General features: G+C 43.1%; 58 protein-coding genes. 32 read left to right on the top strand and 26 right to left on the bottom strand.

Annotated features, from left to right (window positions below; translation table 11 throughout):
* Positions 1-26: 26 nt before the first annotated feature.
* The 4 genes from gpmI (at position 27) to M3P07_RS17495 (ending at position 3,806) form a co-directional block, all read left to right on the top strand.
* Positions 27-1,544, top strand: coding sequence for a 2,3-bisphosphoglycerate-independent phosphoglycerate mutase (gene gpmI / locus M3P07_RS17510; RefSeq protein ID WP_249971226.1), 1,518 nt, complete (start codon positions 27-29; stop codon positions 1,542-1,544).
* A 65-nt stretch (positions 1,545-1,609) separates the two neighbouring features.
* On the top strand, positions 1,610-2,425 hold the full coding sequence (gene map, locus M3P07_RS17505; protein WP_249971225.1) for a type I methionyl aminopeptidase: 816 nt from the start codon (positions 1,610-1,612) through the stop codon (positions 2,423-2,425).
* A gap of 129 nt (positions 2,426-2,554) precedes the next feature.
* Positions 2,555-2,926 carry a GxxExxY protein gene (locus tag M3P07_RS17500; protein WP_249971224.1) on the top strand — a complete coding sequence of 124 codons (372 nt, stop codon included), beginning with the start codon at positions 2,555-2,557 and terminating at the stop codon, positions 2,924-2,926.
* A gap of 112 nt (positions 2,927-3,038) precedes the next feature.
* The gene (locus M3P07_RS17495; RefSeq protein ID WP_249971223.1) at positions 3,039-3,806 is read left to right on the top strand and encodes a class I SAM-dependent methyltransferase; all 768 of its coding nucleotides are present in this window, start codon (positions 3,039-3,041) and stop codon (positions 3,804-3,806) included.
* On the opposite strand, the gene M3P07_RS17490 is transcribed toward M3P07_RS17495, so the two are convergent.
* The 8 genes from M3P07_RS17490 to M3P07_RS17455 form a co-directional block, all read right to left on the bottom strand.
* Positions 3,803-4,804 carry an FAD:protein FMN transferase gene (locus M3P07_RS17490; protein WP_249971222.1) on the bottom strand — a complete coding sequence of 334 codons (1,002 nt, stop codon included), beginning with the start codon at positions 4,802-4,804 and terminating at the stop codon, positions 3,803-3,805. The genes M3P07_RS17495 and M3P07_RS17490 overlap by 4 nt on opposite strands.
* 2 nt (positions 4,805-4,806) lie before the next feature.
* The gene (locus tag M3P07_RS17485; protein WP_249971221.1) at positions 4,807-5,172 is read right to left on the bottom strand and encodes a Na(+)-translocating NADH-quinone reductase subunit F; all 366 of its coding nucleotides are present in this window, start codon (positions 5,170-5,172) and stop codon (positions 4,807-4,809) included.
* 104 nt (positions 5,173-5,276) lie between these two features.
* Positions 5,277-6,587: an NADH:ubiquinone reductase (Na(+)-transporting) subunit F gene (gene nqrF / locus M3P07_RS17480; protein ID WP_249971220.1), complete on the bottom strand. Its 1,311-nt coding sequence runs from the start codon at positions 6,585-6,587 to the stop codon at positions 5,277-5,279.
* A 2-nt stretch (positions 6,588-6,589) separates the two neighbouring features.
* Positions 6,590-7,330, bottom strand: a complete 741-nt coding sequence (gene nqrE, locus M3P07_RS17475) for an NADH:ubiquinone reductase (Na(+)-transporting) subunit E (protein ID WP_249971219.1) — start codon at positions 7,328-7,330, stop codon at positions 6,590-6,592.
* A gap of 10 nt (positions 7,331-7,340) precedes the next feature.
* Positions 7,341-7,988, bottom strand: coding sequence for an NADH:ubiquinone reductase (Na(+)-transporting) subunit D (locus tag M3P07_RS17470; RefSeq protein WP_249971218.1), 648 nt, complete (start codon positions 7,986-7,988; stop codon positions 7,341-7,343).
* 1 nt (position 7,989) lies between these two features.
* The gene (locus M3P07_RS17465) at positions 7,990-8,739 is read right to left on the bottom strand and encodes a Na(+)-translocating NADH-quinone reductase subunit C (RefSeq protein ID WP_249971217.1); all 750 of its coding nucleotides are present in this window, start codon (positions 8,737-8,739) and stop codon (positions 7,990-7,992) included.
* A 2-nt stretch (positions 8,740-8,741) separates the two neighbouring features.
* Positions 8,742-10,010 carry an NADH:ubiquinone reductase (Na(+)-transporting) subunit B gene (locus tag M3P07_RS17460; protein WP_249971216.1) on the bottom strand — a complete coding sequence of 423 codons (1,269 nt, stop codon included), beginning with the start codon at positions 10,008-10,010 and terminating at the stop codon, positions 8,742-8,744.
* Between the two features lie 2 nt (positions 10,011-10,012).
* Positions 10,013-11,365: a Na(+)-translocating NADH-quinone reductase subunit A gene (locus M3P07_RS17455; RefSeq protein ID WP_249971234.1), complete on the bottom strand. Its 1,353-nt coding sequence runs from the start codon at positions 11,363-11,365 to the stop codon at positions 10,013-10,015.
* 152 nt (positions 11,366-11,517) lie between these two features.
* Between M3P07_RS17455 and M3P07_RS17450 the strand changes: the two genes are divergently transcribed.
* The 8 genes from M3P07_RS17450 (at position 11,518) to M3P07_RS17415 (ending at position 19,745) form a co-directional block, all read left to right on the top strand.
* A complete protein-coding gene (locus tag M3P07_RS17450) occupies positions 11,518-12,762 on the top strand; it encodes a type IX secretion system plug protein (RefSeq protein ID WP_249971215.1) in 1,245 nt (414 codons plus the stop codon).
* A gap of 24 nt (positions 12,763-12,786) precedes the next feature.
* On the top strand, positions 12,787-13,989 hold the full coding sequence (locus tag M3P07_RS17445) for a DUF3667 domain-containing protein (protein ID WP_249971214.1): 1,203 nt from the start codon (positions 12,787-12,789) through the stop codon (positions 13,987-13,989).
* 3 nt (positions 13,990-13,992) lie between these two features.
* Positions 13,993-14,379: a Co2+/Mg2+ efflux protein ApaG gene (apaG, locus tag M3P07_RS17440; RefSeq protein WP_249971213.1), complete on the top strand. Its 387-nt coding sequence runs from the start codon at positions 13,993-13,995 to the stop codon at positions 14,377-14,379.
* Between the two features lie 49 nt (positions 14,380-14,428).
* On the top strand, positions 14,429-14,806 hold the full coding sequence (locus tag M3P07_RS17435) for a four helix bundle protein (RefSeq protein ID WP_249971212.1): 378 nt from the start codon (positions 14,429-14,431) through the stop codon (positions 14,804-14,806).
* 68 nt (positions 14,807-14,874) lie between these two features.
* Positions 14,875-16,503, top strand: coding sequence for an L-glutamate gamma-semialdehyde dehydrogenase (pruA, locus tag M3P07_RS17430; RefSeq protein ID WP_249971211.1), 1,629 nt, complete (start codon positions 14,875-14,877; stop codon positions 16,501-16,503).
* Positions 16,504-16,578: 75 nt separating this feature from the next.
* Complete coding sequence (locus tag M3P07_RS17425; RefSeq protein ID WP_249971210.1) at positions 16,579-17,547, top strand: GlxA family transcriptional regulator; 969 nt, start codon at positions 16,579-16,581, stop codon at positions 17,545-17,547.
* 80 nt (positions 17,548-17,627) lie between these two features.
* Positions 17,628-18,662 carry a DJ-1/PfpI family protein gene (locus M3P07_RS17420; RefSeq protein ID WP_249971209.1) on the top strand — a complete coding sequence of 345 codons (1,035 nt, stop codon included), beginning with the start codon at positions 17,628-17,630 and terminating at the stop codon, positions 18,660-18,662.
* 180 nt (positions 18,663-18,842) lie between these two features.
* Positions 18,843-19,745 carry a T9SS type A sorting domain-containing protein gene (locus tag M3P07_RS17415; RefSeq protein WP_249971208.1) on the top strand — a complete coding sequence of 301 codons (903 nt, stop codon included), beginning with the start codon at positions 18,843-18,845 and terminating at the stop codon, positions 19,743-19,745.
* Positions 19,746-19,959: 214 nt separating this feature from the next.
* Here M3P07_RS17415 and rsmG read toward each other — a convergent pair whose 3' ends face one another.
* Positions 19,960-20,601 carry a 16S rRNA (guanine(527)-N(7))-methyltransferase RsmG gene (gene rsmG / locus M3P07_RS17410; RefSeq protein ID WP_249971207.1) on the bottom strand — a complete coding sequence of 214 codons (642 nt, stop codon included), beginning with the start codon at positions 20,599-20,601 and terminating at the stop codon, positions 19,960-19,962.
* Positions 20,602-20,713: 112 nt separating this feature from the next.
* On the opposite strand from rsmG, the gene M3P07_RS17405 reads away from it, so the two are divergent.
* Positions 20,714-21,817: a fatty acid desaturase family protein gene (locus M3P07_RS17405; RefSeq protein WP_249971206.1), complete on the top strand. Its 1,104-nt coding sequence runs from the start codon at positions 20,714-20,716 to the stop codon at positions 21,815-21,817.
* Positions 21,818-21,831: 14 nt separating this feature from the next.
* Positions 21,832-23,019: a pyridoxal phosphate-dependent aminotransferase gene (locus M3P07_RS17400; RefSeq protein ID WP_249971205.1), complete on the top strand. Its 1,188-nt coding sequence runs from the start codon at positions 21,832-21,834 to the stop codon at positions 23,017-23,019.
* 31 nt (positions 23,020-23,050) lie between these two features.
* Here the strand turns inward: M3P07_RS17400 and M3P07_RS17395 are convergent, their stop codons facing one another.
* From M3P07_RS17395 to trkA, 5 genes are read right to left on the bottom strand one after another with little or no spacing between them, the layout of a single operon-like run.
* Complete coding sequence (locus tag M3P07_RS17395; RefSeq protein ID WP_249971204.1) at positions 23,051-24,115, bottom strand: proline racemase family protein; 1,065 nt, start codon at positions 24,113-24,115, stop codon at positions 23,051-23,053.
* A complete protein-coding gene (gene lhpI, locus M3P07_RS17390; protein ID WP_249971203.1) occupies positions 24,115-25,068 on the bottom strand; it encodes a bifunctional Delta(1)-pyrroline-2-carboxylate/Delta(1)-piperideine-2-carboxylate reductase in 954 nt (317 codons plus the stop codon). Before lhpI ends, M3P07_RS17395 begins: the two co-directional genes overlap by 1 nt.
* A 25-nt stretch (positions 25,069-25,093) precedes the next feature.
* A complete protein-coding gene (locus M3P07_RS17385; protein WP_249971202.1) occupies positions 25,094-25,525 on the bottom strand; it encodes a YybH family protein in 432 nt (143 codons plus the stop codon).
* Positions 25,526-25,557: 32 nt separating this feature from the next.
* Positions 25,558-27,048 carry a TrkH family potassium uptake protein gene (locus M3P07_RS17380; RefSeq protein WP_249971201.1) on the bottom strand — a complete coding sequence of 497 codons (1,491 nt, stop codon included), beginning with the start codon at positions 27,046-27,048 and terminating at the stop codon, positions 25,558-25,560.
* The gene (gene trkA, locus M3P07_RS17375; protein ID WP_249971200.1) at positions 27,048-28,397 is read right to left on the bottom strand and encodes a Trk system potassium transporter TrkA; all 1,350 of its coding nucleotides are present in this window, start codon (positions 28,395-28,397) and stop codon (positions 27,048-27,050) included. The genes M3P07_RS17380 and trkA overlap by 1 nt, the downstream gene beginning before the upstream one ends.
* 185 nt (positions 28,398-28,582) lie before the next feature.
* On the opposite strand from trkA, the gene ubiE reads away from it, so the two are divergent.
* Entirely contained in the window at positions 28,583-29,311 is a 729-nt protein-coding gene (ubiE, locus tag M3P07_RS17370) for a bifunctional demethylmenaquinone methyltransferase/2-methoxy-6-polyprenyl-1,4-benzoquinol methylase UbiE (RefSeq protein ID WP_249971199.1), read from the top strand.
* A 4-nt stretch (positions 29,312-29,315) separates the two neighbouring features.
* The gene (gene porT / locus M3P07_RS17365; protein ID WP_249971198.1) at positions 29,316-30,011 is read left to right on the top strand and encodes a type IX secretion/gliding motility protein PorT/SprT; all 696 of its coding nucleotides are present in this window, start codon (positions 29,316-29,318) and stop codon (positions 30,009-30,011) included.
* A 71-nt stretch (positions 30,012-30,082) separates the two neighbouring features.
* Here porT and M3P07_RS17360 read toward each other — a convergent pair whose 3' ends face one another.
* The gene (locus M3P07_RS17360) at positions 30,083-30,805 is read right to left on the bottom strand and encodes a TrmH family RNA methyltransferase (protein ID WP_249971197.1); all 723 of its coding nucleotides are present in this window, start codon (positions 30,803-30,805) and stop codon (positions 30,083-30,085) included.
* Between the two features lie 24 nt (positions 30,806-30,829).
* On the opposite strand from M3P07_RS17360, the gene tamL reads away from it, so the two are divergent.
* The 3 genes from tamL to accD are packed head-to-tail and all read left to right on the top strand — an operon-like array spanning position 30,830 to position 35,435.
* Positions 30,830-33,415, top strand: a complete 2,586-nt coding sequence (gene tamL, locus M3P07_RS17355) for a translocation and assembly module lipoprotein TamL (RefSeq protein WP_249971233.1) — start codon at positions 30,830-30,832, stop codon at positions 33,413-33,415.
* 54 nt (positions 33,416-33,469) lie between these two features.
* A complete protein-coding gene (gene fbaA / locus M3P07_RS17350; RefSeq protein WP_249971196.1) occupies positions 33,470-34,537 on the top strand; it encodes a class II fructose-bisphosphate aldolase in 1,068 nt (355 codons plus the stop codon).
* Positions 34,538-34,574: 37 nt separating this feature from the next.
* Positions 34,575-35,435: an acetyl-CoA carboxylase, carboxyltransferase subunit beta gene (accD, locus tag M3P07_RS17345; RefSeq protein ID WP_249971195.1), complete on the top strand. Its 861-nt coding sequence runs from the start codon at positions 34,575-34,577 to the stop codon at positions 35,433-35,435.
* A gap of 45 nt (positions 35,436-35,480) precedes the next feature.
* Here accD and M3P07_RS17340 read toward each other — a convergent pair whose 3' ends face one another.
* Positions 35,481-36,368 carry a hypothetical protein gene (locus M3P07_RS17340; protein ID WP_249971194.1) on the bottom strand — a complete coding sequence of 296 codons (888 nt, stop codon included), beginning with the start codon at positions 36,366-36,368 and terminating at the stop codon, positions 35,481-35,483.
* Positions 36,369-36,542: 174 nt separating this feature from the next.
* Between M3P07_RS17340 and rpsO the strand changes: the two genes are divergently transcribed.
* The 9 genes from rpsO (at position 36,543) to M3P07_RS17295 (ending at position 47,402) form a co-directional block, all read left to right on the top strand.
* On the top strand, positions 36,543-36,812 hold the full coding sequence (rpsO, locus tag M3P07_RS17335; RefSeq protein WP_249971193.1) for a 30S ribosomal protein S15: 270 nt from the start codon (positions 36,543-36,545) through the stop codon (positions 36,810-36,812).
* A gap of 197 nt (positions 36,813-37,009) precedes the next feature.
* A complete protein-coding gene (locus tag M3P07_RS17330; protein WP_249971192.1) occupies positions 37,010-39,232 on the top strand; it encodes a polyribonucleotide nucleotidyltransferase in 2,223 nt (740 codons plus the stop codon).
* Positions 39,233-39,392: 160 nt separating this feature from the next.
* The gene (locus tag M3P07_RS17325; RefSeq protein ID WP_073180565.1) at positions 39,393-40,256 is read left to right on the top strand and encodes a sigma-70 family RNA polymerase sigma factor; all 864 of its coding nucleotides are present in this window, start codon (positions 39,393-39,395) and stop codon (positions 40,254-40,256) included.
* A gap of 355 nt (positions 40,257-40,611) precedes the next feature.
* The gene (locus M3P07_RS17320) at positions 40,612-41,676 is read left to right on the top strand and encodes a sensor histidine kinase (protein ID WP_249971191.1); all 1,065 of its coding nucleotides are present in this window, start codon (positions 40,612-40,614) and stop codon (positions 41,674-41,676) included.
* 14 nt (positions 41,677-41,690) lie between these two features.
* A complete protein-coding gene (locus tag M3P07_RS17315) occupies positions 41,691-42,440 on the top strand; it encodes a LytR/AlgR family response regulator transcription factor (protein WP_249971190.1) in 750 nt (249 codons plus the stop codon).
* Between the two features lie 217 nt (positions 42,441-42,657).
* Positions 42,658-44,871 carry a DUF5916 domain-containing protein gene (locus tag M3P07_RS17310; RefSeq protein WP_249971189.1) on the top strand — a complete coding sequence of 738 codons (2,214 nt, stop codon included), beginning with the start codon at positions 42,658-42,660 and terminating at the stop codon, positions 44,869-44,871.
* Positions 44,872-44,936: 65 nt separating this feature from the next.
* Complete coding sequence (gene rpe, locus M3P07_RS17305) at positions 44,937-45,596, top strand: ribulose-phosphate 3-epimerase (RefSeq protein ID WP_249971188.1); 660 nt, start codon at positions 44,937-44,939, stop codon at positions 45,594-45,596.
* On the top strand, positions 45,596-46,582 hold the full coding sequence (locus tag M3P07_RS17300; RefSeq protein WP_249971187.1) for a YpdA family putative bacillithiol disulfide reductase: 987 nt from the start codon (positions 45,596-45,598) through the stop codon (positions 46,580-46,582). The genes rpe and M3P07_RS17300 overlap by 1 nt, the downstream gene beginning before the upstream one ends.
* Positions 46,583-46,655: 73 nt before the next feature.
* Entirely contained in the window at positions 46,656-47,402 is a 747-nt protein-coding gene (locus M3P07_RS17295; protein ID WP_249971186.1) for a hypothetical protein, read from the top strand.
* Here M3P07_RS17295 and M3P07_RS17290 read toward each other — a convergent pair.
* From M3P07_RS17290 to M3P07_RS17250, 9 genes are all read right to left on the bottom strand, one after another.
* Positions 47,399-47,947 (bottom strand): hypothetical protein, encoded by a 549-nt coding sequence (locus M3P07_RS17290; RefSeq protein ID WP_249971185.1) that lies wholly within the window; start codon positions 47,945-47,947, stop codon positions 47,399-47,401. The two genes, M3P07_RS17295 and M3P07_RS17290, sit on opposite strands and share 4 nt — an antisense overlap.
* Before the next feature lies 1 nt (position 47,948).
* Complete coding sequence (locus M3P07_RS17285) at positions 47,949-48,890, bottom strand: ATP-grasp domain-containing protein (protein WP_249971184.1); 942 nt, start codon at positions 48,888-48,890, stop codon at positions 47,949-47,951.
* 98 nt (positions 48,891-48,988) lie between these two features.
* Positions 48,989-49,714: an NRDE family protein gene (locus M3P07_RS17280; RefSeq protein ID WP_249971183.1), complete on the bottom strand. Its 726-nt coding sequence runs from the start codon at positions 49,712-49,714 to the stop codon at positions 48,989-48,991.
* Complete coding sequence (locus tag M3P07_RS17275; protein ID WP_249971182.1) at positions 49,702-50,187, bottom strand: DinB family protein; 486 nt, start codon at positions 50,185-50,187, stop codon at positions 49,702-49,704. The genes M3P07_RS17280 and M3P07_RS17275 overlap by 13 nt, the downstream gene beginning before the upstream one ends.
* A gap of 5 nt (positions 50,188-50,192) precedes the next feature.
* Entirely contained in the window at positions 50,193-50,846 is a 654-nt protein-coding gene (locus M3P07_RS17270; RefSeq protein WP_249971181.1) for a LysE family translocator, read from the bottom strand.
* Positions 50,847-50,960: 114 nt separating this feature from the next.
* On the bottom strand, positions 50,961-51,407 hold the full coding sequence (locus M3P07_RS17265; RefSeq protein WP_249971180.1) for a YHS domain-containing (seleno)protein: 447 nt from the start codon (positions 51,405-51,407) through the stop codon (positions 50,961-50,963).
* A gap of 246 nt (positions 51,408-51,653) precedes the next feature.
* The gene (locus M3P07_RS17260; RefSeq protein WP_249971179.1) at positions 51,654-52,148 is read right to left on the bottom strand and encodes a Spy/CpxP family protein refolding chaperone; all 495 of its coding nucleotides are present in this window, start codon (positions 52,146-52,148) and stop codon (positions 51,654-51,656) included.
* A gap of 5 nt (positions 52,149-52,153) precedes the next feature.
* A complete protein-coding gene (locus M3P07_RS17255) occupies positions 52,154-52,471 on the bottom strand; it encodes a hypothetical protein (RefSeq protein ID WP_249971178.1) in 318 nt (105 codons plus the stop codon).
* Positions 52,472-52,521: 50 nt separating this feature from the next.
* Complete coding sequence (locus M3P07_RS17250; RefSeq protein WP_249971177.1) at positions 52,522-53,139, bottom strand: RNA polymerase sigma factor; 618 nt, start codon at positions 53,137-53,139, stop codon at positions 52,522-52,524.
* A gap of 77 nt (positions 53,140-53,216) precedes the next feature.
* On the opposite strand from M3P07_RS17250, the gene M3P07_RS17245 reads away from it, so the two are divergent.
* From M3P07_RS17245 to M3P07_RS17230, 4 genes are read left to right on the top strand one after another with little or no spacing between them, the layout of a single operon-like run.
* Positions 53,217-53,510 (top strand): EF-hand domain-containing protein, encoded by a 294-nt coding sequence (locus tag M3P07_RS17245; protein ID WP_249971176.1) that lies wholly within the window; start codon positions 53,217-53,219, stop codon positions 53,508-53,510.
* Between the two features lie 12 nt (positions 53,511-53,522).
* A complete protein-coding gene (locus M3P07_RS17240; RefSeq protein WP_249971175.1) occupies positions 53,523-54,284 on the top strand; it encodes a YHYH protein in 762 nt (253 codons plus the stop codon).
* Positions 54,271-54,861: a toxin-antitoxin system YwqK family antitoxin gene (locus tag M3P07_RS17235; protein WP_249971174.1), complete on the top strand. Its 591-nt coding sequence runs from the start codon at positions 54,271-54,273 to the stop codon at positions 54,859-54,861. The genes M3P07_RS17240 and M3P07_RS17235 overlap by 14 nt, the downstream gene beginning before the upstream one ends.
* Positions 54,830-55,519 carry an SCO family protein gene (locus M3P07_RS17230; protein ID WP_249971173.1) on the top strand — a complete coding sequence of 230 codons (690 nt, stop codon included), beginning with the start codon at positions 54,830-54,832 and terminating at the stop codon, positions 55,517-55,519. Before M3P07_RS17235 ends, M3P07_RS17230 begins: the two co-directional genes overlap by 32 nt.
* A 2-nt stretch (positions 55,520-55,521) precedes the next feature.
* Here M3P07_RS17230 and M3P07_RS17225 read toward each other — a convergent pair whose 3' ends face one another.
* Positions 55,522-57,108 carry an aldehyde dehydrogenase (NADP(+)) gene (locus M3P07_RS17225; protein ID WP_249971172.1) on the bottom strand — a complete coding sequence of 529 codons (1,587 nt, stop codon included), beginning with the start codon at positions 57,106-57,108 and terminating at the stop codon, positions 55,522-55,524.
* Positions 57,109-57,349: the final 241 nt, after the last annotated feature.

Genomic DNA, 57,349 nt, shown 5'->3' with positions numbered 1-57,349 from the left:
CTATTTTTGATGCTTAATCAAACAGCATGGACAAGAAGGTAATCCTAATGATTTTGGACGGATGGGGAAAGTCGCCAGACCCCAAAGTTTCAGCTATCGAACACGCCAACACCCCCTTTATCGACTCCCTTTACACCAAATACGCCAACTCAAATCTTCTTACAGATGGAATGAATGTGGGGCTCCCTGAAGGACAGATGGGAAACAGTGAGGTCGGCCATATGAATCTGGGTGCTGGAAGGATAGTGTACCAAGATTTGGCCAAAATCAACAAGGCAGTTGCCGAGGATACCTTAAAGGATGAAAAAGTGCTTTCAGAAGCATTCGCTTATGCCAAATCCCATAATAAACCCGTTCACTTTCTTGGTTTGGTAAGTGATGGCGGGGTCCATAGCCATATTGATCACTTAAAGGCCCTGATTCAAGCTGCAGATCAAAGCGGAGTATCCAATTCCTATATCCATGCCTTTATGGACGGACGGGATGTTGATCCCAAAAGTGGCAAGGGTTTCCTAGAAGACCTTAATCAATTTTGCTCGGATAAAAATGCTGCGCTGGCCTCGGTAATTGGACGATATTATGCCATGGACCGTGATAAAAGATGGGAGCGTGTAAAATTGGCCTATGAGGTGATGGTCAACAACGAGGGCGAGAAAATCCAAGATATTTCTGCTGCCATGCAAAAGAGTTATGAGGATGGGGTTACGGATGAGTTTATCAAGCCATTAGTGCTAACGGATTCCAATCAAAACCCAATTGCAAAGATTTCGGAGGGCGATGTAATCATATTTTTCAACTTTAGGACAGACCGCGGACGTGAGCTTACCCAAGTATTGAGCCAGGAGGATTTCCAAGAGCACAATATGCATAAACTGGACCTTTATTATGTTACCCTAACCAACTATGATGACTCCTTCAATGGTATCAAAGTGGTGTATGACAAGGAGAATATCAAGGACACGCTTGGGGAAGTACTGGCCAATCATGGCAAAAACCAAATCCGGATAGCTGAAACCGAGAAGTATCCACACGTGACATTCTTTTTCAACGGTGGCAGGGAAGAGCCTTTTGAAGGGGAAAACCGAATTCTATGCCCCTCGCCCAAAGTAGCAACCTATGATCTACAGCCGGAAATGAGTGCTTATGACATTCGGGATGCCATTGTTCCGGAGCTGAAAAAAGGAGATGCCGATTTTGTTTGCTTGAATTTTGCAAATCCAGATATGGTCGGGCATACCGGAATTATGGAGGCGGCTATAAAAGCATGTGAAACTGTGGATGAATGCGCCAAGGATGTAGTTACCACAGGATTGGAAAATGGGTATACTTCCATCGTAATTGCAGATCACGGGAATTGCGACACCATGGTAAATCCTGATGGAAGTCCCAATACCGCTCACACCACCAATCCCGTTCCTTTGATTTTGGTGGATAAGGAACTCAAAGAAATCAAAGACGGTGTACTTGGGGATATTGCACCCACTATTCTGGAACTTATCGGAATCCCGAAGCCGGATTTGATGACCCAAGAATCCTTACTTTGATTTGAAACCTTCTCTAATTTAGGTCGATACCCTCAATTTATCGATTTCCGATTATCTTTGCACCCATGGTAAAAATCAAGACTGCAGAGGAAATAGAGTTGATGCGCGAAAGTGCTCTTGTGGTTTCCAAAACCTTGGGTATGTTGGCATCAGAAATCAAGCCAGGAGCAAATCCGTTGCAACTGGATAAAATGGCCGAGGAATTCATTCGAGAACAAGGCGCGGAACCCGGATTTTTGGGCATGTACGATTTTCCCAACACCCTTAATTGGAGCCCAAACGCCCAGGTGGTGCATGGTATTCCCAACAATGACCCTTTACAACAAGGGGACGTAATTTCTGTGGATTGCGGTGCATTCAAAAATGGTTATTACGGGGATCATGCTTACACCTTTGAAGTTGGTGAAGTGGACGAAGACACCAAAAAGCTGCTCAAAGTCACCAAGGAATCCCTCTATGTGGGTATACGCCAGTTCAAAGAAGGTAATCGGGTAGGCGATGTAGGTTATGCCATTCAAAATTATTGCGAAAGTCATGGTTATGGTGTGGTTCGAGAACTGGTAGGACATGGTTTGGGCACAGAGCTACATGAAGACCCACAGATGCCCAATTATGGCAAACGTGGAAGGGGCAAGAAATTTGTCAATGGAATGGTGGTAGCCATAGAGCCCATGATCAATATGGGTACCCGAAGAATAAAACAACTAAAGGACGGCTGGACCATTCTTACAGCGGATGGAAAACCTAGCGCCCACTTTGAACACGATGTGGCCTTGATCGATGGTAAGCCTGAGCTATTGTCAACATTCAAGTACATCTATGATGCGCTTGGTATCACTTCAGACGAAGAAGAAGAGTTCCGAAAAAGTGCCGTTATTTAGCACGAACACCTTATACTTATTTCCGACTTTTTTCCTTATTAAATCAAATTCATTAGATTTAATCCGTACAATTCGTTCAGTTTTTAAACTTTGATACGAATTGGAAACCTCCCAAATCTAATAACCAATATGAGTTTGATTTACAAACACGAATCCTACTTTGTTATTGGCCTTTGCATGGATGTCCACAATGAACTGGGTAAGGGATTTAGCGAAAAAGTTTATGGTGACGCACTCGAAATTGAATTAAACGAAAATGGCGTACCCTACAAACGGGAAGTCAAGTACCACATCGATTATAAAGGAAAATTGCTTCGCCATCAATATTACGCAGATTTTGTGGTTGACAACAAGATAATCCTTGAAATTAAAGCCATCCAAGCATTGACCCAAAGCCATGTAAAACAGACTTTGAATTATTTAGCTGTTTCCAAAATGAAACTTGGATTATTGGTCAACTTTGGCGAGGATAGTTTAATCTACCGGCGAGTTGTACTTTAATTATTCGTGAAAATTCGTGAAATTCGTGTCCAATAGCATTAAGTTTGACACGAATTTCTCCAATTAACTAGAATGAAAGTTTCTGGAGCGCCATTAGAATCAAAATAGTCGTTTGTCAAAAGTCTTTAAGTTTTTTCTCAACCTTATCCCAAGGCCTTGGCTCATTAAATTGAGCTATTGGGTGCGACCGCTTATCGCACTTTTTTTAAGAGGAAACACCTATACCGATCCCATTGACGGCAGAAGTTTTAGGAAATTCCTTCCCTATGGCTATGAAAATCCTAGGGAGAATGTACTTTCCCCCTCTACCCTATCGTTGGAACGTCACAGACTGTTATGGATATTCCTAAAGAACAAAACGGACTTTTTCAGCAAACCCTTAAAATTACTTCATTTTGCCCCTGAGCAAGCCTTTCATAAACGTTTTAATAAGCTCGATAACATCGATTACACTACTACAGATTTAAACTCCCCTTTAGCAGATGTAAAGGCGGATATCTGCAACCTTCCCTTCTCCAACGACAGTTTTGATGTGATTTTGTGCAACCATGTACTGGAACACATTCCCGATGACACCAAAGCTATGCAAGAACTGTTTCGGGTGCTAAAACCAGGCGGTTGGGGTATATTCCAAATTCCCCAGGACCTAAGTCGGGATAAAACCTTCGAAGACGATTCCATAACGGATAAAAGAGAAAGGGCCCAAATTTTTGGGCAATACGACCATGTCCGCATCTACGGAAGGGATTATTTTGATAAACTAAGGAGCATTGGCTTTAAGGTTGAAGAAGTGGATTTTACCAATAGTCTTTCCCAAGGGGAGGTGGAGAAATACCGACTCGCCAAGGGTGAGATTATTCCCTGGGTCGTAAAACCTTAATTTTTGATCAATTGTGTGAATCCAGCTGTAGCAAACTCTTGGGTGTCTCCATTTTCATCCAAAAAGATGATATAAGCCTCTAAACCATCTTGACTTTCCAGCAAGCTTTTGGAAGCTTCCAAATCCATGGCCATGAATGCCGTTGCATAGGCATCGGCCTCCGCACAGGTATCGGCCACAACACTAGTTGCAAGCACGCTTGAATTTTTGGTATACCCCGTCTTTGGATCTATGGTATGAACATACTTTTTACCCGTACTTTCATCAATTCGAAACTTTCTATAGTTTCCTGAGGAAGCCATTGCCCTATTTTCGAGCGACACGATCAATTTCAACTGCCGTCCAACCTCTACCTGGGGATCATCGATACCCACGGACCACTGTTTTCCTGAAATACGATTTTGGCCTTTGGCCAGGATCTCGCCCCCTACTTCGACCAAATAGTTTTCAATTCCCTTTTCATCCAACAAGGCGCCCAAACGATCTATGGCATACCCTTTCGCCACTGCGTTAAAATCAAACCGGATTGCTGGATGGGATTTGGAAATGGTCCCATCCCCATTCAGTTGCACCTTATTCCACCCCACATAGGAAAGTAGGCTGTCCACCTTTAAACTATCCAACTCTAGTTGTTCTCCAGGGCCAAATCCCCATGCATTGGCCAACACACCTACGGTGGGATCAAAATAGCCATTGGAAGCTTCATATACACGAGTGGACGTGCTAAATACCTCCTTAAACATGTGGTCTACGGAAACGGTTGAATCCCCCTCATTAATCCTAGAAATATCCGAAGTAGGGATATAGGTGGAAAGCGATTGGTTCACCACCCGAAAAACCGAATCTATCTCCTGTTGGTAGTCCAATTGATCCTCCGCAAGATAAATTATGGAATAAGTAGTACCCAAGGCATTACCGGTATTTTGGTTTTTAATAAGAGGTTCAGACACACATCCAACCAAAATCAGCAATAGCAGAAAACCAAATACATTCTTCATAATCAAATTTCTTTTAATCCTCGATAGTCCACAATGTATTCTTCATTCAAATATAAGGGCAAATTTTGATCTTCGGCATTGAACAGGCCTACTCCCGCATAATAGGTTTTCGCCTCAAACTTATCCGCATGGTCCTTTACCTTTTGCATCAATTCCTGATCATATTCCGAAGGGTTATTGGGATAATCCACATTTCGCACCACAATAAAATGAAGCACCTTTTCCCTTAAACAGACGTACTGCGGATTTTTCTTGGGTTTACTATTGATGGCCATAAACTCAAAGCCATCAGCTTCCAATTGCCTACCGACAATGTTCATAGCAAGATTGTGCAGTTCTTGTTCCGTAAGTTCCCTTTGTTCTTCCATAAAAAAACCGATGCTTAACGCATCGGTTCGGTTATATTTACCTCTCGATGCTGCTTCGACTTCGCTCAGCTCGACAGCTCGAGGTGATTTTATTTCATCAATGATTATCCTCCAAAGTCATCGAATCGGATGTTCTCATCCGGAATTCCGAAATCCTCGCCCATTTTTTGAACAGCCTTGTTCATCAAAGGTGGGCCACAGAAATACAATTCAATATCTTCAGGTGCATCATGATGGTTCAGGTAATTGTCGATAACACAATTATGGATGAATCCGACAAAACCATCACCCTCTTCGTCGTTGATATCTTTTTTGACCTTCCAGTTATCCTCTTCCAAAGGCTCCGAAAGGGCCATGTAGAACTTGAAATTGGGGAAACTACGCTCCAATTCCCTAAAGTGCTCCAAGTAGAACAATTCTCTTTTGGAACGACCACCATACCAGTAAGTCACTTTTCTGTTGGTCTTCAAAGTCTTGAATAGATGGTACAAGTGTGAACGCATCGGTGCCATTCCTGCTCCACCCCCTACATACAGCATTTCTGCCTCAGATTCGTTGATGAAGAATTCACCAAAAGGACCTGAAATGGTCACTGGGTCACCCGGTTTCAAACCAAAAATATAAGATGAGGCAACTCCAGGGTTCACATCCATCCATCCATTTTTGGAACGGTCCCATGGTGGAGTTGCGATACGCACGTTCAACATGATCTCACGTCCCTCTGCAGGGTAAGAGGCCATGGAATAGGCACGCTCAACCGTCTCCGGGTTTTTCATTACCAAAGGCCACAAATTGAATTTGTCCCACTCTTCCTGAAACTTATCCGGAGTCTCGTGTTCTTCTGGGTGGGCCGTGATATCAATATCAGCATATTTTACCTCACATGGTGGAATCTCAATTTGGATATAACCCCCGGCCTTGTAGTTCATTTCCTCAGGGATTTCAACTACAAATTCCTTAATAAAAGAGGCCACATTATAGTTTCGAACCACTTTTGCATCCCATTTTTTGATACCAAAGACTTCTTCGGGAATGGAAATTTCCATGTCCTGCTTTACTTTCACCTGACAAGCCAATCTTGCCCCAGCATTCAATTCCTTTTTGGAAAAGTGTGGAGTTTCCGTAGGAAGGGCCTCCCCACCACCGGCATGTACATGGCACTCACATTGGATACAGGTTCCACCTCCACCACAAGCGGATGGCAAAAACACCTTTTGATTTCCTAGGGTGGAAAGCAAGGAACTTCCCGAGGGCACTTCAATCTCCTTTTCACCATTAATGGTAATGGTAACAGGCCCTGAAGGGGATAGTTTTTCTTTGGTGAACAATAACAGGGCCACCAAAAGCAACAACAAAATTAGAAACGCTACAACGGTAATTAGAATCGTACCTCCTGTACTTGTGGCTAAAATCATGCTTATTTGTTTACAACATCGTTATAGGAAACTGCTTTTTCTTCGGCTTCAATCTCCTTATTAATTTGTTTTTCCTCAATGGACTCCACAGTAGTATTTTCCCCTTCTTCGGGCGGCTCGTTATCCCCCGTCAACATTCCCCCAAAACTCTGGAAGCCAATGCCCATCAATCCTGTAATGATAAAGGTGATGCCCAATCCACGCAAGGGTGCTGGAACATTGGAGTATCTAATTTTTTCACGGATGGCAGCAATGGCCAAAATAGCCAAGAACCAACCGATTCCTGAGCTTACACCATAGTTAAATGCCAATCCCAAACTTGGAATTTCCCTAGCCTGCATAAAAAGTGACCCCCCCAAGATGGCACAGTTTACCGCAATCAATGGCAAGAAAATACCCAAGGAGTTATATAGGGCTGGAGAGAATTTTTCCACCACAATCTCTACCAACTGAACCATGGTGGCAATGGTAGCGATAAACAGGATAAAGGAAAGGAAACTCAGGTTATAATCCGCATACTCCGGTCCCAACCAAACCAAGGCTCCATCACGAAGCAAATATTGATCCAACAACCAGTTAAGGGGTACGGTCACTGCCAATACGAAAATAACCGCGGCTCCCAAACCAACTGCTGTTGATACTTTTTTGGATACGGCCAAGTAGGAACACATTCCCAAAAAGACCGCGAATACCATATTATCAATGAAGATGGACTTAAAAAACAGTTCTAAATGCTCTAACATAATCTCCTATTTACGCTTCTTCAATTAATGCTTTATTTCTGGAACGCTGTACCCAAATAATGATTCCCACAACGATCAAAGCTGCCGGGGGAATGATCATGAATCCATTGTTCTCGTAACCTGTGGCGTACAATCCTGTTTTCCTGATCGGGTCTCCCAAAACGGGAATTCCAAATAAGGTTCCTGAACCCAAAAGTTCTCGGAAGAAGCCTACAATTATCAAAATAACCCCATAACCCAGGGCGTTACCAATTCCGTCCAAGAACGATTTCCAAGGTCCGTTCCCCAAGGCAAAAGCCTCAAAACGTCCCATGATGATACAGTTGGTAATGATCAATCCCACAAATACTGCCAAAGTCTTGCTCAATTCATAGGCAAAGGCCTTCAGTACCTGATCCACCACAATTACCAAGGTAGCGACCACAATCAGTTGGACGATGATCCTGATCTTGGATGGAATTACATTTCGTAGTAGGGAAATGACAACGTTGCCCACACCCAATACAAACAGTACCGATAGGGCCATAACCACAGAAGCCTTAAGCTCGGCGGTGATCGCCAACGCAGAACAGATACCCAATACCTGAATGGTGATAGGGTTATTGTCCGCTAGCGGGTCTAAAATTAGATTTGCATCTTTTTTTGATAGTAGCGCCATATTAATTGCTTCTGATAGTTTCTAAATAAGGTTTGTATAGCTTGAGGGTTTCTTTGATCATGGCGGTTACACCGTTCCCTGTGATCGTAGCCCCTGCCAAAGCATCCACTTCATTGTCCTCCTTGTTGTTATTCAAGGGGTCGTTGTTCCCCTTTACAACTGAAATTCCTGAAATTCGGCTACCGTCCAGTACGGATTCCCCAGTAAAGTCATCCATAAAGTAACGAAGCTTGATGTTGGCTCCCAATCCAGGGGTCTCGCCCTTATGGTCGAAAACCACCCCTTGGACCAACATATCCTTGTCCAAGGAGATAAAGCCCCAGATGGCGTCCCAAAGTCCTTTTCCATACATCGGGATAATATAATATTCTTTCCCATCCTTTTCTCCAATGAACAAAGGCAGCTCTGCTTCATCACCATTTTTGATGATGTTCAATTGCTTCTTCATGTCGATAAGGTAAGCCTCTTCCCTCTCTTGGGTTTCTGTACCAAGAACCACATATTGCTTTTTGATGTATTTGGCAAACTCTTCCTCCACAATATCGGTTGGAATGAAATTAACACTGCCCTCATCCTCATTCTGGTTCACGCCCATGGCGTAAAGGATGTTCTGTTGCTTTTCAAAACGCTCGTTCTCATCAATTCTGGGTCGCAATCCCGAAGCCAAAAAGGCCAAAAGGGAACCCACAATGACCACCATTACGGCCGCAAAAATTACAGTGTACGAGTTTTTCTCCGTATTCATTGCCATAACTATACTGTTTCCGTTTTTAGTGCTTCCGCTCCTTCTGTTACTTTGGGATAGATGGTAGCGTTTTTCAAGCGTTTCAATCTTCTTTTAACATTGCCCCTGATCACATAGTGATCAATGGTTGGGGCAAATACGTTCATCAATAGGATCGCCAAGAATACACCCTCTGGGTATCCTGGGTTGAAAACCCTGATCATAACCGACATAAATCCGATAAGGAATCCATAGACCCACTTACCGCGATTGGTCTGTGCTCCCGTAACGGGGTCGGTTGCCATAAAGACAATACCAAAGGCCAATCCACCTACCAATAGGTGTTGCCAGTATTCAAAGCTCATTAGGCTATAGAACTTGCTGTATTCGGGAATCCATTCCGCAGCAACAATTCCGTTAAAGATCAATCCCATTACCAAGGAACCGATTACGGCGCTCAGCATGATTCTCCAAGAAGCTATTTTGGAGAAGATCAGGAACAAACCTCCCAACAAAATCAAGATGGTTGAAGTTTCCCCAATGGACCCCGGAATAAATCCGTAGAACATGTCCGCCAGGTCGTATTTTTGAGCTAAATCGGTGGTATTACCCTGCGCCAAATATCCAAGAACGGTTTCTCCTGATATGGCATCTGCTGTCCCTGTGCTGTCCACAGCGCCGTGCACCCATACCTTGTCCCCACTCATCCAGGTAGGATAGGCAAAGAACAAGAAGGCCCGAATGGTCAAGGCAGGATTAAGAATGTTCATCCCGGTTCCTCCAAATACTTCTTTTCCAATGACCACTCCAAAGACAACGGCTACGGCCAGCATCCAAAGTGGTAAATCTACAGGAACGATCAATGGCACCAACATTCCAGTTACCAAATAACCTTCCTCGATCTCGTGTCCTTTTATTACACAGAAGACGAACTCAACGGCCAAACCTACTGCATAGGAAACAATGACCAAGGGAAGAATCTTCCAGAATCCCAAGATGAAATTATCCCAAGTCCAAAAACCAGAACCGAAGAAACCTCCAGTAACGGCATCTATCTCGCCTAGCGCCAAATAATGTTGGTATCCTGTATTGAACATCCCAAAAATCAAACAGGGAATCAAAGACATGACCACGGTGTTCATGGTACGCTTCAAATCGTCTGCCCCTTTAACATGGGTACCATGCTTGGTGGTTTCGTTGGGTGTAAATAAAAAGGTGTGAAAACCGCTAAAAACAGGAAACCACTTTTTGTCCTGATTTTTTACTCTGAACGTATGTAACTTTTCTTTCAATCCCATTTTTATCCGATTTCTTGATGTAATAGATCTAATCCTTCCCTAATGATTTGCTGGTGGGGTTGCTTGGAGATACAAATGAACTCTGTTAAAGCAAAATCCTCCGGAGCCACTTCGTAAAGTCCCAATTGCTCCATTTCATCCAAATCCTTTACCATACAAGCCTTTAATAACTGAAGCGGAAAAATATCCAAGGGAAAAACCTGCTCATATTGCCCGGTGACCACAAAAGCCCTGTGCTCACCATTGGTATTGGTATTTAGATCGTATTTCTTTTTGGGCTGTAACCAAGAGAAGGTCAGCGCCCTAGTGGTAGACACCTTGTTAAAAACCGGCTTGTTCCAACCAAAGAACTCATAATCGTCCCCTTCTGGAATAGCGGTTACTGTATTGTTATAAAATCCAAGATATCCCTCCGGATGTGTTCGGCTACCCGTTAACACATCGCCATTGATCAATCGATATTTATCTTGGTGCACCCCACTGGCGTAGAGGAAAGTGGAAATTTCCGCTCCAATCTTTGTGGTGTAGTATTTTGGTGCCTTTACAATCGACCCGGCAAGGGCGACGGTTCTTTCGGCATTGAACTTTCCGGTTAATAACAGCTCCCCAATAATGATCAAATCCTGGGGTGCAATGGTCCAGGCCACTTCTCCTTTATTAATGGGGTCAATTTTGTTGATTTGGGTTCCGACCAAACCTGCTGGGTGTGGCCCCGATATATTGTGGACGGTAACCCCATCCAACTGGGCCAAAGGTGAATTTCCAGATTTACCCACGGAAACATGTACGGCACCCGGAGTCAGTTTTCCTAAGGCTGTAATTGCTGCCTGAAGCTCCGCTTCCTTGCCCTGCAACACATAATCCGATGCTGCAGCCAATGGGGCCGTGGTGTAACCCGACACAAAAATGGCCTTGGGCGTTGCATCCGGGTTTGCAATAATGTCGTACGGACGTTGCTTAATAAATGGCCATGCACCGGATTTTAGAAAAAATTCCCTGATGCTATCAGCATCTGAATTGGCCAAATCCAATGTTTTGTGCTCCACATATTCTTGGGACTTGTCGGCCAAGATTTTGAGGGTCAAAATTCTTCTTCTGGCTCCACGGACAATTTCGACCAATTCACCGCTTACTGGAGATACAAATTGCATGTCCTCGCGGCTTTTATTGTAAAAAATTGGCTCCCCTGCTTTGACCTCAGCACCTTGCTTGACCAACATTTTTGGGGTTATTCCGTGAAAATCGTCTAGGTTTAGGGCGTATACGTTGCTTAAAACGGCTTTGGAAGTAGTCTGTTCTGCTGCCCCGACAAGGTTGATGTCCAACCCTTTGTTAATCCGGATGTCTTTAGACATATTGTTGTAGACCTTAGTGTTATCAAAAATCGGGGCAAATTTAGCACTAAAAGCATAGTTTTCATAATTATTGACCATAAAAATGGGATTACATCGAGTGAAATTTGCTGGGCACAGTTTTTGTTTACCTTTATCCAAAATTTAGGCCCTACATGCGCTTATTGATCAAACAATTTTTCCTTTTCCTGATGGTTTCGGGGTTGTATGCCCAAGTTCAAGAGGAGGTCAACCCTCCATCCCACATAAAAACCGTGATTTTTAAGGGGCCAACCGAAGACCAATTCCCAATTATCCAACTTGGCGAATCCATGACCTTGGAATTTGATGACCTTACGGCCAGCGAACAGGATTATTATTATAAAATTGTGCATTGCGATTACGATTGGACACCTTCCCAGCTTTTGAAATCCCAGTATTTGGTGGGAATGGACAATCAGCGTATCATCGATTACGAAAACAGTTATACCACCCTGCAGCCCTATTCCAATTATAAGCTTACCATCCCAAACCAAAATGTGGGGTTAAGGGTCAGCGGGAATTATCTTCTCGAAATTTACAATATGCATGGAGAGCTTCAGTTTTCGCGCCGGTTTTTGGTTTACAAGGATTTGGTAGGGGTAGGTGGCACTGTAAAGCGCTCCCGCGACTTTAACTTTTTGAATGAAAAGCAAGTAATTCAATTTAGGATCAATACTGCTGGTTTCCCTGTGGTAAATCCCAAAAAAGAAGTAAAGGTGGCGGTTATTCAAAATCACTTTTGGCCCACCGCATTGAACAATGTGCAGCCACAATTTACATTGGGAACGGAACTGGTGTACAAATACGATCAGGAAACCAGTTTCTACGGCGGGAATGAATTCCTCAATTTTGACACCAAGGATTTAAGGTCGCCGACCTTTGCCATTTCCAAAATCGAGTTTAAGGATCTATACCATCACTATCTTTTTACCAACCATTACAGGCATGATCAGCCGTACACCTATTTTCCGGACATTAATGGGGATTTTGTGATTCATACATTGCAGGGCGAGGATGTATCTAGGGAAGCGGAATACTCCAAGGTACATTTTAGCCTTCCTTATACCAACGAAATAGGATTGGACAAGGTTTACATTTTTGGAAAATTCAACAATTACTCCCTGGAAGAGGAAAATTTAATGACCTTCAACGAGGACAATGGAAAAATGGAAGCGACACTCTCCATGAAACAAGGTTTTTACAACTATAAATATGTAGTGGAACGCGCAGACGGAGTTGTCGACCTCAATCACGTTGGCGGCAATTTCCACTTCACGGAAAACAACTACCTCATCCTCGTGTATTACCGAAATTTTGGAGAGCTTTTCGACAGCATTATTGGCATTGGTTCGGTAAATTCCAGAACAATCAGCAATTAAGTATCTTAGCCCAAAACCGAAGGCATGGGCAACAAACCAAGTGTAATCTCCAAGGGCAGGTACGAACTTAAGTTTAGGGGAACCGAATGCTTAAACTGTGGCCATCCTTTGGACATTAGCGACAAGTATTGCCCCAATTGTTCCCAGGCCAATAGCACCAAAAAGTTAGTGCTCCGAGACTTTTGGGATGAATTTTTTTCCAGCCTGATCAATTACGATTCCAAGCTCCTGAAAACACTGTATGCCATGTTGCTTAAACCTGGCACGATCACAAAACATTATGTTGAAGGAAAACGCATTTCCTATACCAATCCGTTTCGTTTTTTGTTGAGCCTAGCCTTTTTGTACCTCCTTATGGTAGGCTACAACGATAACTTCTCGAGCTTGGACAAAGCCGCGGAGAAACTTAATCCCAACATCAATGGATCAGGGGCAGTTTCCTTTAATATGGGCGATGCGACCATAAGTACAGATAGCACCATAATTCGGGAACAAACCGAAAAAGCCCTTTCCACAATGGATTCATTGGGAATGAGCGACGTTCCTGCTTCAGAGCAAATTCAATATCTGGATTCCTTGGGTGTTTTTAGTGGAAAGTATGTCCAAAATGAAGCAAAAAAGGACTCCTTGATGCTTGCCGACCCAAGGAATTACTTCGAAGGCATCAAAAACGGTTCGGGCTTTAGCGGGTTTGCTTCCAAAATGGAATTCTTTTCCAACATGATAAAGCACGATACCTTAACTAGCTTCCAAGAAGCGCAAAATAAATATGGTGTTGGGAATTTCACTTCCAACAGAATGGCGTATAATTCAACCGATAGTATTTTAAGGGTTATAAAGGAGCCAGGAACATTCTTAAATACCACTTTATCCAAGTTGCCATTTGTAGTTTTCTTCTTTCTTCCACTGTTCACGGTTTTCATTTGGATGGTGTACATCAGAAAAAAATACACCTACACCGATCATCTGATCTTTAGTTTCCACAACCAGTCATTATTATTTATCTTGCTCATCCTTAGCCTGATAATAGATACTATTTTCGGCACGGCCAGTGCAGGTATATTTATATTGATATTTGGATTTTACCTGTACAAGTCCATGAGAAGATTTTATGGTCAGGGTAGGATTAAAACAATTTTGAAATACCTCTTTCTGAACACCATTTTTACCTTTCTGGCATTATTTGTGCTGATGGTATTATTAACAGGAAGCGTCTTTACATATTAAACTATGTTCACTCAGATTACAAAAGGCATAAAAGTATCGGTTAAAACTTCTTTCGAAGGCACGTTCTTTAAGAACTACAAGATGCACTATGCCTTTGGCTACACCATCACCATAGAAAACCAAAGCAAGGATGCCGTACAGTTAACGGCCAGACATTGGGATATTTTTGACGCCTTAAAAGAGATGGAAACCGTGGACGGTGAAGGTGTTGTAGGTAAAAAACCCGTGATTAAACCAGGCAAATCACATACCTATAGCTCCGGTTGTCTTTTAGCCTCTCCCATCGGGGCCATGCGCGGGTACTACCACATGGTAAACTTCACCTCTACAGAGGAGTTCGAAGTGGACGTTCCCACCTTCAAATTTGCAGCACCTTTTGCAATTAACTGATTATCGATTATAAATTTTTGATTTTTAATGGTCCCAAATCTTGTTGAAAATGCCCAGCTATAATTCCTTTGAAGAATTGGAATGCTGGCAGAAGTGCAGAAGGGTTAGAATCTGGGTTGAAAAATTTCTAAACGACAAAATCGACAACAAAGATTTTGACATGGTTCAGAACCTGAGAAGAGCTGCACGCTCCACTACTCGAAACATAGCCGAGGGTTTCGGAAGATTTCACTTCAAAGAAAATATCCAATTCTGCCGAATCAGTAGAGGTTCCTTATTCGAAATTAAAGATGACCTTATTATCTGTCTCGATAAAAACAAGGTAACACAGACAGAGATTGCACCGGGAATTAAATTAGTAAATGAAGCTTTGCATTCTGTGAACGGATATATAAAATACCTAAATTCCAAAACAAATAATCAATAATTATTAATCCAATAATCCTGTTTTCTTTCGTACTTTTGGTGGAATTTTAAACACGTAAAATCACCACTATGGGAAAAGGTTTTTTTCAGGTTCCAACTGCTTATAACGAACCTATTAAAAGTTATGCTCCTGGCACTCCGGAGAGAGAAGAAGTGCTTCAACAGTATGATGCCTATTACAACGGAAAAGTTGATGTCCCTTTATATATAGGTGCTGAAGAAATCAGGACGGGGAACACCCAAACCATGTCGCCCCCGCATGAACACGGACATGTGGTAGGCACCTACCATACCGCAGACAAAAAGCATGTAGAAAAGGCCATTGCAAATGGGTTGGAGGCTCGAGATAGTTGGGCTAACCTTACCTGGGAGCAAAGGGCCGCTATCTTTTTGAAGGCAGCCGAACTTGTTGCGGGACCTTACCGTGCAAAAATAAATGCTGCCACCATGATGGCACAATCCAAGACCATACATCAAGCTGAGATTGATGCAGCATGTGAGTTTATCGACTTCCTACGTTTTAACGTGGAATATATGTCGCAGATCTATTCCGAGCAACCAGAGTCGGCCGATGGTATCTGGAACCGTGTTGAATACAGGCCTTTGGAAGGTTTTGTATACGCCATTACCCCATTCAATTTTACGGCCATCGCGGGTAACCTACCTGCTAGTGCTGCAATGATGGGGAATGTGGTGCTCTGGAAACCAAGCGACAGTCAGGTATTTTCAGCAAAAGTGATCATGGATGTCTTCAAGGAAGCCGGCTTGCCGGACGGGGTGATCAATATGGTCATGGGAGACCCAATTATGGTCACCGAAACCGTACTTTCCCATGCTGATTTCTCTGGCCTTCATTTTACCGGATCGACCTTTGTTTTCAAGGAATTGTGGAAGCAGATTGGAAATAATATCCACACCTATAAAACCTACCCAAGAATTGTTGGCGAAACTGGAGGAAAGGACTTTATCATTGCACACCCATCGGCTAAACCTGCGCAAGTGGCTACGGCAATCGTTAGAGGTGCATTCGAATTTCAAGGACAAAAATGTAGTGCAGCTTCAAGAGTTTATCTTCCCAAATCCACTGCGGACGAAATTTTGGATTTGGTAAAAACGGATATCGCTTCCTTTAACAAGCCTGGTTCACCTGCAGACATGAGCAATTTTATCACTGCCGTGATCCATGAGGGATCCTTTGACAAATTGGCCAAATACATTGATCAGGCAAAAGCGGACAAAAATGCAGAAATCGTTGCTGGGGGTAGTTATGACAAGTCCGTAGGGTATTTTGTGGAACCTACGGTAATTTTGACCGAAGACCCAAAATACACCACCATGTGTACCGAGCTTTTTGGACCTGTTGTGACAGTGTACATCTATGAGGATGCAGATTGGGCCAAAACCTTGAAATTGGTCGATGGCACTTCGGAATACGCCCTGACCGGTGCTGTGTTGTCCACAGACCGATATGCCATTGATGAAGCTACCAAAGCACTGCAAAATTGCGCTGGTAACTTCTACATCAACGACAAACCTACGGGAGCCGTTGTTGGCCAACAACCTTTCGGGGGGGCCAGAGCTTCTGGAACCAACGACAAGGCTGGGTCTGCACAAAACCTGTTACGCTGGGTCTCTCCTCGATTGATCAAGGAGACCTTTGTTACCCCAGAGGATTATAGATATCCGTTTTTGGGGTAGACCTGTTCTAAAACCATAACAAGGCCGCTATTCTCACCTAGTTGAATAGCGGCTATTTTTATATATTAAACCCAGATGCAGGACTCAAGACAATACCGAGCTTTTTTCCTAATCCCCCCAGAGGTACAACTTTTGGATTTTGCGGGACCTGCCCACTTGTTTTACGAGGCCACGCTGTACGGCGCAGCTATAACAACCCATTGTTTGAGCATGTCCACTACGCAAGAGGAAATTACATGTGCTGGTGTATCCCTGGGGGGACTAAAACCCTATGCCAATTTCCAGCTAGGACCGAACGACCTGCTCTTTGTCCCTGGTCTGGAAGGATGGATGTTCAGTGAAATAGGATATGCCTCCAAAAACCATGAATTTATCCAATGGTTAAAGCAACAGCACACCAACGGGGCACGGATTTGTTCGGTTTGTACGGGAGCTTACATAGTGGCCTTTGCTGGTCTTTTTGACGGAAAAAAATGTACCACCCACTGGAAGTATATGGAGGACTTCCAAAACCGCTTCCCCAAAGCCAAATTACTTTTTGACCGTCTGATCGTGAAAGATGGAAACATTTATTCCAGCGCAGGGGTTTCCTCAGGAATAGATTTGGCCCTGTTTTTATTGGAGGAACTTTATGGTCCTGTTTTTGCAACAAAAATTGCCAAAGCAGTGGTTATTTATCTACGTAGAACCGACAATGACCCCCAGTTGAGCGTGTTTCTAAAATACCGGAACCATTTGGATAACCGTATTCATCAGGTACAGGATCTTTTGGCCCAGAATCTTGCTAAAAAAATCAAGATTGAAACCTTGGCAAGCCAGGTCCACATGAGCCCCAGAAACCTCACCCGTTTGTTCAAAAAAGTTACCGGTATCACTGTGGGGAGCTATTTGGAAAAGTTAAGGGTGGAAAGGGCCATACAATTGCTTTCGGGTGGCTCAAAAGTGAGTGTCGTATCCTCTGCTTGTGGACTTCAAAGCAGTAATCAACTAAGGTCACTATTTAAAAAGCATACACATTCCCTTCCCTCGGAGTGGCAGGACTAAATGTCCCAATACTGCGTATAGTTGTCCTTTCCCTGACCTAAGAATCAAGGTAGTTTTGCCCCATCATCAAACAAAGAACAATGAAACAGTCCATTTTTATCATAGCATTTCTTGTAATGATTTTTAACGGTATATCCCAAAACACCCAGATTCCGCCCTCTAAGTACATTTGTCCGCCTTGTAACAGCTCGTGTGACACCGCGAAACACGATGCCCCCGGAGTTTGCACCCACTGCAATATGGTTTTGATTCGGGAAGATCTCTCCAAAACCATTGCCTTCTATCTCCAGGATGGTGTGGAGGTGCTGGATTTTGCAGGCCCTATGGAGGTTTTTGTATACGCAGGGTACAAAGTGTTTACCGTTTCAGCTTCACAGGAAACCATCATTTCACAAGGGGTTTTGAAGGTTACGCCCGATTATAGCATAGCCAACGCCCCCAATGCTGATATCTTGGCTTTTTTTGGTGGAAATTCAGGGGCCGCCTCACAGAACAAGGATGTAATTAATTGGATCAAAAAACAGGAAAAAACCCAATACCATTTTTCCGTGTGTACGGGTGCCTTTGTGTTGGCAGCGGCGGGAATTTTGAATGGAAAAACTGCTACCACCTTTCACAGTGCCTTGGACAACCTTGAATCCAACTACCCCAAAATAGATGTACGCAGAGACGTACGTTTTGTGGATAACGGGGAGGTTATTACTACAGCAGGGATTTCCGCTGGAATTGACGGTGCTTTACACCTCGTGGCAAAGCTGCAAGGGATAAACGCGGCAAAACGTGTTGCCTATTACATGGAGTACGACAATTGGAAACCCGGGGATGGACTTATTCTGGCTGGAAATAACCCCTATTCCCAATCCAACCCAAGTTTTCTGAAGGAATTTGAGGGCCTGTACGAATATGAAAATGGGGCCGAGTTGACGCTTAAGCTCAATTTGGAAAAAGGGAATCTGGAAGCGAACATCAACAACAATAGTTACCCGGTGTACCATGAAAATGCAGACTTTTTCTCTGATGCCAGCAGTGAACCCATCTATTTTAAAAGAAACAATGCCAACCAAATTATTGGATATTCCCTAACGCATAATGGGAGAATCTATAAAAAGCTATAAGCCCCGTTAAATCTGATTTTTACCACCGCTTATGGGTACAATCCGAAGCCAGGCCGCTATGATCATAGTGGCCTTTTTTATTCAAAATACCCCATACGTTAACTGAAAAGGGGCAACCGTCAGATCATAGGTACGTTTTATCGGCTCCATGGATACTTTGTTAGTCAAAACATCCATGCCATGAAAATAAAACTAGCCCTTGTTCTAGCCTATTTCTTTTGGAATTTCAATGGTTTTAGTCAATGCCCAGACTGTACAGATACCACAAATAGCATAACCTATAAGGGAGAGGGGGTCTTTAGTGCTGCCAGTGCACAAGCCTATTATTGGGAAATATGTAGTGGTGGTGGCGTGATTGTGGGCTCCAATACCACAAAGCAGATTACCGTTAGCTGTAACATGGGAAATTTCAATATAAGGGTGGTCCGCTTTTTGAACGGCAATTGCATGGTAGCCTGTGAAACCTTTATGTGTGATAATGGAATGATTGGGGAGGGTGGCAGCGAAGGCGGTGGTAACCCAGGTTCATCTGGAAATTGCCCATCAGTAGAAGACATAAAATTCTCCAACGAAGCCGGAAATGGTCTATGTGCAACAGGCATGGTCACTATTGAGAACCTGGAAAAAATCGACTATGTTGAATGGACCTGGGCCTTGGCAGGACATTCTGGAACTATTGAAACCAAGGGCAATAGCGCTTCCATTTATTATCCCCAAGGAGATTGGACCAACTATTATCTTGCCATTTGCGCAAAAATAACCTTCGAAGATGGCACGGATTGCACAAAAAAATGCAAGAGCTTTCTGTTGGATTGCGGGAAAGCCAACGGAGGCCAAAACTCCAAATCCATCGTGTTTCCCAATCCAAGCAAAAACCATTTTACAGTTCAATCGATGCGGAAAAATTTAAAAATTGTTCAAGTTGAAATAAGTAATACCTACGGCATGATTATCCAATCGAAGAAGAATGACGAGGGTTTAAATCATGTTGATCTTTCAGGAGAACAAAACGGATTGTATTTTATATCCATTCATTATTCAGATGGTTCCTCGGAAACGAAAAAAGTGATGGTCAGCAAGTAAAAGTGAAGAAAAAGGCAATTTAAATGTAAATTTAACGTTAACTAATTGTAAAATAAAAGTAATATTTCTAGCTTTAATTTAAATTCCATCGAAATATGATAGCGCGAATACTCACATGGAGCAAATTGATGACCATTCGGTTGGGAGATATGTATCAACATTTCAAGACCTACTCCAAAAAATGCAGGTTAACATACAACCGCATGTTAAGCATTTAGGAAGTACCCCCGTACTTTTGTGGTAGATATACCACCTTCTTGGTCTCAAAAAAAGCTTCGGAAAAAAATTGATTCAGATCAAAGACCTCTACCTTGCTGTATCCTTTAAGCTCTTCCGTTAAATCCCCACCTTTTAGGTAAAGAATACCATTTTTCCGGGAATGCAAGCTTTGTTTTTTGATTTTACCCTTTGTCCACCGAACAAAAGTAGGCATAGCGGCAACCGCCCTACTTACAATAAAGTCAAATTGTTGGTCCAAGTCCTCAACCCGGGTATGGATGGCTTTCACATTTTGTAGTTGAAGCCCGTCCACAACCTCCTGCACCACCCTTATTTTTTTCCCAATGGCATCAACTAGGGTAAATTGGACTTCGGGAAATAGTATTGCCAGGGGGATGCCCGGAAAACCACCACCGGTACCTACATCCAATAGATTTGCTCCTGGATTGAATTCTTGAATTTTGGTAATCCCCAGAGAATGAAGCACATGGCGCAAATACAGTTCATCAATATCTTTTCTGGACACTACGTTAATCTTCTTGTTCCAATCTTGATAAAGCCCCTCCAAAGCCTCAAAATGTGCCTTTTGGGCATCGGTGAGTGTCGTAAAATACTTGAAGATGAGTTCTACTCCCATTTGCGGTCTGTTAATTTTGGTAAAATTAATACTTTTAGGCACCTAATTACCGTTTACATTTCTAGGTGCTATTTGGGCGACCAATTTAGCTACCTTTGCAAAAATTTATTTTATGGAGAAGGACACCATCCGATTTTCAAGAAAGGACACCGCACAATTCTTTCGAACACTAAATAAGCGAGTCAACCAATACTTTAATGAAAACCAAATCAAGAAAACCGGAAATTGGAAGCTGCACCTGAAGACAGTGGTGATGTTTTCCGTCTTTTTAACCCCGTATTTCTTAATGTTGACCCTGAATTTACCCTTTTGGGGCTATGTACTGCTTTCCATTACCATGGGTATCGGTATGGCCGGGGTTGGAATGAACGTAATGCACGATGGCAACCACGGGTCCTATTCCACCAAAAAATGGGTAAACAAATTAATGGGTGGCAGTATTTATATTTTGGCCGGAAATGTCTATAACTGGCAGGTTCAACACAATGTGCTGCACCATACCTATACCAATATCCACGAACACGATGAGGATATGGAAGCCGGGAGGATATTACGTTTCTCCAGACATGCCGAATGGAAAAAACACCATAAATTTCAGCATTTCTATTCCATCTTCCTATATGGACTTTTGACCTTCAATTGGGCCATAACTACGGATTTCCAGCAAATGTATCGCTATATGAAGCGCAAGCTGTCCTATGGAAAGTTGCCGAACCCGGTCATCAATTGGAGCACCCTAGTAGTTACGAAAGTGATTTATGTTACCATATGGATTGTATTACCCTTAATTTTTGTTGAGATTCCATGGTGGCAAATACTATTGGGCTTCTTTATTATGCATTATGTAGCCGGGGTTATTCTTAGCGTAGTATTTCAATTGGCTCACATCGTGCACGATGCCGAGACTCCCCTACCTGAAGAAGACGGTACTATGAAAAACACATGGGCCATCCACCAGTTGGCCACAACGGTAAATTTTGGCACTAAGAACAGAATCGTAAACTGGTTCACAGGAGGCTTGAACCATCAAGTAGAGCACCATATATTCCCGAACATCAGCCATATCCACTACACAAAAATTTCCAAAATTGTGAAACAGACGGCCAAGGAATTTAATTTGCCCTACAACGAATATAAAACTACCAGAAAAGCTATAATTTCGCACTTCAAACATTTGAAGGAGTTGGGGAAAAACCCAGCACTCCAGTACCAGTAAAATAGCGACTCAAAATGAGCAACCAACTTTCTGAAAGGATTAATAATTTAGTTCCTTCGGCTACGCTTGAAATGGCCGCAAAAGCCCGGGAACTCAGGGCAGCGGGAAAAGACATCATTGGTCTTAGTTTAGGAGAACCGGACTTCAACACCCCGGATTATATTAAGGAGGCTGCCATCCAAGCCATTAACGACGGTTATAATTCCTATACCCCTGTTGATGGTTATGTGGAGTTAAAAGATGCCATCATCACCAAATTCAAAAGGGATAATGACCTTGCGTACGGACGTACACAAATTGTCGTTTCAACGGGTGCAAAACAAGCATTGTACAACATTGCCCAAGCCTGTTTGGACAAAGGGGATGAAGTTATTTTGCCATGCCCCTACTGGGTAAGTTACAGCGATATCGTGAAGTTGGCTGACGGGGTTCCGGTTGAGGTCGCCACGTCTATTGACAATGATTTTAAGATGACGCCTGAACAATTGGAGGCCGCCATCACCCCAAAGACGAAAATGCTTTGGTACTCCTCCCCTTGCAACCCGAGTGGTTCCATTTATAGCAAGGAAGAACTAAGGGCCTTGGCCGATGTCCTTCAAAAGTACCCTCAGATTGTTGTGGTAAGTGATGAAATCTACGAACACATTAATTACGGGGTAACCCAACACGCCTCCATGGCCGCGTTTGAAGATATGTACGACCGTACGGTAACTGTTAATGGAGTTGCCAAGGCTTTCGCCATGACCGGATGGCGTATTGGATATATTGGCGCACCGGAATACATTGCAAGGGCCTGTAACAAACTACAAGGTCAGGTAACCAGTGGAGCCAATTGTATCGCTCAAAGAGCAGTAATCACTGCCTTACTGGAATCACCAACAAGAATTCAGTATATGGTGGATGAGTTTAAAGACAGAAGAAAGCTCATTTTGGGGTTGTTGAACAACATTCCCGGATTTCAGTGTAATGAACCTGAAGGTGCCTTTTATGTGTATCCCGATGTATCTGAATACTTTGGCAAGACCTTGAACGGCAAGCAAATCAACAATGCATCTGATTTTGCCATGTACCTATTGGAAGAAGCCAATGTGGCCACTGTTACTGGTGATGCCTTTGGTAATGGCAATTCAATTCGTATTTCCTACGCTGCAAGTGTGGATGAAATAAAAGAAGCCGTTGCTCGAATTGCCGCAGTATTGTAGCCCACAATCCAAATAAAAGAACAACAGGGGTTTATCTTAGGATGAACCCTTTTTTTATGGGGTCCTTTGGGTCAATGATAAAAGTGTGCATTCCTGTGATGTGGGCCGTTCCCTCAACTTGTGGCACCACGGCGGTATAGGGTCCATAATCAACCTCTTTGACCACGCTCCCCTTAAACCTTGAATCGGTGATGCTTTCTATGGTCATAGTTTCTCCCAACTGGATTTCTTTCCGTGCCCAATGAATGGCCATTCGTCCTGAAACCCCAGAACCTGTGGGGCAACGGTCTACTTCTCCTTCCGCAAAAATGCAGACGTTTCTGCTGTCCACACCCACAGTGGAAGAGGAATCTATAAAAATAGTCCCATAAAGGAAGCTCAAATCTTCCTCGAACGGATGAAATATCTCTTTGTCCTGCTCCATAACCGCTTGTTTGATTTTCATTCCTTCAGCAATTAACTTGCTATATGCTTGTGGGGTCAAATCCAGGTTTAGCTTGTTTTTTTGAAGATCCACATATGCATAGAACGCTCCCCCATAAGCCAAATCGTAGGTAATTTCCCCGAGGCCATCAACAGTGATTTTTCTATCCAAGCCCACAACAAAACTGGGCACACAATGAAATCGAACACCTTTCACTTCCGAATCCTGAACCTCAACAAAAGAGTGAATGCGTCCGCAGGGAGCATCTATTTTCAACGCTGTTGTACCATCATTTACAGCCACCCATCCCATTTGAACCGCCAAAGTCGAAATGGCAATAATGGCATGACCGCACATGGTGCTGTATCCCTCATTATGTAAAAACAAGATGCCGAAATCCCCTTCATCATCATTGGGAGGCACCAAAATACAACCGTACATATCTGCATGTCCTCTTGGTTCAAACATCAAGGCCGTTCGCAGATCATCGTGGTTTTCCTTACAATACCTTCGGTAATCCAATACATTGTCACCCTTTAACTCTGGAAAGCCGTCGACAATAACACGTAGTGGCTCCCCGCCCGTGTGCATATCAATGGTTTTTACCTGCAACCAATCCTTTAGCGGATTGAAAGCGGTATTTTCCAAAATATTCTTATATACTTTTCCCATTACTTTAGTTTGGAATAATAATAGCTGGCCGCGGCCAAATCTTCGAGGGCGTGCCCAACAGATTTGAAAAGCGTTATTTCATTTTCGTTGGACCTTCCTTGGTTTTCTCCCTTGCAAAGGGCAAACAAATCCGCTTTGATATCCGATGCTGAAAGCAGTCCTTTTTGAAGCGGAATGGCGATATCACCACTTTCCCTTAAACCTCCATCCATGGTATCCAAAAATATGGATGACTTCTGGATAACCTCATCATTGGACTCCCGCATATCGGGTTTATAGGCCCCGACCAAATCAATGTGCTGTCCAGGTACTAGGTATTCGCCAAGCACCAAAGGTGCTTCTGAAAGTGTTGCACAGGATACCAAATCTACTTTACCAATAATGTCCTCTATTCTTGAAACACTTGTTATAGCAAACCGTTGTTTGTCCAGTTGATCACAGATGTCCCTCGCTTTTTGGGGATTTCTACCCCACACAAATACCTGTTTTATTGGACGTACGGAAGCATGTGCTCTTATAAGATTTATCGACAAAGCTCCTGTACCGATCATCAACATGGATTGGGTGTTTTTCCGGGATAAAAATGAAGAGGCCAAGGCAGAGGCCGCTGCGGTTCTTTTGGCGGTTAAGCTCTTAGCTTCCATTATTGCCTTCAACACCCCGGTTTGTGCATCCAAATACAAATAACTCCCTTGAATGGAGGGCAAATCGAACCTTTCATTTCCCGGGCTAACCGTAACCACCTTAACCCCTGCTTCGCTCCCTGGTTTCCATGCAGGCATTAAGAGCAGCGTGGTATCCTTTTGTGTTTCCGGATTTGGAAAATCATGATGATGCCGTGGGGGAACCAAAGTCCTGCCGGAGGCAAAAGCACTTTTTAATGTTTGGATCAACTCCTCAAAATTGGTGTGTTCCTCAATAAATCCCGAACTGATCTGCAGGGGTTGTTCCATGGTTTAAACTTGGATTTTTAAGGGTTTAACAGGACATATCGGCCACAATCTTCCATTCCCCATTTATTTTTCGGAGTACGATGAGGAAAACGCCATGGGCATCCCCAATCGTTCTTGTTAAGTGGTATTGCCCCATCACGTGGTAGGAATTCGATTCTATTTTGGTTATGTCGTCAATGGTAAATTTCAGCGTACCGGATTCTGCCTTGGTAGGATATCTTTTTTGATATCCCTCCAATGTTTTCTGCCACCCCAGCGTTAATCCATTTGCACCATAAAACTTCAAGGAATCACTTTCCCAATAGGTTTGCATAAAACCATGCAAATCATGATTGGACCAGGCTTTCTCCTGGGCCTTCATCAGACTTAATATTTCAGCTTTATCGGTAGCTTCAGAGTTATTGCAGGCCAAACAAAGTAGGCAAACTCCCAGTAGGGTTATCAAGTATTTTTTCATAGGTTCCGGTTTATCTCCAAATAAACCGAAAGCTACGTTTTTTTCCAGAAATATGGGGTCAACAATATAAGTACAGTGAAGAGTTCCAATCTTCCCAAAAGCATTAGAAAACCACACCACCATTTTCCTGCCTGGGGTAGGCTTGCATAGTTACTGACCGGGTTTAGATCCCCCAAGGCTGGACCCACATTACCCAAGGAAGAGGCCGCACCTCCAATGGCCGACACAAAATCGAGTCCCATAAAGCCCAAGACCAAGGAACCGATGATAAAAAAGAGCATGTACAGCACAAAAAAGGCGATGATATTGTAAACAATATGCTCCGTTACGGTTTTTTCATTATATCGAACCGGGATTACCGCATTGGTATGTAAGGTCCGTTTGAATTCCAGAATCCCATTTTTGATAATCAACAAATGCCGCATTACTTTAATACCTCCCGCCGTGGAACCGGCAGAGCCGCCCAAGAACATCAAGCCAAAAAAGAAAACAGTTAGAAATGGGGTCCAACTAGTAAAATCCGCCGTAACAAACCCAGTGGTGGTTACAATGGCAACCACTTGGAACAAGGCATGCCTAAAAGCACTTTCGGCAGGGCCCCATACCTGGGGATGAAAATCGGAAACAGGGACTTCGACCTTAAAGTGGACGACCAAAAATGCTGCTATTGCAAAAAGTACGATGAATATGGTATAGTACTTAAACTCTTCATCCTTGATAATTCGCTGCACTTTTCCTGTGAACGCAAAATAGCTTAGGACAAAATTGCTACCTGCAAGGAACATGAAAAAAATCGTAATGTATTGGATAATCGGTTGGTTGTTCCAAAAGGCCAAGCTTGCATTTTTGGTGGAAAACCCTCCGGTTGAAAGCGTGGCCAATGCATGGTTCATGGCATCAAAAAGCGACATTCCAGCCAGCTTTAAGAGCACGGTCTCGGCAACGGTATATCCAAAATAGATAAGCCATAACCGCTTTGCAGTGTCCGTAATCCTAGGATGCAATTTGTCCCCTGCGGGACCTGGGGCCTCGGCGGCAAAGAGCTGCATACCTCCTATTCCCAAAAGTGGTAGAATGGCTATAGCCAACACAATGATACCCATTCCTCCAATCCAATGCGTCAAACTACGCCAAAAGAGAATGCCCTTGGGCAAGGCTTCAATATCGTTCAATATAGACGCTCCGGTGGTGGTATAACCGGAAATGGTTTCAAAAAAGGCATCAGTTATGCTAGGTATGGCCCCGGAAAACAGGTAGGGAAGCGTTCCGGAAATGGACATGATGATCCATCCAAAAGTTACTACGATATATCCTTCTTTGCGTTTTACTTCCTTTCTATGTCCCCTAGTGTAGAACATGGCCATAACCCCAAATAACATGGTTACAATAGCTGCCAAGCTGATATCTAGGGTAACACCATCCTTGTATAGTCCACTAACAAAAGCGGCCACCAACATAAAAGAACCGTTGCAGAGCAGCAACAGCCCCATAATATGAACAATTATTCGTGTATTAAGGCCCATTACAAGAAGAGCTTTTCAATCCTTGGGATGGCTTTTGGGAGACAGCAGACCACTACGCGGTCCCCTTCCAAAATTTTAAAATCCCCTAGGGCAATAATCCCTTTCCCATCGCGGATTACGCCACCAATACTGGCCTCCCGGGGAAAGTTGAGCTCCCTAATAATTTCTCCGTTGACCAAGGAAGTTGCCTTAACCTCAAATTCAAGGATTTCGGCATTCAGATTGTTTAAGCGCGTTAAAGCAAGTACCTCTCCCCTACGGATATATCTAAAGATATTGTTGGCCGCCAGTAGTTTTTTATTGATCAAAGTATCTACACCAATGGAATGTGACAACTGGAAGTAATCCATATTTTCCACTAAGGCGATGGTCTTTTTAATTTTCTTGGATTTGGCCACCAAACAAGACATGATGTTGGTTTCTGAATTACCGGTCACTGCGATAAAAGCATCCATGGAATCCAGACTTTCCTCGTCCAAAAGTTCCACATTTCTTCCATCCCCATTGATGACCAAGGCATGTGGTAAATCGTCCGCAATATCAAAGGCTTTTTCCTTGTCCTTTTCAATGAGTTTGACATTGAACTTTTTGGCGCATAGGTCCCTAGCCGTTTTAAAACCAACCTTACTACCTCCCAGAATCATTACGTTTTTGATGTCCTTTTTCTGCATGCCCGTGAGTTTGTAGAGTTCTTCCACCCCCTCGCTCGTGGTTATAAAGTAGACTTGGTCGCCCTCCTTGAACACTGTATCCCCTCTGGGAATAAGGGTAAACTGGGTACCCATTCGCTGCAAGGCAATGGGCATAAAATGAAGTTCAGGAAATATTTTGGCCGCTTCTTTTACCATTTTTCCCACAAAGGGAGCCGCCTTTGGTAAAAACACCCCTATCATGGTCAAAAGGCCGTCTTCAAATTCGTATGTATCGTTAAAGGCGGATTGATTGAGCAGCAATTGAATTTCCGTTGCAGCCAATTCCTCGGGTGAGATCAATTCATCAATTCCCAATTCGGAAAACTGAATCAATTCCCGATTGTCCATAAACTCGGTATTGGAAATCCTTGCAATGGTCCGTTTGCAGCCCAATTGTTTGGCCAACATGCACAAGGTCAAGTTGGTGGTTTCGGAGGCCGTTACCCCAATTACCAATTCCGAACTCTGCACCTTGGCATCACGCAACACCTCTATGGATGTAGCATCACCGCGTAACACCCGTATATCCAAATGGTTATCTGCATAAGAGAGACTTTCCTTATCGGTATCGATTAAGGTAATATCCTGTGCTTCATAGGACAAAAGTTTTGCCAAATGAAAACCTACTTCACCCGCTCCGGCAATAATAATCTTCATCGATTAAACTAAGATGTTCTTAAATAAATTCAATTTGTGCGCTACAAATACTAAAAAAAGAATAGAGACTTAGGTCCAAAAGACACATACGGAAAAGTTTTCCTTTGTTGCACGGCAAAATTACACAATTATTTTTGTACCCCTCCCATAGACCGAAGTTGTATATTTGCCAGCAAATTCAGTCAATGTCCAAAAAAGTCATTCCTTATAAAGATTCAGAGCTTGGAAAAAAGGAACAGGTTACCCAAATGTTCGATACCATTTCCAAGGACTACGATGGCCTCAATCGAGTGATTTCCTTTGGAATTGACGTAAAATGGCGCAAACGTGTTGTGTCCATCCTCAAGGAAAAAAAACCGGCATCCATATTGGATATTGCCACCGGAACCGGGGATTTGGCGATTGCTATGACTGCTACGGGAGCCAAACGCATTGTTGGATTGGATATTTCCGAGGGTATGCTGGACGTGGGTAGGGATAAAATTGCCCAAAAAAATCTGGACAGCACTATTGAAATGGTGGTTGGAGATAGTGAAAACCTCTCTTTTGAAGACCAGTCGTTTGATGCCATTACTGTGGCTTTCGGGGTGCGTAATTTTGAGAATTTGGAAAAGGGACTAAAAGAAATCCATAGGGTGCTGAAACCTGGAGGCACCTTGGTTATTTTGGAAACCTCCGTTCCTACGAAAACACCTTTTAAACAGGGATATCATCTCTATTGCAGACATATTATGCCCACAATTGGCAAAATCTTTTCCAAAGACCGGTCTGCCTATGCCTATTTAAGTGAATCGGCCTCCAAGTTTCCACATGGCGAGGCATTCAACAATATTTTGGACAAAATTGGGTTTATAGGTATAGAGAACATGCCCCAGACATTTGGGGTGGCATCCATATATGTCGCTACAAAATAAATTGATGAAAAACCTCTTGTCGTTGCTTGGCCTCCTGTTGGTGTGCCAAAGCGCTCTGTCCCAATTCAAAAAAGACCCTATTCTCAATCTTCAGACTGAAGATATGAAGCTGCTTAATTGGGGATATTACCTCGGGTTCAACCAATACGATTTCCAATTTGAATATACGAACAACATCGGGCAAGATATTTTGGTCGATAAGAGTCTTGGTTTCAATGTGGGATTGATAGGCGAACTCCGAATCAATGAATTTTTGGATGCCCGTTTTGAACCCGGATTATTGTATGGCCAAAGAATTTTGGGATTTCCCGGATTCAGCACCGAAGCGGAAGCTATTCGGGAAGTACGTTCCACCTATATCCGGTTCCCACTTTTGATAAAAGCCAGCGCCAAGCGTTTTGGAAATTGGAAACCTTACGTAACTGGTGGGGTTTATACCGCCATGAACCTAGGCAGCAAGGAGGATAGCTTGGACGACAACAGCAGCGGCCAATTCCGGATGAAAAAGAATGTCTTTGGGTACGAGCTGGGTTTTGGCATCGATATCTACACTGAATACTTTAAATTCTCTCCTTCGATAAGAGGGGTATTCGCCCTAACAGATGAATTGGTTCCCGATAACGACCCAAGCAGCCCATGGACTGGGAATATTAGTGCTATGCGCACCCGGGGGTTTTTTATCAACTTTACTTTTGAGTAGTTGGTTGCAATGGTTAGAGGTTAGAGGTTGGAAAGTTTGACATTTTCCATTTTCAACTTTCCATTTTCAATTCAAGATTTCCTTCGTATCTCATTCAAAAGAATAGCAGTGGCAGTGGCAACATTTAGGCTTTCGGTGGTCTGTTGGCCAAACTGCGGAATGGATATACGCTGTGTTACAAATTGGGCCACGTGTTCAGAAATTCCATTGGCTTCATTGCCCATGATCAAGATGCCCTTTTCAGGAAACTGCGTACCGTAAACCTCCTCTCCATCCATATAGGCTCCAAAAATCGGCAGTTTAGTTTTTTCAAGGTATCCTTCCAAATCCAGATAACTGATATGTACTCGGGCAATCGAACCCATTGTGGCCTGTAATACCTTAGGATTGTAACAATCTACCGTATCCGAAGAACACACCAATTGCTTTATCCCAAACCAATCGCACAACCTTATGATAGTCCCTAAATTTCCAGGATCACGCACGCTGTCCAATACCACTACCCAATCCGCATCCGCACTGGTTTTGACATCCGGGATATGAAAAACGCCAAGTACGCCACTGGGAGTAGTTTGGCCACTCATTTGCTTTAGATCCCGTTTGGTAACCGTTTCCGAATTCTGGGCCTCGAAATATTCCTGGGATTCCTCTACAAATATTTTAAAGGGGGCAAGCCCTGCATCCAAAAGCTCTTTAACCGACTTTTTTCCCTCAACAACAAAGAGTCCATGTTGACTTCGGTACTTTTTTTGCTGTAAGCTAACAACTAGCTTAATTTGGTTTTTGGTAACCATCTAAATCGTGTATTTTTGGCGTCTATGAGGGGTTCTTATGGTCTAATGCAATACTGGGCAAAAATAGGATTATTGTTGCTTATGCTGACCATGGTGGGCTGCAACACCTTAAAAAAGGTTGAGGACCATGAATTGCTCCTTACCAAAAACTCCATTTACGCCGACGAAGACAAAATCAACGATGAGGATATACGGAACCTGATCGTACAGCACCCCAACAGCAATGTACTTGGATACCCGCTTAGACTAAATTTATACAATCTTGCTAAAGACAATCCCGATTCCTCCTTTACAGCTTGGTTACAGCGAAAGGAAAAAAGGGAAAAAAGACTCAATAACTTATTGTCCCAAAAGCAGGTCAACCGGCTTCGGGAGTCTTTTATGGTAAAAGGGGCCAGTGATTTTTTAATAAGGATTGGTGAGCCCCCCTCGGTCATTGATACAAGCCTTACCCAAAAAAGTGTGGACCGTTTAAGCGCCTATTACAATAGTAAAGGTTATTTCAACAATACTGGTAGTTATAACATTGTTCAGGGGAGACGAAAAAAAAGAGCGGAAATCGAATACAAGATCGATCTGGAAAAACCGTTCATGATCGATACGGTAGTGACCAACATCACCTCGCCGGCCTTGGATTCAATCTACAACAGCACTTCAGGTATGTCGTTTGTAAAACAAGGCGACCAATTTGATCTGGCCAATTTTAACAACGAACGGGAGAGATTGACTATCCTTTTTCGCAATTCCGGGGTATATAACTTTCAGGAAAGCTCCATTAACTACGATATTTTGCGGGATACCACCTTGGCCGCGGATGATCAATTGATGGATGTGCAACTAAACGTTCAAAAACCACGTAGCACGAATGACAGTACTGCCAACAGCCCCTATCGCATCCATCGTTTCAAAAAAATCAATGTTTTTGCCGATTATCAAATTACCGGTACTTCCGATTCCTTAAAATCGGTGGAATATGATAATTATACCATTTTCTACAATAACAAACTCAGGTATCGCCCAAAGGCCTTAACCGATGCTATTTTCTTTCAAAAAGACAGTATCTACCGGGATTTGGACCGGATCAGGACCTACAGGCAAATTACCAACCTGAATACCTTCAAATATCCGAACATTGAGTTCATTCCAGATTCCACCCAAGCCCAACTTATTTCCAACATCTACTTGGCACCCAGACCCAAGTTTTCCCTGAATTTGGATTTTGATGTCACCCACTCCAACATTCAGCAGGTGGGAACAGTATTTGGGGCCACGGTAATAACCCGAAATGTTTTTGGGGGTGCCGAAACTTTGAATATATCCGCTCGGGGTTCCATTGGTCTATTAAAAAATCCTTCCCTATCCGATGAAACATTCACGTCAGAACTTGGTGGAGATATCAATATTACCTTTCCCCGAATTTGGTTTCCGCTCAACACCGAAAAAATCATCCCCTACTATATGTTACCGCAAAGCCGGTTTTTGGTGGGTACGAACTTTCAGCGGAACCTAGGTTTGGACAGGCAGTCCTTTAATACCATTTTGTCGTACAACTGGAGCCCTTCGGTTTCCCTTAAAAATAATATCGAACTGTTGAATGTTGAGTTCGTAAGAAACGTAAACAAACAGAACTTTTTCAATGTTTACCGAAACACCTTTAACAGCTTGGACAATATTGCCGACCCCTTTGATGCGGATCCACAGTATGAGACGTATTTTGAATCATCGGGCGATGTCAATGACCCCTCTCGGTTAACCATTCCCGAGGGAGCCAATTGGTTCGTCCAAGCCGTTTTGGACAACGACCTTACCGTTTCCCCAGAAAATCGTAACGAAGTAAACAGTATTGATGAACGTCGGCAGCGATTAACGGAAAACAACCTCATCTTTGCGAGCAATTACACCTTTACCAAAAATAGCCGTATAGATATTAACGATAATGATTTCTACCAGCTCCGGGTAAAATTGGAGAGCGCAGGTAATTTACTGTCCTTGTTGGATGGGGTGATTCCTTATAACAAAAATGATGATGACCAGCTTTTGGTCTTTAGTGTTCCATTTTCCCAGTATTTCAAAACAGAAATCGATTACATCCGGCATTGGGAACTCTCCGATTCCAACGTCTTGGCGTTTAGAAGTTTCTTTGGACTGGCCGTTCCGTACGGCAATTCGGAAAGCGTTCCCTTTGTACGAAGTTACTTTGCCGGGGGATCCAATGACAACCGTGCGTGGAATGCCTACGATCTTGGACCAGGAAGTACGGACAACATCAACGATTTTAACGAAGCCAATCTAAAAATTGCCCTAAACCTGGAATATCGTTTTCCAATTGCTGGTGATGTGAAGGGTGCCTTGTTTGCCGATGCTGGAAACATTTGGAATGCCTTCGATAACGAAGACAATCCCGATGCGGTTTTTAGTGATTTCAGCTCTTTGGCTGATATTGCTTTGGGTACGGGATTGGGGCTTCGGTACGATTTTACCTATTTCGTTTTTCGATTGGATGTGGGCTTTAAAACCTACAATCCTGCCGAGGAATGGTCCAAACGATGGTTTAGGGGATACAACCTCAGAAATGCCGTATTCAATATCGGAATCAATTATCCTTTCTAGACTAATTATTTTATTACTTTTGTTCCCTGATTTAACCCCTAACTAACTAAAATTATGTCCCACAATATCAAGCCGGGCGTAGCAACTGGCGATGAAGTCCAAGCAATTTTTAATCATGCAAAGGAGCATGGGTATGCCCTACCAGCGGTCAATGTAATCGGTTCCAACACTATTAATTCCGTTTTGGAAACCGCAGCGGCCCTAAATTCTCCTGTAATTGTTCAGTTTTCAAATGGAGGAGCCCAGTTTAACGCAGGTAAAGGATTGTCCAACGAAGATCAAAAAGCAGCTGTTTTGGGGGCTGTCGCAGGTGCTAAACACGTGCATCAGTTGGCGGAGGCCTATGGCGCTACCGTTATTCTACATACCGACCATTGTGCCAAAAAGTTGTTGCCTTGGATTGATGGAATGTTGGAAGCCAGTGAGGAGCACTATGCAGCCACAGGAAAGTCATTGTTCAGTTCACACATGATCGATTTATCCGAAGAACCCATCGAGGAGAACATCGAGATCTGCAAAAAGTACCTGGAGCGCATGAGCAAAATGGATATGACCTTGGAAATTGAGCTCGGAGTAACTGGTGGTGAAGAAGACGGAGTGGACAATACGGACATTGATAGCTCTAAATTATACACCCAACCCGAAGAAGTGGCCTACGCTTATGAAGAACTTTCCAAAGTGAGTCCAAAATTTACCATTGCCGCAGCATTTGGTAATGTTCATGGGGTATACAAGCCTGGAAATGTAACCTTGACACCAAAGATTTTAAAGAATTCACAAGAGTTCGTAGCTGAAAAATTTGGCGTGGAGCACAATCATATCGATTTTGTATTCCATGGTGGTTCCGGTTCCTCAGTGGAAGAAATCAGGGAATCCATTGGTTATGGGGTAATTAAAATGAATATTGACACCGATCTACAATATGCCTTCCTTTCTGGGGTACGCGATTATGTTCAGGATAAATCTGGATATCTTCAGTCCCAAATCGGAAACCCGGATGGGGATGACCAACCCAACAAGAAATTCTACGACCCAAGAGTTTGGCTTCGTGATGGCGAAAAGGCATTTGTTGACCGCTTAAAAAAAGCATTTGAAGATTTAAACAATGTTAATACGTTGTAGTATACCGGAAATAGCCGTTTAATTTAATTTTGATTGCATGTCGTCTTGGTTTAAGAGAAAGGAAAAAGGAATTCAAACCGCTACGGAAGAGAAAAAAGACACCCCCAAGGGCCTGTGGTACAAGTCACCCACAGGCAAAATTGTGGAGTCGGAAGATTTAGCGAAAAACTTTTACGTAAGCCCCGAGGATGATTACCACGTACGAATTGGCAGCAAGGAGTATTTCCAAATACTTTTTGATGACAACAAGTTCAAGGAATTGGATGAAAAATTGTCTGCCAAGGATCCCCTAAAGTTCGTGGATACCAAAAAATACTCTGAAAGATTGAAAGCCGCCCAACAAAAGACGGGATTGAAAGATGCTGTTCGCACGGCGGTAGGGAAATCCAATGGAAGGGAATTGGTCATCGCTTGTATGGACTTCAGTTTTATTGGAGGTTCCATGGGGAGTGTGGTAGGTGAAAAAATTTCTAGAGCCATTGATGTGGCCAAAAAGAAAAAGATTCCGTTTCTAATGATTTCAAAATCAGGAGGAGCCAGAATGATGGAAGCTGCGCTTTCCTTGATGCAATTGGCTAAAACATCGGCCAAATTGGCCCAATTGGCCGAAGCTAAGATTCCATACATTTCTTTGTGCACCGACCCAACAACGGGTGGTACCACGGCTTCTTACGCCATGTTGGGGGATATCAATATTGCTGAACCTGGCGCCTTGATTGGCTTTGCTGGCCCCAGGGTGGTAAAGGATACAGTTGGAAAAGATTTACCGGAAGGTTTCCAAACCTCTGAATTCGTGAAGGAGCATGGATTCTTGGACTTCATCACCCATAGAAAGGAATTGAAAAAGAAAATCAATCTCTATATCGATTTGATTACCAATCAACCGATACGATCATAAAAAAAAGCCCCGAAATTCGGGGCTTTTCTTTTTTTGCATCAGGAACTATTTTTTCCAAAATCGTCTTAGGAATATTTCCTTTTCCGTGCCATCGGGCTGGGTTAAGATACCCTTGGCATCGCAAGTTCCGTCACCAAAATCCAGACTTGCAGTGTTTTCGTTTCTTGTAATTTCCAAAACACCACTCACAATAAACCTACAGGCCATCTCCCTACGCAGCGGGGAAATTACCTCCTTTATAAATTCATTGCCCTCTCTACCAATATAGGTTCGCTTTCCTGTGATAAGAAACACATTATCGCCCCAAAAACCGGAGCCATATCCCTCGATCCACTCTCGGGTACGGGTTCCTTCAAAAGAAGCGGTGTCCCCTTCGGGCCAAGTAGCATTGAAGGAGGCATTTGCTGTTCCTTGGGGATTTCCATTTTCATTGGCGCGTACTCGAAGAATATCCGCGGAACCTTCCACGGCCACACCATTGAAGGTAAAGTTTTCCAATGTCAGGGCAATTGTCTTGGAAGCAGCCTCCATATCCTTGGCATAACTCAAATGGATAAGCCCAGAAAGTACATTCCCATTTGGCAATTCACATCCTTCACCAAAATCGATGGTCTTCTCGCGTGTAGTACTTGTTACCTCGGTGGAGATTGTTACACAATCCGGTAAATGATCAGAACGGTAATCAAACTTGGAAGTCAGGGAAATTTCATCCGTTGCATAAACATCTTCAGCAATGGTAGTGACCTCCTCCGAAATCATTTCCGTTTCATCGCTGTACTGCAGTTCCGCAACCGATATCACGTCTTCGCCATTATCTGTCAAATCATCGGCAGAAGCTTCGTCTTTGGTACACGAAGTGGCCAGCAATAGCAAAGTGGCAAGAAATAGTGGGGCAAATCTTGCGAAGTTCATTTGTTTGAGACTCTTTTTCATAATAATTGAATTTAATGGTTTGCTTCTTTGACAAGCCTTAATGTAAAAGGTTTAATGCTATGTTAAATTTTTCATTACAAAAAAAGAGTTATCTTTGCACGCTGATTGCTCGTCCTGAGATAGTCTAAGGAACTGAGAATCGCATACATAAAAATCATTTAACTAAATATTGGAATGTATTTAACAAAAGAAGTAAAGGCCGAGATTTTTAAAAAACACGGCGGCTTTGAGGGCAACACTGGTTCAACGGAAGGACAAATCGCATTGTTCACCCACCGTATCAACCACTTGACACAACACCTTAAAAAGAACCACAAGGATTTCAACACCGAGCGTTCTTTGGTAAAATTGGTAGGTAAAAGACGTAGTCTTTTGGATTACCTAAAGAAAAAGGATATTGAAAAATACCGTGCCTTGATCAAGGAACTTGGTATTAGAAAATAAAATAGTGGGAGCCTAGGTAAGCTCCCATTATTTTTATCCCTACCTAGGTTTGGGATAGAAAATCACAAAAAGCTACCTATAGTTTTTCATTGGTCCGTGCCCCAGAGGCACACAACACAACACAACCCGACCGTCCGGATGGCGGTAGACCAAAGTTTAACGACCCGCATTCCTAAATGCCGGGTAAGACTAATTTTATGATTCCAAAAACTTTTAGAGAGGTCATTGACCTCGGTGACGGTAGGGAAATCTCTATCGAAACTGGAAAATTGGCAAAACAGGCCCATGGTTCTGTTGTTGTCCAATCGGGCAAGTGTATGCTATTGTGTACGGTTGTCTCCAACTACAAACAAAGCGACGTGGATTTTCTTCCATTAACGGTAGATTATCGCGAAAAATTTGCCGCTGCCGGACGTTATCCTGGCGGATTCTTTAAACGTGAGGCCAGACCAAGCGATGGCGAGGTATTGACCATGCGTTTAGTGGATAGGGTTTTACGCCCATTGTTCCCAAAGGACTACCACGCTGAAACCCAGGTTATGATCCAGTTGATGTCGCATGACGAGAATGTAATGCCCGATGCCATGGCAGGGCTTGCTGCCTCCGCTGCCATCCAACTTTCGGATTTTCCTTTTGAGTGTGCCATTTCTGAAGTGCGTGTAGGTAGGGTAAACGGTGAATTGATTATCAACCCGACCCGTGAACAACTTAAAGAATCCGACATTGATATGGTAATCGGTGCTTCTGCCGACTCTGTAATGATGGTGGAAGGTGAAATGGACGAAATTTCCGAAGAGGAAATGGTGGAAGCCATCAAGTTTGCGCACGAGGCCATCAAGGTTCAATGTGAGGCACAGCTAAAATTGGCTGAAGCTTTCGGAAAGAAAGAAGTACGTGAGTACGACCCTGAAGTTGAAGATCAAGAACTTGAAAAGAAAGTTTACGATCTAACTTATGATAAAGTATACGCTATTGCCAAAGCAGGTTCTGCAAAGCATGAGCGAAGTGCAGCTTTTGATGCTATAAAAGAAGAGGTAAAAGCAACATTTTCTGAAGAAGAATTGGAAGGAATTGGTGGCCTTGTATCCAAATATTTCTACAAAGCCGAAAAAGAGGCGGTTAGAAACCTTACTTTGGAGGAAGGCCTTCGACTGGATGGTCGTAAGACCGATGAAATTCGCCCAATCTGGTGTGAAATTGATTATTTGCCATCTGTTCATGGTTCTTCCATTTTTACTAGGGGAGAAACCCAAGCTTTGGCAACGGTTACCCTTGGTACATCAAGAGAAGCCAATCAGATTGATATGCCATCTTACGAAGGTGAGGAAACCTTCTATTTGCACTACAATTTCCCCCCATTTTCTACAGGGGAAGCCAGACCCATTCGTGGAACCTCCCGTAGGGAAGTAGGTCATGGAAACTTGGCCCAACGTGCATTAAAAGGCATGGTTCCTGATGATTGTCCTTATACAGTCCGTGTGGTATCCGAAGTATTGGAATCCAACGGTTCCTCTTCCATGGCCACCGTTTGTTCCGGTACCATGGCCTTGATGGATGCTGGTGTACAATTGAAAAAGCCTGTTTCAGGTATTGCAATGGGATTGATCACCGATACTGAAACTGGTAAATACGCCGTACTATCCGATATTTTGGGTGATGAAGACCACTTGGGAGATATGGACTTTAAAGTAACAGGTACTGCTGATGGTATTACCGCATGTCAGATGGACATCAAGGTAAAGGGTCTTTCTTACGAAATCTTGGTAAAAGCATTGATGCAGGCCAAGGACGGTAGATTGCATATCCTTGAAAAGCTGACGGATACTATCGCTGCTCCTAACGCAGATGTTAAATCCTACGCACCAAAAATTGTTACCAAAATTATTCCGGGAGAGTATATTGGAGCAGTTATAGGTTCCGGTGGAAAGGTAATCCAGGAATTGCAGAAAGAGACCAATACTACTATCGTAATCAACGAAGATCCAGAAACCGAAGAAGGTATTGTGGAAATTTTGGGAACGGACCAAGCAGGTATCGATGCGGTAATCGCCAAGATCGATGCGGTAATGTTCAAGCCTGAAGTAGGTAGCGTTTACGAAGTAAAGGTTATCAAAATGCTAGACTTTGGTGCCGTGGTTGAATATATGGAAGCTCCAGGTAACGAAGTATTGCTTCACGTTTCTGAATTGGCATGGGAACGCACTGAAAATGTTTCCGATGTGGTAAACATGGGCGATGTTTTTGATGTAAAGTACTTCGGACTTGATCCAAGAACAAGAAAAGAGAAAGTTTCCAGAAAGGCTTTGTTGCCAAAACCTGAAGGTTACAAAGAGCGTCCCCCAAGAAACGACCGAGGTGGAGATCGCAGAGGTGGAGACCGTAGAAGAGACAATCGCGATAGAAAACCCAGAAGGGACTAAATACTAGTCCAATAGCAGAATTTAAAGGCTCCAAGCACCGCTTGGGGCCTTTTTTGCAACAAAAATCCAAATAAACATTACCAAATTGTAACTTTTTCCCATTTCCTACGTATAACTTAATGAGCTTCGGTTCTAAAATTAAAAAAGAAGGGATAATTAGATGAGACAGTTAAAAATTACAAAACAGGTTACCAATAGGGAAACCGCATCGTTGGACAAGTACTTGCAAGAAATCGGAAAAGTGGATTTGATCACGGCCGATGAGGAAGTGGAATTGGCACAGCGAATCAAAGCGGGCGACCAGATAGCCTTGGAAAAATTAACTAAAGCCAACCTCAGATTCGTGGTGTCTGTTGCAAAACAGTATCAAAACCAAGGATTGACCCTTCCTGATTTGATCAATGAAGGAAACCTGGGTTTGATCAAAGCCGCACAGCGTTTTGATGAAACCCGTGGATTTAAATTTATATCGTATGCCGTTTGGTGGATTCGTCAGTCCATTCTACAAGCGTTGGCAGAGCAGTCCCGTATTGTTCGCCTTCCATTGAACAAGATTGGTTCCATCAACAAAATCAACAAAACATTCGCCTTTTTGGAGCAGGCCCACGAGCGTGTGCCCTCTGCAGAGGAAATTGCCAAAGAATTGGACATGACCGTGGAGGATGTAAAGCAATCCTTGAAAAACTCGGGTCGCCACGTATCCATGGATGCACCATTGATCGATGGGGAGGATTCCAATCTTTACGACGTATTGCGTAGTGGTGAATCGCCAAATCCGGATAAGGAATTGTTGCACGAATCACTTCGTACCGAGATCGAGCGTGCTTTGGAAACCTTAACGCCAAGGGAAGCAGATGTTATCCGTTTGTACTTTGGTTTGGCTGGGCAACATTCCATGACATTGGAAGAAATTGGAGAAACTTTCGACCTAACAAGGGAGCGTGTTCGACAAATCAAGGAGAAGGCCATTAGAAGGCTTAAGCATACGTCTAGAAGCAAGATTTTAAAGACATATTTGGGGTAACCGTAGGATTATCCACACAAATTACACGTTAAACAAACCTTAAATTTGTTTTTTGGCAGGAAAGTTGTAATTTGTAAACCTACAACAGTTTATCATGACTGTTCGTTTTTTGATTGATGAATAAACTCCGGCTGATTACCGGAGTTTTTTCATTTTATAAAGTGAACAAAGCTTCTTATTCGGTTGAAATCCATTTTTTGTCGCTCCCAACATCCATTCACGGTAAGAATCAGACATTTAACACTAAAAACAGGTTGTCTACGGCCAGCATTCCCAATCCCTGATCATATTTTGTACTTTCAACCCCTCAAAACAAGATTTTGACTCGAAATCAATGGCAAAATATTGAATTTGCATGATAGAACGCATCTTGTATGAAAAAAACCGGATTTACTACCACTTCCTATTTTGGTTGGGGTATATCTTGTTTTATACCGTGTTTTGGGGCAGTTATGAAGGCAATTATTACGATCAGTTTCTACAGCTGTTGTTTTTATTGCCTTGGAAAATCATCCCCACCTATATAACGCTCTACTATTTAATGCCCAAGTACCTCTATCCCAAAAAAATGGTGATGTATGTGGTACTTTCTTTGATTCTGGCAACCAGTATGGCCCTCATAGACCGATATATGAGTTGGCGCTATGTTTACAGATGGTTCTATTTTGAAGAAGGGCATTGGAAAGATCCCGTTTGGTACTTTCCGAAAATCCTAAACTCCTTGATACGGGTCTATACTCCCGTTTTTGTGGCCATGGCAATAAAACTACAGCGTTTTTTTTATCAGAAAGACCAGATAAACAAGACCCTGGAAAAGGAAAAAGTGGAAACCGAACTAAAGTTCCTCAAAGCACAGATTCACCCCCATTTTCTTTTCAATACCCTGAACAGTATCTACTCACTTTCCTTGGCCAAATCCGCCAAGACCCCGGATGCCGTGCTAGGGCTTTCCAAGTTTTTGGACTACATGCTCTACGACTGCAACGATAAGTTGATCACCGTGGAAAAGGAATGGGAACAACTGATGAATCTGGTAGAACTCGAACGGCTGCGCTACGGCGACAATTTAACCATTACAACAACCCTTAAGGACGATAATAAGGAGAGTTTGATTCCTCCCCTCCTGCTTCTCCCCTTTGTTGAAAACGCCTTTAAGCATGGAGCAGATAACCTTATCGAAGATTCTTGGATCAATATCGACCTGAAGTTGGACAACCAACAATTGCAGTTCATGGTGGAAAACAGCAAGGCTTCCGCAGAGACTGAGGCAATTTTGGACAGTGACAAAAATATAGGATTAAAGAACGTTAAACGCCGTCTAGATCTGTTCTTTCCAGACAAGCACGAACTCAAAATTTTGGAAGAACCGGACAGTTTTTTGGTAAAATTGGAAATTGACCTGAGCGGTCCAAGTTCCTAACTTCGCAACTAAGTATGACCAATAAAATCAAATGCATTATTGTTGATGACGAACCTCTTGCTAGGGATGTGTTGGAAGGGTACGCCAAACAGATAGATCAGTTGGAGGTGGTTGCCATTTGCGCCAACGCTGTGGAGGCTTTTGGTCATCTCCAAAAACAGGAGATAGATTTGGTTTTTTTGGACATAAAAATGCCCAAAATCAATGGTTTGGAGCTGTTGGAATCTCTAAACCCAACTCCCTTGGTGGTGTTTACAACGGCCTATCGCGAGTTTGCCATAAAAGCCTTTGAACTGGACGCCATTGACTATCTATTAAAACCCATTTCCCTGAGTAGGTTTATGAAGACCATTTCCAAGGCCAACAAATATTTATGTGGTGGAAACGGGCACGTACATACTGAAACACCAAATGAATCCCCTGTTTCCAATAGTACAAAGGAGGAACCTGAACTGCTTTATATCAAAACACAACGAAAAATTGTAAAACTGGATTTATCGGATATCAGTTATTTGGAAAGTTTGAACGATAAGGTCATCATACATACCTCTAAATCAGAAATCCCTACAACGCAGCGAATCGGATACCTTGCTGAAAAATTGCCCAAAACCCATTTTATACGTATCCACCGGTCGTTCATTGTTTCCTTGGACAAGGTAACGGCTTTCAACAGTATTATGGTCGAGGTTCATGGAAAAGAACTCCCAATTGGCAGAAACTATAGGTCCCATGCGCTTGAGGTCCTGCAACGCCAGTCCTCATAAGAAAAACTTTAACTTTTACTGCGTCTTTCTGTTAAGCATTCCTTAATTCGGCTGCCAACGTCCCACTTCACACGTTTTCGACCTACTTAAGGTCCTTTTCGGCACCAAACAGACCATAAGTGTCATTTACCAGAGTTCCAAGGGCATACCCAAAAATCATTTGTCTTTACCTGTGAAGTGGTGGATCTTTGGACCATCATCAAAAAACGAACGGTTCATGAAAACCTTATGGCCAACCTTACTTTTATTGTTACCAATAATGGGGTTTTCCCAAAATGGTGGCGGCGATACCAGGGCGAAATTCAAATACCAAATCAAAAAAGCAACTAACCACATCACCTTGGACGCCGTCATCGGGGAAAACGAATGGGAAGAGCACATGGCTGTTAGCCAATTCTACAATCACTGGCCTTCCGATATCGGGCAGGCACAAAATCAAACAGAGGTTAAACTGACCTACGACGACCAAAATCTATATCTCTTGGCCAAATGCTACGACGATGGGGAACGCATCGTCCAGTCCCTGGTAAGGGATAGCGACGAGGATTATTGGGGTAGTGACAACTTTTCCTTGGCCTTGGACCCCGTGAACACCAAACAAAGTGGGTTCTTTTTTGGCGTTACCGCCGGGGGCGCAGAAACCGAAGGAAGTCTTACCATTGAAGGGTCCTTGACCTGGCTTTCTGAAAATTGGGACAATAAATGGACTTCCAAGACTGCCCAATATCCCGGGTATTGGCTTGTAGAGATGGCCATTCCGTTCAAAACCCTGCGTTATAACCCCAATCAAACTACGTGGGGTATCAATTTTGTCCGCGGGGATAAAAAAAACAATGCATACACCACATGGACACAGTTTCCCGTGAACTTTAATGGAATCAGCATGAACTATATGGGCTCCCTGGAATGGGACCAAAGTCCCGAAAAAGCGAAAGGTGCATTTATTTTCAACCCCTATGTGACTTCCTCCTCTATACGGGATTTTGAAGACAGTGAAGAGCTGGAGGCCCAACTGAACAGTGATTTGGGAGGGGAGGTTAAAATCGCACTAACCAGTAATCTCAACCTTGACCTTACCCTTTTTCCCGATTTTTCCAATGCGGATGTGGACCAACAAGTAACCAATATTACCCGTTTCAATATATTTCTGCCTGAGCAACGTAATTTCTTTTTAGAGAACAACGACATCTTTGCCAATTTCGGAACCTATGATGTCAAACCCTTTTTCTCTAGACGAATCGGCATCATGGATGGGGAGGCCATTCCCATTGATTTTGGAGGTCGATTAACCGGTAACGTCACCCAAAACCTTCGAATTGGTGTCATGAACGTGCAAACCAGACAAACGGATGAGTTCGCCGCCCAAAACTATAGCGTTGGGGCCTTTCAGCAAAAAGTACTGAAAAGGTCCGTAATCAAAGGAATATTTATCAATAGACAGGCTACCAGCAATACTTCTGAACTGGAATATTCGAGAAATGCAGGGCTAGAGTTTAGCTATGTCTCGGAAAGCGGCAAACTGAACACTACTTTTTTATACCACACTTCCCTTACTCCTGAAAACCACAAGGACACCCATTTCTATGGATTTGATGGCTATTATAGCTCCAAACGTTTAAGAACCGGGTGGACCCTGAACGTTGTCGGGGACAATTATATCACCGAATTGGGAATCAACCCCCGTTTGGAAAATTACAATGCCGAAACCGAAGAGACCATCCGTTTGGGATATACCCTTATTAACCCATGGTTGCGCTACCTCACTTTCGTGGAAGATGAAAACAAAAAGCTTAATTATCACGGATTGCGGACTTGGCACAACCTCTATTTGAATTCTGATGGCACTTTCAACGAGAGCCAGAACAATGTGGGTTGGGACTTTGAATACCGAAACACGGCCCGAATGATTGTTTTGGCAAGGTTCCGAAAGGTGGATTTGATGTTTCCAACATCCTTGCTAGGTGATGATTACACACCCATCCCTATTGGGGAATACAATTTTCCGTGGATGGAGTTGCGCTATAGTTCAGATGTGCGGAAAAAATTTGTCTGGAATACCAATCTGGCCTACGGGGAATTCTTTAATGGTTCCCGAATGGGGGCCATGGTGGAAGGCTCTTTTAGACTTCGGCCCTGGGGAAGCTTTGGAATTGCCTATGATTACAACGACATAAAATTGGCCGATGGCTACGGAGAGGATAAAATACACCTCATGAGGTTCAACGGTGATGTTAGCTTTTCCAATAAACTGTTCCTTCGGAATGTACTGCAATACAATACGCAAGGAGACAATGTGAGTGTTTTTTCCCGCTTACAATGGCGCTACAGCCCAATGTCGGATATTTTCCTGATCTACAACGAAAACCACGACACCCAAGGTTTGGGAATCAAGAATAGGTCGGTGGTTCTCAAAGTGACTTATTGGCTATAGTAAACCAAGGGTCCATCACCTAAAGCCGGATCATTTCGCTATTTTTGTGTAAGCTTTTATTCGAGATGCATAAAAAACTAGTTGCTCCTTCCCTTTTGGCGGCGGATTTCGCCAACCTACAACGAGATTTAGAAATGGTAAATCAAAGTGAAGCCGACTGGTTTCATCTTGATGTAATGGATGGGGTTTTTGTCCCCAATATTTCTTTTGGTATGCCCGTTATCAAATCCATAGCGGAACATGCCAAAAAAACCTTGGATGTGCATCTAATGATCGTAGATCCGGATAGGTACATCAATACCTTCGCTAGTTTGGGTGCGGATAACCTTTCGGTGCATTACGAAGCTTGTAATCACCTCCATCGCACCTTACAGTCGATAAAATCAGAAGGGATGAAGGCTGGGGTGGCCCTAAATCCACATACCTCCATCCACTTGTTGGAAGACACCATCCAGGACATTGATTTGGTTTGTTTGATGAGTGTTAATCCGGGATTTGGAGGGCAATCCTTTATCGAAAATACCTATCAAAAGGTAAGCGACCTAAAAAATCTTATCGAACGAAAAAATGCAAATACCCTGATAGAAATTGATGGTGGGGTAAATGCCTCCAATGCCAAAAAATTGGTGGATGCAGGGGCAGATGTTCTTGTGGCCGGGAGCTTCGTGTTTAAAAGTGCAGACCCAACTTCAACAATCAAGGATTTAAAAGAAAAGATTGCCTAATGCAGCAAGATTTTGATATCGTTATCATTGGTGGGGGACCAATTGGCATCGCCTGCGGATTGGAGGCCAAAAAAGAGGGGCTGAGCTACTTGATCATTGAAAAAGGGCCGATTGTCAACTCCCTATTTAATTATCCTATAAACATGCAGTTTTTTTCTTCTTCAGAAAAACTGGAAATCGACAATATTCCCTTTATCAGCAAGGAGGCTAAGCCCAAACGTAATGAGGCCCTGGAATACTATCGCAGAATCGTTACTTCCAACCAATTGAACATTCATTTGTTTGAAAAAGTGGAGGAGGTCAAAAAAGAAGCGACCCAATTTCATATCCAAACCGATAAATCCGGATATACCGCAAAAAATGTCATCGTTGCCACTGGGTTTTATGACCTACCGAACAAGATCAATGTTCCTGGAGAAGATTTGCCCAAGGTTTCCCATTATTATAAGGACCCCCATTTTTATGCCAGTCAAAAATTGGCAATTATTGGAGCCAGCAACTCCGCCATAGATGCCGCGCTTGAATGTTGGCGAAAAGGGGCCGAAGTTACTTTGATCATTCGAGGGCCAGAAGTGGGGCAACGCGTTAAATATTGGGTGAGGCCGGATATCATCAACCGAATCAAGGAAGGTAGTATAAAAGCCCACTACAATGCCACAGTTAAGGAAATAAAATCCACTGCACTAATCATCAATACCCCGGATGGAGAGTTGGAACTTGAAAACGATTTTGTACTGGCCCTTACCGGGTACATGCCCAATTTTACCTTTTTGGAGCAGTTGGGCATCGAGCTTTCCAACGATGAAAAAAAACTTCCCACCTACGACCCCAATTCCATGGAAACAAACGTGGATGGGCTGTTTCTGGCCGGTGTTATCTGCGGAGGGATGGAAACACACAAATGGTTCATAGAGAACTCAAGAATACATGCGCCCATAATTGTAAAGGCTATCAAAGAAAAAATGCAATTGGTAGGTAGTTCCTAAATGGACTGCGACAATCTCGTTCGGAACATTCAAAAATTCCTTAAATTTAAGAGATGACCTTTGAGATTTCGCTATGAAAATGCTACAACAATTGCACCTTGCCGCCCAATATCTGGCTACGGCGGGGATAAGTTTCTTGGATAAAAAAGAAGATGATAGCCACACCAACCTTGGATTTTCAGTTGCTTCAAAACGATTGGAGACTTGGCCATTAAATGAAGCTGGGACACAACTTTGTTTAAATTACCTTGAATTTTCCCTGGAATGGAGTGGAACTGAGGAGCGTTTATCCTTGGAAGGAAAAGATCATGAAACCATAGTGGATTGGGTTTCAAAAACCGCTTCAAAAGTGGGTCTTTCCAAACCTTATCAATTCAATTTACACTACAAGCTTCCCTATAGTTTGGGTGGAAATGCCACGTTCGGGTCACCCGATTCGGATAGTATACAGCAATTGATTCAAATTAGAACAGTGGCCAAACAAGCACTTTCCAACTTTTTAGAAATGGAAAATTTGTCCTCGGACATTCGGGTTTGGCCCCACCATTTTGATACCGGGGCATTCGCCGCTTTGAATGATGGTTCTGGCAAGTCGATAGGCTTGGGTTTGGCCATTCCGGATTCGTTGGTGGATGACCTGTACTTTTACATTAGTGGATACCGAGGTCCTAATAACCTGAACACTTGGGCTTTTAAATCCCTCACTCAAGGTAAATGGGTAAATAATAATTTTAAAGGCGCCATTTTACCTGCCTCGGGCATTACCAAGGAGGTAGCTACCCAGTTCTTTAAAGAGGCTATGGAACGGTACAAAAACTAAATGGAAATCAAATATTTCAGGGAAAGACTGGCAATAAACCCCTGTTCCACCTCATCCCCACGGGTTATGGCATTGATTTCCCTGCCAAAACCAGCGGTCAATCCAATTTTGGAACCACCATTTTTAATGGGAAGAAAATACCCTCCTTCCAACCAGGGTTGCACTATCACCACATAGCTGCTTCCCCGAATAGGAGCATCTGCTGGGCCAATGTCCGTCCAATCGATATTCATACTCCAAACGTCTACATTGAATCCGGCCACAAATTCACCTGGACCTGACGAAAAATGCTTTTGCAACCCCAGGGAACCGCCAAAGCCTTCGCCCTCTTCGCTTACATTCACATCGCTGAAATCCTTACGGTCCGTGAAATTGGCTCCGACCCTAAAAACTAGGTAAGTATTATCAGTGAGGAAATGTTCTAGGTTCAGGGTTGGGATAAATCCTGCAGGATAGCCCTGAAAGGAAACACCAAATGAGGTGTCTTGGGCCTGCAACATCCCCAGGAAACCAAAACATAAGCCTAAAAACAGGCCTTTTTTCATTCTATATCAGTTTAAGTTGTGCCTCTAAGGCCCCATTTTCCCTCAACATGGCCCTTCCGTCCCTAAAACTGAGGTAGGAATGCCCCCTTTGGTGATTTAGCATGCTTATACGGTTCATGTAGTTCCAATGCCTCGTAATTTCCCGCCAAGCAAAAAATAGGGAGTGCTTGGGGTCGTAGATATGGGTAGCCTCCCCTCCTGCCCCATTGATTTCAATAATGCTGAATTTTTCCCCCTTGGATAATTCTTCAAGCGAATTGTACAATACATCCAATCGGCCATAATGGAACCCGTCCATTCTGGAGCAAATTCCATCTATAGTGTTCAACAGTCCAGTATTGAGCTTGTGGCTTATGTCCACAAATTTTGCTCCCCTTGTGTGGCTACCAAAAGGAACCAAGATAAATTCCTCATTTTTTTCCAACACTTCGTCCAATTGATCACCAAACTTTTTTTGAAGTGCCTTTAACTGTAAATGACTCCTGGGGTCCTTTTTGATGAGCTGTAAAACGGAACTGTCCCCGTCCCCCACCACGGTCAAAAATTCCTTTGAAACAATCCCGGTTATCTTGCCTTTTCGTTCACCTGGCATACGTACATAGAAAATACCTACCTCTTTGGTGTAGGGAATCAGTTTCTGAACCAGAAAGTTTTCCGGGGTTTTGGCAAAATAACGCTGGAAATCGTCTTTGTTGTTGATTTTTTCTACCCCAAACGCCCTCATGCCTATATCCGGTTTGGCAATAAAGGGAAATGCAATTCCAGCATCCAAAACCCTCTCCAGTGACAAGGCGGGATTGTCGTTTTTGGAAATAAAAATGGTCTGCGGAATGTTCTCTTTTGGAATAAGGTTATAAATGCCCATTTTGGATTCCATGGCCATTCCCCCATTTTTCATCGAGGGATTAGCAGCGTTAAAAAAGAAAAGGGACCTAGCTTTCATGGAAAAATAGAGCCACACCGGAAAAAGTGGATAGTAAATTGCCCAAAAAGGCCAATATTCCCAGTGCGTTAGCCTATGCCATTTTAACTTTAAAGAACTCATCTAACCGTCGCTATTTTTTTAGGTGAATAGGGAAATTCAAATGCTTTATCACGCAACAAATCGAAATGTTTCATGACCATTGAATCTTGGTCCAGAGCGACTTGGGTCACACTAAAAGTTTTCAGGCCAGTGCTTCTATCGATGATAAATCCATTTTCAAAGTCCTTATTGTTGTTGGAATGGAAATCAACAACATTCGATGCCGTAACCTTGTCGCCAGCGGTAATAAATTCATCAAACAAGGATTCCCTTTGGGCAATGGCCTCCTTGTTGTACAAGGTAACGGAAGACCAGATATAATCCTGGCTCGAATCCAAGTCCTTTGTGAACTTTTGGTTGCCGTCCCATCTAAACTCCTGCAAGCTAGTCCCTGTAAACAGAATTAGGGTAAAGGGTTCAATTCGATTTAAATCCATTGTTTGCAGGCTTGCGTTGGGGTCTTCACTTGCAATTACATCCAATAACACCAGTCCTCTGCTTTTGACATAGGGAAGTACCCTTTCGTGGTTCTCAAACGCACCATTTAGTAATACGGCTACCGTACCAAACTCGTTCATGGCGAACCAGGTACCTCCGGCCAAGGGGTCTCTGGGAAATACAACTTGCACCCCGTTAATGCTTTCCAATTTTGGCTCCAGTGCTACCGGGCGGGCAATATGCTCATCCCTATTGGAGGTAATGAAACACCCTTCTTTAGGGGATATATAACTTACTGTGCACATACTTGTCTATATTGGAGGGTTGATGGGGCAACCCCAAAAGATTCGGGAATTTCGATATTCGTAAAATGCTGGATTCCCACCTTGATCAAGGCATGGTGGTGAATGGTGTGCTCTAAATTATACAATACTTCCCTGAAATAATTGGATTCCAAACAGGTTTCTTTTCCACAAAGTTCATAAGTGACCCTCACATTTTTGTTCGGCCTTTCCAAATTGGTTTGAATCCACCCAATACACTCAATGGCAAAATCCATTTCCTGTTCGATTCTCGGATTTCTTTCCCTGCGGTCATAGGAAACATCCGCCTCGGGATATCCTTTGAGCAAACACTGATAGAGCTCAATAATGTGCCTTGTATGCTGACCAATACTGGAGTTGGAAAGTACGCAACAGGGTTGCGCATAGCTCCCCGCCGGCAACTGTAAAAGAATTTCCTTGAATTGTTCCAATGTATCTATGGAAGATCTAAACATATTGTTTATTGGATTTTGGGTTTAAGATGTTTCTTGATTATCAAATAGGCGAGATATACCGAAAAGCCAAGGTACAGTGTTCCCATTAGCAAATTGGTTATCCTACTGTAATCTGTATAGTTTGTAAATATGAATTTTCCCGCTGCGATAAAAACCCCAAGGCCCACAAGAGTTCCCAAACCAATGCCCAATAGATAGCAATTGTACGACTTTGTGGTATTTTCCAGCATTCCTTTTGAGGAGAGCACCTTGTTACATGTGACCCAAAAAGGAAATTGCAAAGGGTTCAAGGAACTCAACAAAAGCCCCAAAACAAAGGCTGAACCAACTCTTGGAAAAAAATTGGTTTCCGAAAGTAATTGCTGGGTTTGCATTGAAGCCAAAAAACTGGATATCGCCAAATAAAATAGGAGCAACGCACCTAACGGGAGAACATATTTGGTGAGCTTCTCCCCGATTTGTAAAAAGTGATTTCCGAACAAGGTCAATCGCACCATCACCAACTCTACCAGAACCACGGCAAGGGCAAACCAAACTGCGGCTACGAGGCCTTTTGAGGCAGCAATATCAAATGCGGTTATATTGAGTGTTCCTAGGGGCAATGTTCCCAAAAAACTCACTAACATACCTGCAAGGCCAACCTTTGCGTACTTATCCATTTGAGAAAATAGCGTTCGTCAAAACTTGGTTTTATAGTCTCTAAAATAAAAATACCTAACAGCGCCCAAAACAAATTTCCCGGTCATCATGGGGAATTTAACCTTAGCTTAAGATTATTTCCCTAAAACTTTGGCCCAGTTTTTATCCGCTTTAACCTTGAGCTTATCTGGTGAACCGTCCAACCAAAGTTCCAAAGTGTTTGTTTTGCCGGCATTGTAGAATAGGTAAAGTTTGCCATCCCTAATCTCGAAGGTCATGGGGTCTACATTTACCTTTTTACCGGACAAGGCGACCGCATAGGCGCAATACCCACCGTATTGAGGAACGTATTTATCCGGATTGTCATTGAAAGCATCTAAATTTTCTTGAGTGGCAAATTTGTATTCCGCACCTTCATGAGTTGCCACCAATCGCTTGTTTCCCACCTTTGCATCCCCATTAAAATAGGCCACAACATCGTAGCCTTGTGCTGCATACCCTTTTTTAGTATTGATGTGTTTGGATTGACTTTGGGCCGTGGCCGCAAAAAGAAAGGAAAGGATAATCACTAAATTTTTCATTGGAGTGTTATTTCTTTTTTAGGTCGCTGGGCCTTCTGGCACATTACAACATCCATTAGGGCATTTCGAGAGAATTGATGAAGAAAAGCCCGGATACCAAGGCTTCCGGGCTCATTACCAACCAAAAAATCTAATCAACTATCAATCAAAATGACTGCATCGTTATAGATTTAGATGACTTATTTTCAAAAAACTTGCGCTGACCAACATAAAATTCATTGGCCTTCTTATAGGCCGTTGTACCCATCAATGGGGAGGTGGACCCGGCGGGTGACCATCCCTTGGAGGTCTTTCTCCAGGAGGACCCTGCATTCGCGGGCCACGTTTCATTGCCTTCAATAGTATTCGTTCCAGCTTTATTCTTTGTTCCGGGGTACAAACTGACCCAATGTTTCTAAAATGGTCAAATACTTCGACATCCTTTTTTTGGTTCAGAATTCCAATTACTGCGACCAAAGAATCCCTTTCTTTTTCCGAAAAAACCTCGTTTTGGGCATTCCTAAATAGCTCATGCCTCAAGTCCCTTAATTGGTGGTCAATTTGTTTCATTCTGTGCCAATGTTCACGCTCCAAATTTCGAAATTCAACCGTCTGTTCATCGGTCAGGCCCAATTCTTGGATTATGAAATCCCTTGAAGGTCTGGGTTTTCTATCGGGTTTGTCCAAAACCAAGTAGAGCAGCACCCCATTCATCACCATCAAAAAGACCAAAAAAACTATAAGTAGTGGATTTTTTTTCATGGTCATTAGTTTAGGATGGAGTTACTCTCTGAAGCTGACAAATGATAGGACTCAGCCAGGGACTGCAGTTCTTCTTCCTCGTTGGAACTATTGTACAAGAATAAGACAGTAAAGTTAAGTATGGCAAATAGGATCAATATGGCCACTTGATACCTAAATCCGAACCATCCTGGCATGGCCGATTCTGATTGGGCTTCAGGCTCCCGGGCTAGTTGGTTCAGCACCTTATCCTTAAAAAAAGGAGGTGTTTTCACTGTCTCAATGGAGGAGGCAGCTTCCAGAATCCTATCTATTTTTTGTTGCGTAGTCTTTTCAGCATCCATGACTATTTCTGTTATCTGTTTAGATGTTATTTTCAATTTTATCTTGTGGCCTAATCCATATTTTTATAATAGACCTCCAGTATTTTTTGCAAATTCTTCCTGGCCCTAAACAAAAGGGACTCTATTGAGGAAACACTTTTTTCAGTGATTCCGCTGATTTCCTTGTAGCTCATACCATCAATTTTACTCAAGGTAAAAACAATCCGTTGAGCCTCTGGTAGCTGGTTGATCGCCTTGAACAAAATTTCGTTTCTTTCCTTATTCTCCAATTGCACCCCTGGGTGGTCGAAAACCGTGAAATAGGAAGTTTTGTCCATTGGGGTGGCGTTTCCTGTTATGGACTGCATGAATCCAAATCTTTTTTTTGTGCTCTTCTTCCGAATAAACTCCAGGCTTTTATTGACAGAAATTCGATAGATCCAAGTGGATAATTTAGAATTCCCTTTAAACTTATGAATGGAATTGTACACTTCCACAAAAACCTCCTGGGCAATGTCCTCGGCATCTTCCCGATTGGGAACAAAAGAGAGACAGGTGTTGTAAACCTTTGCCTGAAACTCGTCCAACAATCTGCTATAAGCGGATTGCTTCTGTTCCTTTAAATCGTTTAAAAACTGCTTATCCTCCAAAAGAGCCCGGGGTTGTTCTCCCTGCAATTTAAGAAGCACTTTTTGAAAAAAATGACATGGACACCACAAGTTTTTGAAAAGAACCACATCTAAAATCAAAAACAAAAGGAATACAAATGAAGAAAATCACATTAAAGAGTGCCATTGCAATTGCATGCTTTACGCTATTGGGATTAACCCAATTATCCGCACAAAAACAGGGAGAAAATGGGGAGCGCAGAAAGCCACCCACCTTTGAAAAGCTGCTAGAGCACATGGACGCCAATGAAGACGGAAAACTATCTGAAGATGAAATTAAAGGTCCCTTAAAAGAGCATTTTGCCAAAGTTGACCTTAACGAAGACGGTTATATCGATGAAGAAGAATTCAACAAGGCGCCTCGACCCAAAAAACGAGGCAAGAACCAATAAACCCACATTACCATGAAAAAGAAAACAATTTTGCACCGATTATTTTCCGGTTCCACCATTCTGACCGTTTTGTTGGCCGGCTTTTTGGCCTGTAGCTCCGACACGGAAGAAGAAGATATGGTTACAACAGGGGAGCTTCACGCAGCATTCGCCGAGTTTGATGAAAACAATACGGATATTTATCTAGAAGGGACCAATGTGGTAATCGAAACCAATGGTCTGCCCAATCATACTTCTGTATACTGGGGACCTGGACAGAGCCTTTACATGGAAGAACCCAATGTGGAGACTACCCCAAGTATAATCCCCAACTTCAATGCAGAAGCGACGTTGCGGGTTCCCCAAAATCCACAATTGGCTTCCAGTAGCACCTCCACAAATATGGGGGCGATTGGAATTGCAGTGAGTGGGGCAGCCATTTTTAACGACCAAGAGGGAAGCGGACCACTAAACGAGGCAGCTGCAAGTTTGGATTACACAGGCGGACATATCGGCCCTGCAGAGTACCATTACCATTTGGAGCCTACCGCATGGTCCGAAGATGATGAAAATCTAATTGGAATTTTGGCCGATGGCTTTTTTATCTACGGAAGAAAATGCAATTCCACGGGAACCTATCCCACGGATTTGGATGCTTCCGGTGGCCATACCCACACGACCCAGCATTCGGACGAAGCTGAATATCACTATCATATACAGAACGAACTCTATTTGAACCAGTATTATGTCATTTTCCCTGGCGATTATCAAGGTAGTCCCAATGCAATTAACTAAGTACGCTATTGTTGGTCTGCTATCCATGTTTTCCATGGATAGCGGTCAAACTACGGTTTGGAACAAGGATGCCCTTATCGAAGGCCATGAAGTCTTTAAGAAGGAGTTGACCCTGAATCCTTTGGAAGGTGTGTGGTATTATGATGGCAAGGCGTTTACCGGGTACGCCCTAAAATATCATTCCAACGGTACCCTAGCTGAACAAATAGGATATCTGAAAGGCAAGAAAGAAGGGGCGGCTAGAAAGTGGTTCGATACTGGTGTACTTCGAACTAAGGCAGTTTATATTAAAAACCGATTGCACGGGGAATATAAATCGTGGTGGCCCAATGGCTCAATAAGTACAATTTCGCAATATACATTGGGAGTTAGGCATGGTGAACAGTGCAAGTGGTATCCCAATGGACAACTTGCCCGAGTAATGCGGTTGAAGTTGGGCAAAGAAGAGGGATTACAGCAAGCATGGTTAGCTTCTGGGAAGTTGTACGCGAACTATCAGGCCAAAAATGGCCGATTTTTTGGATTGAAACGGTCAAATCTGTGTTATGAGGTCAAAGATGAAATTGTCCAGAAGTAGTCAAGCACTGGCGGTATTGTTTTTAATGATCGCCCTTGGTTGGGGATGCAAAGAAACCGAAACCGTTAAAAAGCATAGCAGGGTAGACGTTTTACCGTATTACGATGACCCTTCTTTTACCCCTAAATGGGTTAATTCCAAAAGTGATTCCATCGATGGTTTACATCGGATTCCAAAATTTAGATTGATCAATCAATTGGGAGATACGATTTCGGAAAAAACGTTTGACAACAGCATTTATGTTGCCGATTTTTTCTTTACCACCTGCCCGGGAATTTGTCCCAAAATGACCCAAAACATGGCCCTTATCCAAGCAGAATTCCAAGGTGACGGGGAAGTGCTCTTATTATCCCATTCGGTGACCCCCCAACTGGATTCCGTTCCAGTGTTAAAACGCTATGCCGATACCAAGGGGATCAAACCAAACAAATGGCATTTGGCCACCGGCGAACGAAAGGATATTTACAACCTGGGGCGCTTTGCCTATTTTGTCGAAGAGGATTTGGGATTCCAGAAAGGGGAAGATGAGTTCCTCCACACTGAGAACTTTGTGCTTATAGATAAAAACAGGCACATTCGAGGTATTTACAATGGACTGAACAAAACGGCAATAAATCAACTTATTGCCGATATAAAGACCTTAAAAAAAGAGCAGTGAACTTACGCCTTGGGAAGTATGTACGTGCCATCCTCCAAACGCAGAATATGCAGCGGATTGCTTTCTTTCAATTCATCCGGGAGTAGTTCATCAGGAAAATTCTGATAACAAATAGGCCTGGTAAATCTAGTAATTGCGGCAGTTCCTACAGAGGTCATTCGAGCATCCGATGTGGCGGGAAAAGGCCCCCCATGCACCATGGAATGGCACACCTCTACGCCAGTTGGAAAGGAGTTGATCAGCAACCTTCCCACCTTACGCTCCAATAATTTTAGTAAATCCGCATACTCCAACAAATCTTTGGATGTACCGTGTACCGTAGCTGTAAGATGTCCATTTAAGTTTCGGGCAATTTGCAACATTTCTTCCTTGTTGTTGGATCTAACCAACAAGGTTGATGGACCAAAAACTTCCTCTTCCAGCGCTTTGTCCGATAGAAAATCAGTTGCTGAAACTTCCAATATCTCAGCTGTTCCTTGTGAACCTCCTTCAAGTTGTTTTCCCTTTGAAATAGAAGTTACTTGACTTTTTGATTTTAGCTGATTCAATCCGGATACGTAGTTGTGTTGAATAGCTTCCGTTAACATCGTGGCCGATTCTGAAGTGGAGATATTTTGCTCCAGTTCTTCTTGAAATTGATCGCCCTTGGCTGTTTTTGGAACTATAGTAATCCCAGGATTGGTACAAAATTGCCCTACACCAAGTTGCACCGAACCTGAAAGTCCATTTGCCAAATTCCCATGATTTTCTTCCAAGGATCCAGGAAGCATGAAAACAGGATTTGTACTACCCATTTCGGCATATACTGGGATTGGCTCATCTCGTCGAGCCGCTTCATCAAATAAGGCTTTACCTCCCCTAAACGAACCGGTGAATCCTATGGCCTTGATCAAGGGATGCTTTACAATCGCTTGTCCAACAGCTATGGACGCTCCTTGGACCAACGAAAAAACACCTTCGGGCATTTTGCTTTTTCTGGCAGCCTCCAAAATGGCAGTTCCGACTAATTCCGATGTGCCGGGATGCGCAGGATGTGCTTTGACCACAACAGGGCAGCCCGCAGCTAGCGCAGAAGCCGTATCACCGCCTGCCACAGAAAATGCCAACGGAAAATTACTTGCACCGAAAACCCCTACAGGACCCAATGCTATTTGCATTTGACGTGTATCCGGCTTGGGAACCGGTATCCTTTCTGGATTGGCGCGATCTATCCTTGCATCCACCCAGGAACCCTCGCGCAATAAACTTGCAAACAGTCTCAATTGTCCTGTGGTTCTCCCCAATTCCCCTTTCAATCGACCTTCTGGCAGTCCGGTTTCTTGGGTGCACCGGGCCACAAGTTCGCTCTCAACTTTAGATAGCTCTTCGGCAATGGTCTCTAAAAAGGAACCTTTTTCCAAGCCGCTTTTGTTTCTATAAGATTCAAAGGCCTTCTCTGCCAATTGAATTGCTACGTCCACCTCGTCCTGGGTGGCTTCAAAAAATGGGATTTCCAACGAATCCCCTGTAGCTGGGTGTTTTGCATAAAAGGCCTTATCTCCTTTTGCGGATAAACCAAAACCAAGAATATTTTTACCGTTCAAGCCCATGGAATAGTTGAATAAAATTATCGGCTAAAGGTAAATTGATCCCTCCAATTGAAAAAGAAAAAACGTAGAAACCCTAGGAAGCAAATTTCAACACAAAGCTCCGCTTCTTGAACCGAAAAGCCCCACTTACAAATTCAAGCGGGGACTTCTTTTGCACCAAAAGGTTTGGAGGTAACGGATTGCATATCCCCACAAAGCTCCGCTTTGAAAATAGTTCAAACAAAAAAACGCTCAAGCAAGG

It is taken from the genome of Flagellimonas myxillae, assembly GCF_023502235.1.
In the GTDB taxonomy this organism is placed as follows: domain Bacteria; phylum Bacteroidota; class Bacteroidia; order Flavobacteriales; family Flavobacteriaceae; genus Flagellimonas; species Flagellimonas myxillae.
The sequence above is the reverse complement of the archived record's forward strand: the minus strand, read 5'-3'. Positions and strand labels throughout refer to the sequence as shown.

What these genes read in the sequence shown, in the direction of transcription:
- M3P07_RS17235 (WP_249971174.1), top strand. Translation starts at nt 54,271, where the DNA reads ATGCAATTAACTAAGTACGCTATTGTTGGTCTGCTATCCATGTTTTCC.
- M3P07_RS17400 (WP_249971205.1), top strand. Translation starts at nt 21,832, where the DNA reads ATGAGCAACCAACTTTCTGAAAGGATTAATAATTTAGTTCCTTCGGCT.
- M3P07_RS17360 (WP_249971197.1), bottom strand. Translation starts at nt 30,805, where the DNA reads ATGGTTACCAAAAACCAAATTAAGCTAGTTGTTAGCTTACAGCAAAAA.
- gpmI (WP_249971226.1), top strand. Translation starts at nt 27, where the DNA reads ATGGACAAGAAGGTAATCCTAATGATTTTGGACGGATGGGGAAAGTCG.
- M3P07_RS17340 (WP_249971194.1), bottom strand. Translation starts at nt 36,368, where the DNA reads ATGAAAAAGAGTCTCAAACAAATGAACTTCGCAAGATTTGCCCCACTA.
- M3P07_RS17255 (WP_249971178.1), bottom strand. Translation starts at nt 52,471, where the DNA reads ATGGATGCTGAAAAGACTACGCAACAAAAAATAGATAGGATTCTGGAA.
- M3P07_RS17225 (WP_249971172.1), bottom strand. Translation starts at nt 57,108, where the DNA reads ATGGGCTTGAACGGTAAAAATATTCTTGGTTTTGGTTTATCCGCAAAA.
- M3P07_RS17315 (WP_249971190.1), top strand. Translation starts at nt 41,691, where the DNA reads ATGACCAATAAAATCAAATGCATTATTGTTGATGACGAACCTCTTGCT.
- M3P07_RS17320 (WP_249971191.1), top strand. Translation starts at nt 40,612, where the DNA reads ATGATAGAACGCATCTTGTATGAAAAAAACCGGATTTACTACCACTTC.
- M3P07_RS17230 (WP_249971173.1), top strand. Translation starts at nt 54,830, where the DNA reads ATGAGGTCAAAGATGAAATTGTCCAGAAGTAGTCAAGCACTGGCGGTA.
- M3P07_RS17490 (WP_249971222.1), bottom strand. Translation starts at nt 4,804, where the DNA reads ATGAAGAATGTATTTGGTTTTCTGCTATTGCTGATTTTGGTTGGATGT.
- M3P07_RS17425 (WP_249971210.1), top strand. Translation starts at nt 16,579, where the DNA reads ATGCAGGACTCAAGACAATACCGAGCTTTTTTCCTAATCCCCCCAGAG.
- ubiE (WP_249971199.1), top strand. Translation starts at nt 28,583, where the DNA reads ATGTCCAAAAAAGTCATTCCTTATAAAGATTCAGAGCTTGGAAAAAAG.
- M3P07_RS17455 (WP_249971234.1), bottom strand. Translation starts at nt 11,365, where the DNA reads ATGTCTAAAGACATCCGGATTAACAAAGGGTTGGACATCAACCTTGTC.
- M3P07_RS17385 (WP_249971202.1), bottom strand. Translation starts at nt 25,525, where the DNA reads ATGAAAAAATACTTGATAACCCTACTGGGAGTTTGCCTACTTTGTTTG.
- M3P07_RS17240 (WP_249971175.1), top strand. Translation starts at nt 53,523, where the DNA reads ATGAAAAAGAAAACAATTTTGCACCGATTATTTTCCGGTTCCACCATT.
- map (WP_249971225.1), top strand. Translation starts at nt 1,610, where the DNA reads ATGGTAAAAATCAAGACTGCAGAGGAAATAGAGTTGATGCGCGAAAGT.
- M3P07_RS17415 (WP_249971208.1), top strand. Translation starts at nt 18,843, where the DNA reads ATGAAAATAAAACTAGCCCTTGTTCTAGCCTATTTCTTTTGGAATTTC.
- M3P07_RS17435 (WP_249971212.1), top strand. Translation starts at nt 14,429, where the DNA reads ATGCCCAGCTATAATTCCTTTGAAGAATTGGAATGCTGGCAGAAGTGC.
- M3P07_RS17265 (WP_249971180.1), bottom strand. Translation starts at nt 51,407, where the DNA reads ATGAAAAATTTAGTGATTATCCTTTCCTTTCTTTTTGCGGCCACGGCC.
- rpe (WP_249971188.1), top strand. Translation starts at nt 44,937, where the DNA reads ATGCATAAAAAACTAGTTGCTCCTTCCCTTTTGGCGGCGGATTTCGCC.
- M3P07_RS17460 (WP_249971216.1), bottom strand. Translation starts at nt 10,010, where the DNA reads ATGGGATTGAAAGAAAAGTTACATACGTTCAGAGTAAAAAATCAGGAC.
- M3P07_RS17450 (WP_249971215.1), top strand. Translation starts at nt 11,518, where the DNA reads ATGCGCTTATTGATCAAACAATTTTTCCTTTTCCTGATGGTTTCGGGG.
- M3P07_RS17330 (WP_249971192.1), top strand. Translation starts at nt 37,010, where the DNA reads ATGATTCCAAAAACTTTTAGAGAGGTCATTGACCTCGGTGACGGTAGG.
- rsmG (WP_249971207.1), bottom strand. Translation starts at nt 20,601, where the DNA reads ATGGGAGTAGAACTCATCTTCAAGTATTTTACGACACTCACCGATGCC.
- M3P07_RS17275 (WP_249971182.1), bottom strand. Translation starts at nt 50,187, where the DNA reads ATGTTTAGATCTTCCATAGATACATTGGAACAATTCAAGGAAATTCTT.
- M3P07_RS17295 (WP_249971186.1), top strand. Translation starts at nt 46,656, where the DNA reads ATGAAAATGCTACAACAATTGCACCTTGCCGCCCAATATCTGGCTACG.
- M3P07_RS17300 (WP_249971187.1), top strand. Translation starts at nt 45,596, where the DNA reads ATGCAGCAAGATTTTGATATCGTTATCATTGGTGGGGGACCAATTGGC.
- M3P07_RS17485 (WP_249971221.1), bottom strand. Translation starts at nt 5,172, where the DNA reads ATGGAAGAACAAAGGGAACTTACGGAACAAGAACTGCACAATCTTGCT.
- pruA (WP_249971211.1), top strand. Translation starts at nt 14,875, where the DNA reads ATGGGAAAAGGTTTTTTTCAGGTTCCAACTGCTTATAACGAACCTATT.
- M3P07_RS17260 (WP_249971179.1), bottom strand. Translation starts at nt 52,148, where the DNA reads ATGAAAAAAAATCCACTACTTATAGTTTTTTTGGTCTTTTTGATGGTG.
- apaG (WP_249971213.1), top strand. Translation starts at nt 13,993, where the DNA reads ATGTTCACTCAGATTACAAAAGGCATAAAAGTATCGGTTAAAACTTCT.
- M3P07_RS17465 (WP_249971217.1), bottom strand. Translation starts at nt 8,739, where the DNA reads ATGGCAATGAATACGGAGAAAAACTCGTACACTGTAATTTTTGCGGCC.
- M3P07_RS17395 (WP_249971204.1), bottom strand. Translation starts at nt 24,115, where the DNA reads ATGGGAAAAGTATATAAGAATATTTTGGAAAATACCGCTTTCAATCCG.
- porT (WP_249971198.1), top strand. Translation starts at nt 29,316, where the DNA reads ATGAAAAACCTCTTGTCGTTGCTTGGCCTCCTGTTGGTGTGCCAAAGC.
- lhpI (WP_249971203.1), bottom strand. Translation starts at nt 25,068, where the DNA reads ATGGAACAACCCCTGCAGATCAGTTCGGGATTTATTGAGGAACACACC.
- fbaA (WP_249971196.1), top strand. Translation starts at nt 33,470, where the DNA reads ATGTCCCACAATATCAAGCCGGGCGTAGCAACTGGCGATGAAGTCCAA.
- M3P07_RS17290 (WP_249971185.1), bottom strand. Translation starts at nt 47,947, where the DNA reads ATGAAAAAAGGCCTGTTTTTAGGCTTATGTTTTGGTTTCCTGGGGATG.
- nqrF (WP_249971220.1), bottom strand. Translation starts at nt 6,587, where the DNA reads ATGATTTTAGCCACAAGTACAGGAGGTACGATTCTAATTACCGTTGTA.
- M3P07_RS17280 (WP_249971183.1), bottom strand. Translation starts at nt 49,714, where the DNA reads ATGTGCACAGTAAGTTATATATCCCCTAAAGAAGGGTGTTTCATTACC.
- M3P07_RS17500 (WP_249971224.1), top strand. Translation starts at nt 2,555, where the DNA reads ATGAGTTTGATTTACAAACACGAATCCTACTTTGTTATTGGCCTTTGC.
- M3P07_RS17420 (WP_249971209.1), top strand. Translation starts at nt 17,628, where the DNA reads ATGAAACAGTCCATTTTTATCATAGCATTTCTTGTAATGATTTTTAAC.
- M3P07_RS17405 (WP_249971206.1), top strand. Translation starts at nt 20,714, where the DNA reads ATGGAGAAGGACACCATCCGATTTTCAAGAAAGGACACCGCACAATTC.
- M3P07_RS17270 (WP_249971181.1), bottom strand. Translation starts at nt 50,846, where the DNA reads ATGGATAAGTACGCAAAGGTTGGCCTTGCAGGTATGTTAGTGAGTTTT.
- tamL (WP_249971233.1), top strand. Translation starts at nt 30,830, where the DNA reads ATGAGGGGTTCTTATGGTCTAATGCAATACTGGGCAAAAATAGGATTA.
- M3P07_RS17380 (WP_249971201.1), bottom strand. Translation starts at nt 27,048, where the DNA reads ATGGGCCTTAATACACGAATAATTGTTCATATTATGGGGCTGTTGCTG.
- M3P07_RS17310 (WP_249971189.1), top strand. Translation starts at nt 42,658, where the DNA reads ATGAAAACCTTATGGCCAACCTTACTTTTATTGTTACCAATAATGGGG.
- M3P07_RS17285 (WP_249971184.1), bottom strand. Translation starts at nt 48,890, where the DNA reads ATGAAAGCTAGGTCCCTTTTCTTTTTTAACGCTGCTAATCCCTCGATG.
- accD (WP_249971195.1), top strand. Translation starts at nt 34,575, where the DNA reads ATGTCGTCTTGGTTTAAGAGAAAGGAAAAAGGAATTCAAACCGCTACG.
- M3P07_RS17445 (WP_249971214.1), top strand. Translation starts at nt 12,787, where the DNA reads ATGGGCAACAAACCAAGTGTAATCTCCAAGGGCAGGTACGAACTTAAG.
- M3P07_RS17325 (WP_073180565.1), top strand. Translation starts at nt 39,393, where the DNA reads ATGAGACAGTTAAAAATTACAAAACAGGTTACCAATAGGGAAACCGCA.
- M3P07_RS17245 (WP_249971176.1), top strand. Translation starts at nt 53,217, where the DNA reads ATGAAGAAAATCACATTAAAGAGTGCCATTGCAATTGCATGCTTTACG.
- trkA (WP_249971200.1), bottom strand. Translation starts at nt 28,397, where the DNA reads ATGAAGATTATTATTGCCGGAGCGGGTGAAGTAGGTTTTCATTTGGCA.
- M3P07_RS17470 (WP_249971218.1), bottom strand. Translation starts at nt 7,988, where the DNA reads ATGGCGCTACTATCAAAAAAAGATGCAAATCTAATTTTAGACCCGCTA.
- nqrE (WP_249971219.1), bottom strand. Translation starts at nt 7,330, where the DNA reads ATGTTAGAGCATTTAGAACTGTTTTTTAAGTCCATCTTCATTGATAAT.
- rpsO (WP_249971193.1), top strand. Translation starts at nt 36,543, where the DNA reads ATGTATTTAACAAAAGAAGTAAAGGCCGAGATTTTTAAAAAACACGGC.